Raw genomic sequence first — 56,039 nt, 5'->3', positions numbered from 1 at the left:
CAGACCGGTGCCGCCGGTATCGCGATTGCGCGAGTCCTCCAGGCGATAAAACGGCTGCAGCACCGCCTGTAGCGCGGCCTCCGGGATCCCCGGCCCCTCATCCAGTACATGGAGGGTGACATCCCCGGCGGCGTCGCGGGTCAGAGTTACCGTGACCGTGGTGCCGAATTTCAACCCATTATCGATAAGGTTAGTCATCACCCGGCGCAGGGCCTGCGGTGGGATCGACACCACCCCGGCGGTCTCCTCCGGGCAAAAACGCACCGGCCGGCCGACATCGGCATAATCGCAGACGATGGTGTCGAGAAAGGCGTCAAGGTTCAGCCGCTGGCGCGCCTCCGCCAGCGGCTGCGAGGTGCGGGCGAAGGCGATGCCCTCCCGCACCAGGCGGGTCATATTGTCGAGATCCTGCAGCAGCTTATCGCGTAGTTCCGGCTGGTCGGCCATCTCCACCCGCAGCTTCATTCGGGTGATCGGGGTTTGCAGATCGTGGGAGATAGCAGCGAGGATCCGCGCCCGCTCCTGCAGATGGTCGTGGATGCGCGCCTGCATCGCGTTAAACGCGCGAGCGGCACGGCGGACCTCTTCCGGCCCCTGCTCGGCCATGGTTCCCGCCGTGTCGCTGGCCGGTTCAAGGGCGTCCACTGCGCGGGTAAAACGGGTGATGGGCAGCAACACCTGGCGAACGGCATACCAGGCGCAGGCCAGCAGGAGAACAAACTGAGCGATCAGCACCACCGGCAGCCAGCGGGCGATGGCCGGTAGCTTCGGCCACAGATCGAGAGTCAACGGGGCGCCGTCGTGGAGGGTAATATGGGCCTGAATATGCTGCCGCGGGCCGGGGATCGTCACAATACTTACCGGGTACTGCGCGCTCAGCGCCTCCTGCAGGGAGCGGGCTGCGTCCCGGGCGCGCCAGCTGTCCGGGTAGTCGCCGCGCTCGCCGGAGCCCAGCAGATAGCGATAATTGCCGCGCGCCAGCTTCGGCAGCCACTGTGGGCGCTCAGCGGCCGGCAGGCGGTCAAGGATAGCCACGCTGGTGGCGACATCGGAAGCCAGATTGCCCAGCATCACGCTGCGAGCGCTGCTCATGCGCTCATAAAACAGCAGCGACAGGGTTAAAGTATTCGCCAGCAGCAGCGCCAGAAACAGCAGCGCCATCAGCCTCGACTGCAGCGAGGCGGGCCAGAACCTCATTCATGCCTCTCGCGGATGGAGACCGGCACCGACAGCACATAGCCTTCGCTGCGCACCGTTTTAATGTAGGCCGGCTCGCGGGCATCCTCCCGTAGCCGCTGGCGCAGTCGGCTCACCAGCAGGTCAATTGACCGCTCAAACAGTTCCGCGTCGCGTCCCTGGGTCAGATTCAGCAGCTGATCGCGGTTCAGCACCCGCTGGGGGTGGTCGAGAAACACCCGCAGCAGCCGATACTCCGCCCCGCTGAGGGCGACGATGGCGCCGCTGTCATCCAGCAGGTGGCGGGCGGCAGTGTCGAGCAGCCAGTCGCCAAAGGCGATCAGTCTGCCCGCCTCGGTGATCTGCAGATTGGGCGGCAGCGCCCGGGTGCGGCGTAAAATGGCTTTGATGCGCGCCAGCAGTTCGCGGGCCACAAAGGGTTTAATCAGATAATCATCAGCTCCCATTTCCAGGCCGAGGATCCGGTCGCTGTCATCGGTGCGGGCGGTGAGCATCAGCACCGGAATATCCTGCTGCGGGTTGGCGCGCAGCTGGCGACAGAGCGTTAAGCCATCCTCGCCCGGCATCATGATATCCAGCACAATCAGGTCAATTTGATGATTTTTGAGCACCGACCACATGGCTTTGCCGTTCGCCGCGCCGCTGGCGCGATATCCCGATTTTTCCAGATAGTCGACAATCAGTTCCCGAATATCGCGGTCGTCATCGACGACCAGGATGTGGTCAATACGCTCCAAAGGGTGCTCCTGCGGCAAAATAAACTCTTCACAAGCATAAGCCGTGTTGCCGGAAGCGCAACGTCGCGCCGCCGGCAAGGCGCGGATTACAAACGGTCAGCGTCCACCACCGCCTGGACAAAGTCTGCCGGGTCCTCCTGCGGCGGATTATGGCCCACCGCCCCCTGCAGATCCCGGTGTTCATATTTTCCGGTAAATTTAGCCCGGTAGCTGGCGGGAGCCGGATGCGGCGCGCCGTTATTCGCCCCTTCAAGGGTGATGGTGGGCACGGTTATCGGCGGTAGCGCCGCCAGCCGTTGTTCATAGCCGGCATACTTCGCTTCCCCCTTCTCCAGCCCCAGGCGCCAGCGGTAGTTGCTGATGGTGATCGCCACGTGGTCCGGGTTATCCAGCGCCCGGGCGGTTCTGGCAAAAGTCGCGTCGCTGAATTTCCACTGCGGCGACGCCTGATGCCAGATAAATTTCGCAAAGTCGTGGGTGTTCTGCCGGTAACCGGCTTCGCCGCGCGGGGTGGCAAAATAGAACTGATACCACCACGACAGCTCCGCCTGCGGCGGCAGCGGTTTTTCGCCAATCTGCTGACTGCTGATCAGATACCCGCTCACCGAGACCAGGGATTTCACCCGCTGCGGCCACAGCGCGGCGACGATATCCGCCGTGCGCGCGCCCCAGTCAAAGCCGGCCAGATCCGCCTGCCTGATGTTCAGGGCGTCCATCAGATGGACAATATCGGCCGCCATCGCCGACGGCTGACCGTTACGCGGCGTGCTGGCGGAGAGGAAACGGGTCGTGCCGTAGCCGCGCAGATACGGCACAATGACCCGGTAACCCTTCTGCGCTAAAGCCGGCGCCACCTGAGCATAGCTCTGAATATCGTAGGGCCAGCCGTGCAGCAGGATCACCGGCTGGCCGTCGCGCGGGCCGATATCCACGTAGCCTATATTCAGGTCGCCGGCGCGGATCTGGTGGATCTTGTCGAACGCCCCCGCGTCTTCCGCGGCGCAAACGGCAGCGGACCACAGGGTGGATAACCCCAGCGCCGCGGCGCTGGTATAGCGGATCAGGGATAATCTGTTCATCACTTTCTCACCTTTTATCATCATCAAGAGAGTACGTGACCAGTAAAGCGGAAATTTGTATCTGCCATGTGCCCGACCGGGGCCATTTTTATCTCTTAATGTCAGCGCTGCGCCGCGAGATACAGTGTGATACAGAGTCGAGGTTGGCAATTGTTGCGGGCATGTGAATTTATGCTTGCCCCAGGAGATAAATCCGTTACCGTGGCAGGCATTTTTCACCACTTAAGAACGCAGGAACCCGCTATGGCGATTTTTGATGGTCACAATGACCTGCTGCTGAATCTCTGGCTTCACCATCGTGAGGATCCGGTAAGCGCCTTCTTTGCCGGGATAGAAAACGGCCATCTCGACTATCCGCGTATCCGCCAGGGCGGGCTGGCCGGCGGCCTGTTCGCCCTCTTTGTGCCGCCGCAGGAGTATATCACCCGCGTGGCGCCGCAGTACGCCAGCCAGGCGTGGGATCCGCGGACGATCCTCTGGCAGCAGTTGGCTATCCTCAAGGCGATTTGCGCCCATGACGCCAGCCGCGCGCGGCTGTGCCTGAGCGCGGCGGATATCGAACGCTGTCGCCAGGATAACGCGCTGGCGATGGTGGCGCACATCGAAGGTGCTGGCGGGTTCGACGCGCAAGGCGAAGATCTGCAGGCCTTTTATCGCGCCGGGGTGCGCAGCATTGGTCCGTTCTGGAACATCGCCAATCGCTTCGGCTGCGGGGTCACCGGCGCCTTTCCCGGCAGCCCGGACAGCGGGCCGGGTCTCACTCGCGAGGGCATTGCGCTCATCGCTCAGGCCAACGCCCTGAAGATGCAGATCGATGTTTCGCACATGAATGAAAAGGCCTTTTGGGATACCGCCCACCATTCCACCGCCCCACTGGTGGCCACCCACTCTAATGCCCACGCCCTGTGCCCACAGCCGCGTAATCTGACCGACCGGCAACTGCGGGCGATCCGCGACAGCGGCGGCGTAGTGGGCGTCAATTTCGGCAATGCTTTCCTGCGCGCCGACGGACGGCGCGACAGCGACACGCCCATAACCACCATTGTCCGGCATATCGACTATCTTATTAACATAATGGGTGAGGATCATGTGGCTCTCGGCTCGGATTTTGACGGCATCACCCTGCCCGACGAGCTGGGCGATGTGGCCGGCTTACCGCGGCTTATCAATGCCTTGCGGGACAATGGCTATGATCAATTGGTGCTGGATAAGCTGCTGTGGAACAACTGGCTGCGGGTATTAAAAAAGGTTTGGCAACAATAGGTTATATTGTAAACATAAAGTTAATTCCTTACAGATTCCGGGTTGATCTCTCTCCCGGTGAAGCGCAATATGCGGCGGCCGTCACAGATCCAGCATTATCCGTGAGGCCTGTCGTCATTTTTAAGAGGAACACAACATGTGGAAGAAACCTGCTTTTATCGATTTACGTCTCGGTCTGGAAGTGACGCTGTACATTTCTAACCGTTAATCGCCCCGCCCGCCGTTCGCGCGGGCACCTTCATTCATTACCCGGTCCGTCTTCATGTTCATTAAAGTCCTCGGCTCCGCCGCCGGCGGCGGTTTCCCGCAATGGAACTGCAACTGCGCCAACTGTCAGGGTCTGCGCAACGGCACCATTCAGGCCAGTGCCCGCACCCAGTCGTCGATCATCGTCAGCGATAACGGCAAAGAGTGGGTGCTGTGCAATGCCTCGCCGGATATCAGCCAGCAGATTGCCCATACCCCCGAGTTAAATAAACCCGGCGTACTGCGCGGGACGTCTATCGGCGGCATTATTCTCACCGACAGCCAGATCGACCACACCACCGGGTTGCTGAGCCTGCGCGAAGGCTGCCCGCACCAGGTGTGGTGCACGCCGGAGGTTCATGAGGATCTCTCCACCGGCTTCCCGGTGTTTACCATGCTGCGACACTGGAACGGCGGCCTGGTGCATCATCCCATTGCGCCGCAGCAGCCTTTTACCGTTGACGCCTGCCCTGATTTGCAGTTTACCGCCGTGCCTATCGCCAGCAACGCGCCGCCCTATTCGCCGTATCGCGACCGGCCGCTGCCGGGCCATAACGTGGCGCTGTTTATCGAAAACCGCCGCAACGGGCAGACGCTGTTCTATGCCCCGGGGCTGGGTGAGCCGGATGAAGCCCTTCTGCCGTGGCTGCAAAAAGCGGACTGTCTGCTGATCGATGGCACCGTCTGGCAGGATGACGAGCTGCAGGCCGCCGGCGTCGGGCGCAATACCGGCCGTGATATGGGACACCTGGCGCTCAGCGATGAGCACGGGATGATGGCCCTGCTGGCCTCTCTGCCGGCAAAACGCAAAATTCTCATTCATATTAATAACACCAACCCGATCCTTAACGAGCTGTCTCCCCAGCGCCAGGCGCTAAAACAACAGGGGATTGAAGTGAGCTGGGACGGGATGGCAATCACCCTTCAGGATACCGCATGCTGATCACCGACACGCTGTCGCCGCAGGCCTTTGAAGAGGCTCTGCGGGCTAAAGGCGCCTTCTACCATATTCACCACCCTTACCACATCGCCATGCATAACGGCGAAGCGACCCGCGAGCAAATTCAGGGTTGGGTGGCGAACCGGTTTTATTACCAGACCACCATTCCGCTGAAAGACGCGGCGATTATGGCTAACTGCCCGGATGCGCAGACCCGGCGCAAATGGGTGCAGCGGATCCTCGACCACGACGGTAGCCACGGCGAAGATGGCGGGATTGAAGCCTGGCTGCGGCTGGGGGAAGCAGTCGGTTTGAGCCGCGACGACCTGCTCAGCGAGCGTCACGTGCTGCCCGGCGTGCGCTTCGCGGTGGATGCCTATCTTAATTTCGCTCGTCGCGCCTACTGGCAGGAGGCGGCCTGCAGCTCCCTGACCGAGCTGTTCGCCCCACAGATCCATCAGTCGCGCCTCGACAGCTGGCCGCAGCACTATCCGTGGATCAAAGAGGAAGGCTATTTTTACTTCCGCAGTCGTCTGAGCCAGGCTAACCGCGACGTTGAGCACGGTCTGGCGCTGGCGAAGACCTACTGTGACAGCGCTGAAAAACAGAACCGGATGCTGGAGATCCTGCAGTTTAAGCTCGACATCCTGTGGTCGATGCTCGATGCCATGACCATGGCCTACGCTCTGCAGCGCCCGCCCTATCACACGGTCACCGACAAGGCGGCCTGGCACACGACCCGACTGGTGTAATCATGCAAAAAACGTCCATCGTTGCCTTTCGTCGCGGCTACCGACTGCAGTGGGAAGCCGCCCAGGAGAGCCATGTGATCCTCTATCCGGAGGGAATGGCTAAACTCAATGAGACCGCCGCGGCGATCCTCGAGCTGGTCGATGGCCGGCGCGACGTTGCGGCGATTATCGCCATGCTTAACGAACGTTTCCCGGAAGCCGGCGGCGTCGATGACGACGTCGTCGAGTTCCTGCAGATCGCCTGTCAACAGAAGTGGATCACCTGCCGTGAGCCAGAATAAACCCGCCGTCAATCCGCCGCTGTGGCTGCTGGCGGAGCTGACCTACCGCTGCCCGCTGCAGTGTCCCTACTGTTCCAATCCGCTGGACTTCGCCCGGCAGGAAAAGGAGCTGACCACCGAACAATGGATCGAGGTCTTTCGCCAGGCGCGAGCGATGGGCAGCGTACAGCTGGGCTTTTCCGGCGGCGAGCCGCTGACCCGTAAAGATCTGCCGGAGCTGATCCGCGCCGCGCGCGACCTCGGGTTCTATACCAACCTGATCACCTCGGGAATTGGGCTAACCGAGAGCAAACTCGACGCCTTCAGCGAGGCCGGACTGGACCATATCCAGATTAGCTTCCAGGCCAGCGATGAGGTGCTCAACGCCGCTCTCGCCGGCAATAAAAAAGCCTTCCAGCAGAAGCTGGCGATGGCCAGAGCGGTAAAAGCGCGCGACTACCCGATGGTGCTGAACTTCGTCCTCCACCGGCACAACATCGACCAGCTCGATAAAATTATCGAGCTGTGCATTGAGCTGGAGGCCGATGACGTCGAGCTCGCCACCTGCCAGTTTTACGGCTGGGCGTTTCTTAATCGCGAGGGGTTACTGCCGACCCGGGAACAGATCGCCCGCGCCGAGCAGGTGGTCGCCGATTACCGGCAGAAAATGGCCGCCAGCGGTAACCTCACCAACCTGCTGTTCGTCACCCCGGACTATTACGAGGAACGCCCGAAAGGCTGTATGGGCGGCTGGGGATCGATTTTCCTCAGCGTCACTCCGGAAGGCACTGCGTTGCCGTGCCACAGCGCGCGCCAGCTGCCGGTGGCGTTCCCGTCGGTGCTGGAGCAGAGTCTGGAATCGATCTGGTATGACTCGTTCGGCTTCAACCGTTATCGCGGGTATGACTGGATGCCGGAGCCGTGCCGCTCCTGTGATGAAAAAGAGAAAGACTTCGGCGGCTGCCGCTGTCAGGCCTTTATGCTGACCGGCAGCGCCGATAACGCCGACCCGGTGTGCAGCAAATCCCCACATCATCACAAAATCCTTGAGGCCCGGCGCGAAGCGGCCTGCAGCGACATCAAAGTCAGCCAGCTGCAGTTCCGCAACCGTACCCGCTCGCAGCTTATCTACAAAACCCGGGAACTGTAATGACGCTGGCGACCCGCACTGTCACTCTGCCGGGCGGCCTGCAGGCTACCCTGGTTCATCAGCCGCAGGCCGATCGCGCGGCGGCCCTGGTGCGGGTTGCCGCCGGCAGCCACCATGAACCGTCGTGCTTCCCCGGTCTGGCGCACCTGCTGGAACACCTGCTGTTTTACGGCGGTGAGCGCTACCGCAATGATGAACGGCTGATGAGCTGGGTGCAGCGCCAGGCAGGGAATGTGAATGCCACCACCCTGTCCCGCCACAGCGCGTTCTTTTTCGAGGTCGCCGCCGAGGGCCTGGCTGACGGCGTCGCGCGCCTGCAGGAGATGCTGCAGGCGCCGCTGCTGCTCAGGGACGATATTCAACGCGAAGTCGCGGTTATCGACGCCGAAAACCGCCTGATCCAACAGCATGAGTTGTCGCGACGGGAAGCCGCCGTGCGTCACGCCGCCATCGCGCCCGCGGCGTTTCGCCGCTTTCAGGTCGGCGACGCCGGGTCGCTGGGGGAGGATTTCCTCGCGCTACAGGCGGCCTTACGTGACTTTCACCGCAGCCACTACGTCGCCCGCCGGATGCAACTCTGGCTGCAGGGGCCGCAGTCGCTGGAGGTGCTCGGCGAACTGGCGACCCGTTTCGCCACCGGGCTTGCCCCGGGCGAGGCACCGCCGCCAGCGCCGCCGCTCACTCTGGGCGAGCCCCCTCAACTGCAGCTGGCCGTCTCCAGCCAGCCCGCGCTGTGGCGCTGCCCGCTGATCGCCTTAAGTGACAATGTCACGTTACTGCGCGAGTTTTTGCTGGATGAAGCCCCCGGTAGCCTGATGGCCGGCCTGCGCCAGCGCGGGATGGCCGAGGACGTGGCGCTGAACTGGCTGTATCAGGATCAGCACTTCGGCTGGCTGGCGCTGATTTTCGCCAGCGACCGGCCGGAACAGGTCGACCGGCAGATAACCCACTGGTTGCAGGCGCTACAGCAGACGACGCCTGAGCAGCAGCAACACTACTATCAGCTGTCCCGGCGCCGTTTTCAGGCGCTATCGCCTCTCGATCAGCTGCGCCAGCGGGCATTCGGCTTTGCCCCCGGGGCGCCGCCCACCAGGTTCGCCGATTTTTGCGCCGCCCTGCTGGCCGCCCCCACGGTCAGCCTGGTCTGCCAGACGCAGCCCCCCGGAGCAACGGTAGCCACCCAGGGCTTTAGCCTGCCGCTCAGTCGCTGGTCGCCACGTCCGGTCTCTGACCCGGCGCTGGCATTCGCTTTTTATCCGCAGGCCGCTGGCGAGCTCGTGGCCGAAAGCCCGGCGGAAGCCGCGCCACTGCGTCACCTCCCGTCACCGGAAGAGCCGCCGACGCTCCTGCTGCGACCGCCCTTCTACTGCTCGCCCACGCCGGCCGAAGGGCTGGCGCGCAGGGAACAGCTGCGTCCATTGCTTGCCGCCCTGCGCCATGCCGGGGGACACGGCGAGTGGCATCTGTTCGACGGTAGCTGGCAGCTGATCCTGCAGTTGCCTGCGTTCGGCCAACGGCCGGAGGCGATTCTGCAGGCCATCGTGCGGCATCTCGCGCTCCCGGTCGCCCCGCTGCCCCCACCGCCGGAGAGTATTGCGATCCGTCATCTCATGGCCCAGCTCCCCGAACGGCTGGGTACGTCAGCGCACCAGGAAGGTTGGTTGGCGGCCCTGATTGGCGGCAGCGCGAAAGATGCGCAGTGGGTAGCGCGTCAGCTGAGCCGGCTTACCGTCCCGGTTAATCCGCCGATGCCCGCTCCGGCCCCCTGCCGCGGCGGCGTCGAGCGGCTGGCTTATCCCCGGGGCGACACGGCGCTACTGGTCTTTCTTCCGCTGCCGGAAGGCGCTTCATTGGCGGCCCTGCGGGTGCTGGCGCAGTTCTGCGAGCCGCCGTTTTTCCAGCGCCTGCGGGTGGAGCAGCAGATAGGCTATGTGGTGAGCTGCCGCTATCAGCGCGTTGCCGATCGCGATGGGCTGCTGATGGCGCTCCAGTCCCCGGAACGCCGTCCCGGAGAACTCCTCCGCTGCTGTAAAACCTTTCTGCGCCAGCTGGACCCCATGGATGAGGCGACCTTCAGGTTGTTACAGCAGCGGCTGGCCGCTCAGGCCCGCTCCCGGGTACCGCCGAAGGTGCGCGCCCTGGACGCGCTGCGCCAGGAGTATAACTTGCCGGGGGTGACGCCGCAGGCGGCTGACGCGCTGCGCGTTGAAGAGGTGGTCGCCCTGTGGCGTGAGATGACCCGCCGGCGTCGTCGCTGGCGAGTGCTGTTCACGACAGGGAGTTAATGGCCGTGGGCATCCGGGGTCAGAAAGTCGCTGACGAAGCGGGTGAGGATCGCCGCGGCCTGCGGGCTCTCCTGGACCTCGTCGTGTAACTGTTGTGGGTCGATGCCTTCCGCCTGCAGCACCGCCTCCCGGTAGCGGATCAGCGAGCGGGCAATCGGCGCGGTGAATTCCGGGTGAAACTGCGTGGAGACCGCCTGCGGCCCGTAGCGCACAATCTGGTGGGGATCGTGGGAGGATGCGGCCAGCACGGTAGCCCCCTCCGGCAAACGGGTCACGGTTTGCAAATGGCTCAAATGCGCGGGGAATGTCGCTGGCAGGCCGCTCAGCAGCGGGTCATCGACACCCCACGGCGAAAGCGCAATCGTTTTGCTGCCGCTTTCCCGCCCGGCAGGATGGTAAGCCACCTCACCGCCCAGCGCATGGGCCATCAGTTGATGACCATAGCAGACGCCGAACAGCGGCATGCCGATAGCCACCGCCTGACGGATCCAGTCGGCGGTCCGTTCGCTCCATGCCAGGCGATCGGACACCATTGCCCACGAACCGGTGAGAACCGCCACGGTCTGGCGATCCGGCGCCGGCAGCGGTTCATCTTCAAAGACCCGCACCGCGGTCAGCTGCGCCTGCCACGGCGCCAGCAGCGTACGGAACCAGTGCGGCAGATCGCCATGCTCCTCGCGGATGGCTGCCGGCGGCGTGCCGGTCTGAACCAGCAATAATCGGTTACGTGTCACCCTTCCTCCTCGCTCCGGGTCATGTTCCTGCCATCACTATGCCGCCCGGAAAGCCGCGGGACAAATAACCAATATCTATGAACGATGCGCGTCCGGAATAAGTCCAGCCGCTTACTGGGCATCGGCGCTGTCACGCTGCGGCACGTCAGCCGCCGCGGATGACGCCTGCTGCGGAACAAAGATGTGGTCCAGAATGGCGCGCGCCGTCGGTCCGGCCACCACCCCATCCCCGCCGCCGTTCTCCAGGATCAGCGCCATCGCCACCTTCGGATGCTGATAAGGGGCAAACAGGGTATAGAAGATATGGTCGCGCAGACGCACCGGGATCATTTTGGCGTTATAGGTCTGGTTTTGCTTCAGGCTGAACACCTGCGAGGTGCCGGACTTCGCCGCGATCTGGTACGGCGCGGTATGGAACAGCTTGTAGCCGGTGCCGTTGGGCAGATTCGCCATCCCATACATGCCGTTGCGCACAATGCCCCAGTACGGCGATTTCGGATCGCCCACCTGCGGCAGGTTCGCCGGCTGCTGATAACGTTCCACATGGTTGCCCTGCTTCATCGAATAGAGCAGATGCGGATCCTGCACCTTGCCATTATTCAGCAGGGTGGTGAGCGCCTTCACCATCTGAATGGGCGTGGCGATCCAGTACCCCTGGCCGATGCCGACCGAGATGGTGTCCCCCTGATACCAGGGCTTTTTATGCACCCGCTGTTTCCACTCCCGGCTGGGCAGTACGCCGGCATACTCCTCATTAAGGTCGATGCCGGTGGACTGGCCGTAACCAAACTTGCTCAGCCACTCATGGATCCGGTCAATGCCCATCTCGAAAGCGACCTGATAGAAAAAGGTGTCAGCCGACTCTTCGATGGCTTTGGTCACGTTGAGCATCCCGTGGCCGGTCTTCAGCCAGTCGCGGTAGCGGCGTTGCGTGCCCGGCAGCGTCCACGTCGGCGCGCCGAAGAAGGTGGTGTTCGGGGTGATGACCCCTGCGGAGAGCGCCGACAGCGCCATATAGGGCTTCACCGTCGAGGCCGGGGGATACAGCCCCTGGGTGACGCGGTTGATCAGCGGCCGGTCCGGATTATCGAGCAGCGATTTATAGGCCTGATAGCCAATGCCTTTGACGAACGGATTAGGATCGTAGCTGGGGCTGGAGACCATCGCCAGCACGCCGCCATCCCGGGGATCGACCACCACCACCGCCGCGCGCTGCCCCTTCAGCACCGACTCAATATACTGCTGCAGGTGCAGGTCGAGGGTCAGATAGAGGTTTTTCCCGGCCACCGGCGGTACCTCTTTCAGCAGACGCACCACCCGGCCGTGGTTATCGACCTCCACTTCCTGATAGCCAGTGGTGCCGTGGAGTGCTTTTTCGTAATAGCCCTCGATCCCCTGCTTGCCGATATTGTGGTCGGCAGCATAGTTCTCCTCTTCGCCGTCTTTCGCCAGCCGCTGCAGGTCGTTGTCGTTAATTTTCGACACATAGCCCACCACGTGCGCCAGCTCGGCGCCGTACGGGTATTCGCGCTGCTGATAGCTCTCCACCGTCACGCCGGGGAAACGGAATTCGTTAACCGCGAAGCGCGCCACCTCCACGTCGCTGAGGTCGGACTTCAGCGTCACCGCTTTATAGCGGCTGTTGTGGTGCATATCGTCGCGGAAGCTGGCGATGTCATCCGGCGTCAGGTCGACGATCGGCGTCAGGCTTTGCAGCAGCGCGGCCATATCGGGAATTTTGCTCGGGATCACCTGCAGGCGATACAGGGTAATGTTCTGCACCAGCGGAATGCCATTGCGATCGAATATCAGCCCGCGGCTGGGGGCGATGGGCAGCATCTTAATGTCGTTCTGGTTCGATCGGGTCTGGTAGAAATCATGCTGCTCCACCTGCAGATGGTAGAGGTTGGCGATCAGCACGCCAAAGCAGACCACCACCAGCAGAAAAGCGATTGCGGCCCGGCGGATAAACAGCATCTCTTCCGCGGAGTGGTCGCGAATTTCATCTCTCAAAAGGGGCATTAGCGGTACATCACCTGAATCACAAGAAAAGCCAACAGCGTAACGGCCGGGAAGCATAGCCTTATCGCGGCGCCAGCCCTACTGAAAGGTTGCTAATGATCTGGCAGAAATGTTTCAGCATGTTAGAGCGTGGGAAGCCTTTCTGTGCAGGAGAAAGGCATCAGAGTGCGAGGTTAGCCAGCAACGGGGACGGCTGGCATCTGTTTACATGATCAACCCGCTTATTTTCTGGCCTCAAAAGCGATCTTAACCGCCATTCCCGCCAGTACCGTCGCCATCAGCCAGCGTTGAAATTGTTGCCAGCCCGGCCGCCGACCAAGAAATAACGCCACCTGCCCGGCCAGCAAGATAATCATGCCGTTCACCGCCACGCTGATGATCACCTGGGTACAGCCTAATATTAACGACTGACTGAGCACGCTGCCGAGTCCGGGAGTGATAAACTGCGGCAGCAGGGACAGATACAGGATGGCAACTTTGGGGTTCGCCAGGCTGGTGAGGAATCCCATCAGAAACAGCTTACGCCCACTGTCCGCGGGTAAGTCGCGCACCGCAAATATCGGCCGCCCTCCCGGTTTGATCGCCTGCCACGCCAGATAGAGCAAATAAGCGACCCCGCATAAACGCAAGGCATCGTAGGCGTATGGAACCGCGAAAACCAACGCGGTGATGCCGAAAGCGGCACACAACATATAGAAGAAAAATCCCACGGCCACGCCGGCAAGGGAGATAAAGCCAGCGCGTTTTCCCTGGCAAATCGAACGCGAAGTGAGATACATCATGTTGGGGCCTGGGGTTAACACCAACCCCAGCGCCACCGCGGCAAAGGCCATTAATGAAGCGAATTCAGGCATAACTTATCTCCAGCTATCGGTAATGCCCAGGCGCGCGGCGACGTCGACCATGCTCCCCGACAGTATTCTGTCTTCAGCGCCAGTCACATGGTGCCTAAGTATTAGCTTATTCTGTGTCCGCCAACAACCCCCGTACCGAACATTCGTTACGCTCGCGCAACGGACAGCCCTCATCCTTTTCTCGCAGGAAAATTGTCATATCTCAAACAATTAGCAATCCGGCTCCCTGATTGACGCAGATCGTTTCCTTTGCCGTCTCGTTACGTCTATGGTTAATGGTGAGGTTTATACTAACCGCCAGGTCTACCTGGTCATATAAGGGGATGTTTACCCTTCGTTGAACGGAATTAGCTATTAAATCTGTAGACTCATTCAAATATCGCTTATTGGTAGCAGTGTATATCGTAATGGCATTCACAAAAGCAAACGGAGCCTGATATGAGCACGTCTAACGACCCATCCAACAACGCATCCGCCGGAAAGTGCCCTTTCCACGCCGAGACGCCAAAACAGAGCGCCGGCAGCGGCACCGGCAACCGCGACTGGTGGCCTAACCAGCTGCGTGTCGATCTGCTGAACCAGCACTCCAGTCGTTCCAACCCGTTGGGTGAGGATTTTAACTACAGGGAAGAGTTTAAAAAGCTCGACTACTCCGCGCTGAAAGCTGACCTCAGAGCGTTGCTGACCGACTCGCAAGAGTGGTGGCCGGCAGACTGGGGTAGCTATATTGGCTTGTTTATTCGCATGGCCTGGCACGGCGCCGGCACCTACCGCACCGTTGACGGTCGCGGCGGCGCAGGCCGTGGGCAGCAGCGCTTTGCGCCGCTGAACTCCTGGCCAGACAACGTCAGTCTCGATAAAGCCCGTCGTCTGCTGTGGCCAGTAAAACAGAAATATGGCCAGAAAATCTCCTGGGCCGACCTTTACATGCTGGCGGGTAACGTCGCTCTGGAAAACGCCGGCTTCCGCACCTTTGGCTTTGGCGCCGGTCGTGAAGATGTCTGGGAACCGGATCTGGACGTCGACTGGGGCGATGAGAAAGAGTGGCTGGCCCACCGTCACCCGGAAAGCCTGGCGAAACAGGCCATCGGCGCCACCGAAATGGGGCTGATCTACGTCAACCCGGAAGGACCGAACGCCAGCGGCGAGCCGCTGTCCGCCGCGGCAGCCATTCGCGCCACCTTCGGCAATATGGCGATGGACGATGAAGAGATTGTCGCCCTGATCGCTGGCGGCCACACGCTGGGCAAAACCCACGGCGCCGCCGAAACCAGCCACGTCGGCGCCGAGCCGGAAGCCGCCCCACTGGAAGCGCAGGGTCTGGGCTGGCACTCCAGCTACGGCAGCGGCGCAGGTGCGGATGCCATCACCTCCGGTCTGGAAGTGGTCTGGACGCAGACGCCCACCCAGTGGAGCAACTACTTCTTCGAGAACCTGTTTAAATATGAATGGGTGCAGACCCGCAGCCCGGCTGGCGCTATCCAGTTCGAAGCCAAAGACGCGCCGGAAATTATCCCGGATCCGTTTAATCCGGGGAAAAAGCGCAAACCGACCATGCTGGTCACCGACCTGACCCTGCGCTTCGACCCGGAGTTTGAAAAGATCTCCCGCCGCTTCCTCAACGACCCGCAGGCCTTTAACGAGGCGTTTGCCCGGGCGTGGTTCAAGCTGACCCATCGCGATATGGGGCCAAAATCCCGTTACCTCGGTCCGGAAGTGCCGAAAGAAGATCTGATTTGGCAGGATCCGCTGCCGGCAGCGACTCATCAGCCGAGCGCTGAGGATATCGCCAGCCTGAAAACCGCCATCGCCGGTGCCGGCCTGTCGGTGAGTGAGCTGGTCTCGGTCGCCTGGGCTTCCGCCTCCACCTTCCGCGGCGGCGATAAGCGCGGCGGCGCCAACGGCGCACGCCTGGCCCTCGCTCCGCAGAAAGACTGGCCGGTCAATGCTATCGCCAGCCGGGTGCTGCCGACTCTGCAGGCGATCCAGCGCGCCTCCGGCAAAGCGTCGTTAGCCGATATCATCGTGCTGGCTGGCGTGGTCGGCGTTGAGCAGGCGGCCGCTGCCGCCGGCGTCAGCGTTAACGTGCCGTTTACCCCAGGCCGCGTCGACGCCCTGCCTGAGCAGACCGACGTCGAGTCGTTTGACCTGCTGCAGCCGCTGGCGGATGGCTTCCGCAACTATCGCCGTATCGAAGGCGGTGTCTCGACGGAAACGCTGCTGATCGATAAAGCCCAGCAGCTCACGCTAACCGCCCCGGAAATGACAGTGCTGGTCGGTGGCTTGCGCGTACTGGGCGCGAACTACGACGGCAGCAAACACGGGGTGTTCACCGACCGCGTCGGCGTGCTCAGCAATGACTTCTTCGTCAACCTGCTGGATATGGCCACCGTCTGGAAAGCGGCCGATGACCACGCGGAGCTGTTTACCGGCAGCGACCGTAAAACCGGCGAGGCGAAGTACAGCGCCACCCGCGTGGATCTGGTGTTTGGTTCCAACTCTGTACTGCGCGCGCTGGCGGAAGTATACGCCTGCGCCGACGGGCAGCAGAAGCTGGTGCATGACTTCGTCGCCGCCTGGACTAAGGTGATGAATCTCGACCGCTTCGACCTGTAATCTCCCCGCCCCGGCACCCGCCGGGGCGTTTTGCTTATACCGCCCGCGGCAACTGTTGCAGGCGACTCCGCGTACGCTGAATATCCTCCAGTTCCACCCCGGCCACCAGCGTCTCCAGATCGCAGCAGGTTACCAGCAGCAGGCGGATCTGCTTTTCATACAGCACATCGATCACGTTGATAAAGCGCTGCTGGGCCGCTTGCCCCACCGTAGCCAGCGGCGGCACCTCATCCAGTAACCAGACCGTATAGCTTTCGCTGAGCGTCAGATAGTCCATCACCGCCGTGGCGGCCTGACAGAGTTGGGCAAAGGTGAAGTGGAGCTGAGTGGATGACGCCGTGGCAGCCAGCAGGGTGCGATAACCTACCGTCAGCGAAACCGGTTCGGCAGGCAGCGACGGCAGATCATACAGCTGACGCTGTTGTGCATTCGGATTAACCCACATCCGCCCGCTGCAGAAGGCATTATCGACGCTCAGATGACGCTGGCGATAATCCTCCTCACCGTTCAGCGCGACGACCGCCAGGTGGGCGCGGATCAGCGCGATCGACGGTAAAAAGCGATCGTGATACAGCGGATTGGGCAGCAGCATCTCCGGCGGATAGTTTGACGTCGCCAACAGCACAATACCGCGCTGAAAGAGATGCGCCAGTAAGACCTTGATCAGCATCGCGTCGCCAGGGTCGTGAAGATGAAATTCGTCGAAGCACAGCAGGCGACAGCCGGAAGTCATCTGCCTCATCACCGCCTGCAGGTCGGGCGCGCCGGGGGCATTCAGCCTCTGATGTAGCTCGCGGAAGAAGTGATGAAAATGGACCCGCCGCCGGGCGGCGAGCGGCAGGCTGGCAAAAAAGTGGTCGAGGATAAAACTTTTCCCCCGCCCGGTCCGCCCCCAGACGTACACCCCCTGCGGCGTACCCGCCGCGGACAACAGTTGCTGGCCCAAAGCATCCAGGCGAGCGATCAGCGACAACTGATCGTCATCGAGCGTCAGACGCGCCCGCGCCGCCTGCTCGGCCATCACACGGGTAAAGCGAAACTCAGTCGCCATCTCTGGCTGATCTGAATACGACGCCATACATCCCTCTTTTAACATTTTTATAACCTCCTGCGAGGAGGCCATTCTAGCCGCTTTCCTGCGGGTTGGCGAATCGCACAACGGGAAATACCGTCCGCGGTGATTTACTTCAATTCTTCGCCTGGCATGCGGTAAAAACCAGCATGAATCTCATTTTTCATGGTGTACCGCGATATCTTGCGCTAAAGATTGCAGCTAACGCGTAGGATTAAAAATTTAAAACTATTAACAATCAATTAACATTAGCAGGCAAACCATTCATCCTGAGGAATACAACACCATGTCTACCACCCAGGTTCTCGGCGGCGCGCCTTATGCCTCGCCAGGACAACCGCACGCCAGCTTAACCGGACGCATTGATGCGCTGCCCGCCTCCTTCGGTTTATGGTCGTTTATCACCCTGCTCTCCCTCGGTGGCTTCTTCGAGCTCTACGACCTGTTCCAGACCGGGTATATCAGCGCAGGGCTGCTGGCCGACGGGATTTTTCACACCGGGCAGGCGGGGATATTCGGGATTGCCGATCAGGCGGCTTTTGCCTCCGCCACCTTTATGGGGCTGTTTATTGGCGCCAGTCTGTTGGCGCCGCTGGCGGACAGGCTGGGGCGCCGTCTGACGTTTATGGTGGCGCTCGCCTGGTACGGCCTCTTTTCGCTGCTGATGGCGACGCAGAGTAGCGCGGAAGGGGTGATCTTTTTCCGCTTTCTGGTGGGGATCGGCCTCGGTATTGAGCTGGTGACTATTGATACCTATCTCAGCGAATGGATGCCAACCCATCTGCGCAATAAAGCGTTTGCTTTCGCTTTCTTCATCCAGTTCCTGTCGGTTCCGGCGGTGGCGCTGATGTCCTGGATGCTGGTGCCAACCACCCTCTTCGGCCTCAGCGGCTGGCGCTGGGTGATCATCTTTGGCGCGCTGTTCTCGCTGGCGATCTGGTTTATCCGCAAAAAGCTGCCGGAGTCAGCGCGCTGGCTGGAAAGCAAAGGGCGGCATGATGACGCGCATGCGGTGATGAGTGAGATGGAAGCCCGCTGTGGCGTGACGCCGTCGCCGAAGCATGCGCATGCGGCACAGAGCGTCGTCAAACGCGGCACCTTCCGCGAAATCTGGGCGCCGCAGTATCGGCAGCGCACCCTGATGCTAATGGTGATGAACTTCTTCCAGGCGATCGGCTTCTTCGGCTTTGGCAACTGGCTGCCGGCGCTGCTCTCCGGTCAGGGGGCCAGCATCACTCACAGTCTGCTGTACGCCTTCTTTATCACCCTCGCCTATCCGCTGGGCTGCCTGTTCTGCACCCGCTTCGTGCATCGCTTTGAGAACAAGTGGCAAATTGTCCTCTCCGCGCTGATGACTGTCATCTTCGGGCCCCTGTTCGCCCTGCAAAACAGCCCGATTCTGCTGGTGATCTGCGGGTTTATGATCACCTGGTCCAACGCCTGGCTGACCATCAGCTACCACGCCTACCAGGCCGAGGTCTTCCCGACCCATATTCGCGCCCGCGCCGTCGGCTTCTGCTACTCGTTCAGCCGGCTCTCCACCGCGGTGACCAGCATCCTGATCGGCATTATTCTGCAATACGCCGGCACGCCGGGGGTGATTAGCTTTATCATCGTCAGTATGCTGATGGTGATGCTGTCGGTAGGGATCTTCGGCCCCAGAACGCGGGGCATTCGACTGGAGAATATCTGAGGTTGTCGCAGGGACTGGCCTCAGCCAAAAATCCCCTGCGCCTCGGCGAAGCATTTTTCCGCCAGGGTTGATACCGGCTCCTGCTGGCGCATAATCAGCGCCAGCTGTGAATCGACCTGGGTTTCGGCGATCGGCAGAATGTCAAGATTATCGCTCAGCGCTTCGAGGCCGTTGTTGAGCGGCATAATCGCGCAGCAGATCCCCGCCTGCACCGCCTGGATAATCTGAAACGTCGAATCGCTTTCAAAAACATACTTCGGCGTTAGCCCTTTAGCCTTAAAGCTGATTTCAATGGATTCCCGGTAGTACATTCCCTTGGTCAGAAAACCGAGGGGCAACGTCGCCAGCGCCTCCCACCCCGGCGTCGCACCGCTGAAGTCGAAATGGCGTTTATCATGCAGGAGCCCCATCCGGGTTTGCGGCAACCGGGCAATCTTGAACTGACCTTCATCCAGATGCTGCAGATAACAGATCCCCAGATCCAACTGGTTACGGCTGACGCCATCGATAATCTGCTCCGAGGTCATCGACAGCAGGCTGAACTGCAGCGCCGGGTATTTCTCCGCCAGCGGTTTAATCAGCTGCATCGGGTTCAGGCTCGCCAGCGGCACCATGCCGACCCGCAGCTGACCGACCATCTGCCCGCGACAGATCGCCGCCTCTGCCGCCAGACCATCATGGGCAGCCAGCACCGCCCGCGCCCAGGCCAGGATCCGCTCACCTTCTGGGGTAAACCCCTCAAAGCGCTGGCCGCGCTGAATAAGCGTCAGGTTCAGCTCCTCTTCCAGATTACGAATGCGCATGGAGAGGGTCGGCTGAGTAATATGGCAGGCCGCCGCCGCCTGGCCAAAATGGCGCGTCTGATCGAGCGCGATCAAATACTTGAGTTGCTTAATATCCATTCTCTTTCCCGTTTGAACCCCGCCGTTCACCCCCGGGGCCGCGCACAGGTTACCAGAATGTTAGTTTCAGTAGCGATAAATTCAAGCGAGGATATCACGAGGTGCTGTGGGGCGCAGGACGGCGCGATGCCGCCCTGCGCCCTGCTTTTTAGCGTACGCCGGCCAGCGGACGGATCTCTTTCGAGCGCAGCGTCAGACGAACGGGAACCGACTTATATGAAGGGGTGCCGCTCTCTTCATCCAGATAGTTCAGCGGCACCAGCACGTTGGCTTCCGGATAATAGGCCCCGACGGTGCCGGGCGCGATGCCGTAGGCTACCACCGTGATATCTTCCAGCGTCAGCTCGCTGTCTGGCAGCGCGGTATGAATATCTACCCGATCGCCATGTTCCAGCCCCTGGGCAGCCATGTCCTGTTCATTCATAAACAGCACGTCGCGGCGGCCAAAAACACCGCGGTAGCGGTCATCCATCGCGTAGATGGTGGTGTTGTACTGATCATGACTGCGCAGCGTCACTAAGCGCATCACATCTTCGCCCTCCACCACCACGTTCTCATGCACCCCTTTGAAGACGGAGAACATCGCTTTACCGGTGGCCGTTGGCCAGATGCGCTCGGTCGGCGGTAGCGGCATGCGGAAGCCTCCGGGATGACGAATACGCTGGTTATACTCCTCGAACCCCGGAATGGTCTGTTCGATCAGATCGCGAATGCGGTCGTAATCTTCCACCAGATACAGCCAGTCCACTTTGCTGGCCGGCAGAGTGGCCTTCGCCAGACCGGCGACAATCGCCGGCTCCGAGCGCAGCGTCGGCGAGGCGGGCTTAAGCTTGCCTGAGGAAGCATGCACCATCGACATCGAATCCTCGACGGTGATCGACTGCCGGCCGCTGGCCTGCAGGTCAAGCTCGGTGCGGCCCAGACACGGTAGAATAAAGGTCTCTTTCGCCGTCAGCAGGTGCGAGCGGTTGAGCTTGGTGCCGACGTGAACGCTAAGCTCAAGGCCGCGCATCGCCGGGAAAGCGCGTTCGTGATCCGGCATCGCCACAGCGAAGTTGCCCCCGAGGCAAATCAGGGCTTTGGCGTCGCCGGCGATCATGGCCTCCAGGGCCTTCACCGCATCGTGACCATGATGCCGCGGCGGCGTAATCCCCATCACCCGCTGCAGGCTGTCGAGGAAGGCCGCAGAGGGTTTTTCACTGATCCCGACGGTGCGGTTTCCCTGCACGTTTGAGTGGCCGCGCAGCGGACAGATGCCAGCGCCCGGCTTGCCGATGTTGCCGCGCATCAGCAGCAGGTCGGCAATCAGACGGACGTTGGAAGTGCCTTTATTATGCTGGGTAATACCCATGCCGTAGGTGACGATGGTGGCCCTGGATTTGGCGTAAGCCACGGCGACCTGGGTCAGGGATTCGCGCGTCAGGCCGGACTCCTGTTCGATATCCTGCCAGCGGGTGGCATGCAGATCCTCGGCGAAGGCAGAGAATCCCTGGGTATGCTGGGTAATAAACGCGTGGTCGAGCACATTGCCCTGCTCCTCCTCCAGCTGCAGCAGCGCTTTGGCGATCCCTTTCAGCGCCGCCGCGTCGCCGCCGGCCCGCACCTGGTAGTAGGTCGAAGCGATCGGCGTCGAGCGCCGGGTCGCCATCTCCATCACGTTCTGCGGGTCGGCAAAACGCTCCAGCGCCCGCTCACGCAGCGGATTGAAAACGATAATCGGCACGCCGCGGCGGGAAAGCTCATGCAGGGTGCCCATCATCCGTGGGTGGTTGGTGCCCGGATTATGGCCGATGGAGATCACCAGCTCGGTCTGGTCAAAATCGTCGAGGGAGACGGTGCCTTTGCCAATCCCGATCGACTGCGGCAGGCCCACGCTGGTGGATTCGTGGCACATGTTGGAGCAGTCGGGGAAGTTGTTGGTGCCATACTCGCGGGCGTACAGTTGGAACAGCCACGCTGCCTCATTGGACGCCCGGCCAGAGGTATAGAACTCGACCTCATCAGGCTGCAGGCCGCGAAGGATCTCGCCGATGCGAGCGAAGGCCTGCTCCCACACCACCGGACGCAGGGTATCGCTGGCGCGGTCGTAGACTAAAGGATGGGTTAAGCGGCCGTAGCCTTCCAGTTCAAAATCGCTCTTCGCCAGCAGGGAGGTCACAGTGTTGGCTGCGAGGAACTCGGGCGTCACTCGTTTGGTGGTCGCCTCCCAGGTCACGGCTTTGGCGCCATTTTCGCAAAACTGAAAAGTGGATTTATGCTCTTTATCCGGCCAGGCGCAGCCCGGGCAGTCAAACCCATCCGGCTGGTTAGTTCGCAGCAGCGTGGCGGGCGCTTCGAAAGCATCCATCTGGGTACGCACAGCGATGGCCGTGGCCTTCAGCGCGCCCCACCCGCCTGCCGGGCCATCATAGGGGTGAACACCGGGCACCGCGCGTCTTTTATTGGTCATCTTTTAACTCCTGCTGCTCTGTTCTGGCCGCCGCAGCCTGAAAAAAGGCGTACGACGGCCCCGGGCGACGTGGCGTGGTTAGCACGGCGTCACCTGATTAGGATGCGGTTTCTCAAGGATAGTACGATGGGAAAGCGTAGGTACTGCGTTTGTTAACTGAATAATAACATACACAACAAATCTGTATAATTGATGTTATCTATCAGGTGTTAAATTTAACTTATTTGCAAATTTTCGCGGTTATCGTCGCTGTGCGCTGACGGATAAAAGACCCACGGGAAAGCGATGACCGGGCAGCGGAAACCGCCCGGTGGGTCTGATTCAGGTCAGATTGAAGTAACGGTCCGGACGCAGCGTTTCCGGCAGCGGATGCTGACCGGTCATGTCGAGCAGATTGCGCTCAATGGTATTGCACATGGCGTTCAGCGGCAGATCATTGGCGGCGGTACCGAAAGGATCTTCCAGCTCTTCCGCCAGCGAATCCCACGACAAAAAGGTGTAGGAGATAAACACCGAGACAAACGGCGTCATGTAGTGCAGATCGCCGACCAGCGCGAACGGCAGCAGCGTGCAGAACAGGTACACGGTGCGCTGCAGGATCAGGGTATAGGCGAATGGCACCGGGGTGGTCGCCAGCCTTTCACAACCGCCCAGCACGTGCGCCAGCTCATCGAGTTTGTTGTCCATCAGCCCGTAGGTGATGTCGCTGAGCTTGCCCGCCTCCCGCAGCTGGCCAATTTCGTTGCCGACCAGCAGCAGGATCCGGTTGGTGGGCATTGAGCTGGCGAGGATCTCCGCCACCTTGTCATCCGGCAGCAGCCGCCGCAGGTCAGCCGTCGGATCGGTTTTGCGCAGCTGGTGCTTCAGGCTCCAGCTAAAGGCCACCAGATAGCTGACGATGCGGCGATGGACATCGTGTTCGGCCGGCAGGATATTGCGCAACTGGCGTACCAGCGTACGTTCGGCGATAAGCACCGTCCCCCACAGATTGCGCGCTTCGACGAACCGGCTGTAGCTGGCGCTGTTGCGAAAGCCGAGAAAAATCGCAATCGCAATCCCCAGCAGGCTGAACGGCGCCACCGTTAAGTGGATCCCCAGCTGCTCGTACCATTGATAGCTGATAATGGCGATGATGGACATCAGCACATTAAGCAGCAGACGAAAGATGATTTTCGACAGCACGGAGCCGTGCCAGTCAAATAAGCGAAGAAACCAGTGTTGTTCTGGCCGAATGATCATTGTCTGACTTCCTGAATTACCGCTCTGGTCATTATCTCTGAATAAAGAATAGAGATTATCTATGAACCGATTGGTTTATTTTATCGTTAACTGCGATGGGCAGATCTTCGCCATTATTTAGCGATGGTAATGGCGTTTTTAGTATGGGCCTTTTTTATATTTCAGGCAATCGATGCGCGGGCGCGTTACGCCAGCAATTAAGGCTCAGGGAAAAAATAGCCGCTGAGCCAATAAAATTGCCGGTTCAGGACACCGGGTGCGCCAGGCCGCTTTTGTCAGCCCCGCCTAGCGCGCTGGCCGCGTCGCTGGGATCAAGATGCACCATTACGTTAAGCACCGGATGCTGCGCCAGGACCCGCTCCCGCGCCTGACGGGCAATCTGATGTCCCTCGGCTACCGACATCTCTCCCGCCACCTCGAGATGGACATCCACCAGCACCAGATCCCCCGCCTTACGGGTTTTCAAATCGTGCAGACCCGCCACGCCCGGCGTGGCCTGCAGCGTGCGGGCGATCGCCCGCTGCGTCTCTTCATCGACCGCGCGGTCCATTAAATCGTGCAGCGCCGTGGCGGCGAAACGATAGCCCATGCGGGTGATCAGCAGTCCCACCGCCAGCGCGGCAAGCGGGTCGAACCAGGCGAACCCGGCCAGATTACCGATAATCCCCAGCGCCACCACCAGAGATGACGCGGCGTCGGAGCGGGCATGCCAGGCGTTGGCGATGAGCAGCGATGAATTCAGCCGCGTGGCAGCCGCCAGCATATAGCGAAACAACCCCTCCTTGACGGCCAGCGCCACCAGCGCCATCCACAGCGCCACGCTGTGCACCGCCGGAATCGTCTGCGGCTGCGCCAGGTGACCCGCAGCGGACCACAGCATGCCAATCCCGACCAGCACCAGGATCGCGCCGAGGATCAGCGAGGCGCCATTCTCGTAGCGCCAGTGTCCATAGTGGTGATCGTGGTCTGAGGGTCGACGGCTCTTTTTATTCGCCACCAGCACCACCCCATCGGCGACCAGATCGGAAAAAGAGTGCATCCCATCAGCAATCAACCCCTGGGAGCCAGAGAATATTCCCACCACAACCTGAAACACGGAAAGGAAAATATTGACCACCACGCTAATAAGGGTACTCTTTCGCGCCTGCACCGAACGCTCATGATATTTATTATCATTTTCAAAATTATGTTGTGTCATTATTTCTCTCCCTTTGTGAGCGGGAAGAATAAACTGACAAGCTGAGTTTATGCTTAACAATATAAAAGCCATTGCCTTTCCGTTTAACGATATCGGCGCTGTCGATTATTAATATATTCTGAAAGGGTGGCAGGACAGGTACAACCGCGCGCGGATGGGCTATCTTATGACTGGCCCGGCAGGTCGGGCCACTTTCTCTTAACCACTACAGGAGTCAGCGATGTCAGAGATCACTTCATCCCGGCTGCGTTTTGCCATTAACCTGGGCAACGCGGTCCTGGCCCATCTTGGGGAGACGGGGGAGCCCGCAGGTCTCACCGTCGAGCTCAGCCATCGGCTGGCGACGCGCTGGGGCGTCACCGCCGAGTTCGTCCCCTATCCTGCCGCCGGAAAAGTGGTGGCTGACGCCGGCGGTGATCACTGGGACATTGCGTTTCTGGCCATCGACCCGGCCCGGGAAGCAACCCTGCGTTTTACGCCTCCCTACATCACCATCCAGGGGACCGCGCTGGTGAGAGCCGGTTCGCCCTGCCAGAGCGTGGCCGACATGGATCGCCCGGCAACCACCATTAACGTCGGGCAAAACGCCGCTTACGATCTGTGGTTAACCCGTCATCTGCAGCACGCCAGCCTGAATCGCCTTCCCTCCTCGCAGGAGGCCATCGACGCCTTCCTCGCCGGTGAAGGAGATATGGTCGCCGGTATCCGACAGCCGCTGGAGGCGACAGCCCGTCAGCACGCTGGGGTGCGGGTACTGGCGGATAATTTTACCGAGATCCAGCAGGCCATTTGCGTCGCCAGGGCGGATGTCGCTGGCTTCAACGCGGTGAATGACGCGCTCAGCGAGTGGCGGGCGGATGGCAGCCTGGAAGCACTGATTGCCCGACAGCTGGGCAAGGCGGAATGACCTTCACTCCACTTGCATCCGGCGCATGGCGCAATGCCAGGCGCCGTTGCGTACCGAGGCACGGAGCACGTGGGCCACGCCATGCACCAGCAGGCGCGTCGTATGCCGCTGCAGCGGCGTGAGCGACAGCCCCAGCATCTCCTGCGCCCATTCCGGCAGCAGATCGATCCCGGCGCGCATCATGACCTGACCCACCGGCTGGCTCAGCCTACCCGGCAGACGAGTAGAGAGCAGCACCTCGGCTACCTCCCGGGTACGTTCGTCACAGCGCAACTGCGGGCGCATCGCCTCGAGATAGTCCGCCACTTCCTGCGGCGTCTGAGGGATGTCCTGGGCCCCCAGCCGACGGGCGATTTCCGCCGACTCGCGGAAATAGTCCTCCTGGCGCTCGGCGCTGACCACTGTCCGCTTGTAGCGCAGGTGGGAGGCCATAAAGCGGCTGCACTCGGCGACGTGCACCCAGGTCAACAGCGCCGGATCGCTGGCCTGATAAGGAGTGCCGTTCTTATCCACCCCGCCGATCCGCTGATGGATCCCCTGCACTTTGGCGATGAGCCGCTCGGCGTCGGGGGTAGTGGCAAAGGTGGTGGCGGAAATAAACTGGCTGGTGCGGCGCAGGCGGCCAAAGATGTCCTCACGGAAACGGGAGTGATCCCAGACGCCGGCCAGCGCCAGGGGATGCAGCATCTGCAGCAGCAGCGCGCTGATGCCGCCGCAGAGCATCGAGGTAAAATCGCCGTGTACCTGCCAGATGGCCGACTGCGGACCAAACAGCCCCGGCTCCCCTTTAGGCTGTTCAAAATCGATCTCTTTTAGCGCCATGCCGGTCAGGCCGAGCACCTGCGCCTCGATCATCCCGCGAATGCCGATCATGATGATGTCCCTTACGTGCAATTAAAGGACAAAAGATACCACTATTGGGCAGCGCAGGGAGAGATATCGGGAAAGGGTGCCCGCTGCGCGCGGGCACGACAGCTTACGGATTCAGCTGGTAGTCGAGAGTGATATTGGCTTTCAGCACCTGCGATACCGGGCAACCGGCCTTCGCTTTCTGAATGATCTCATCGAACGCCGCCGGCGCAACGTCCGGCAGAACAATCTGACTTTGCAGCGCGATGTCGGTTATCGCAAAGCCGCCGTCGGTTTTATTGAGGGTGACCACCGCCGTCGTGTCGATAGACGTTGCGGTATAGCCCTCTTCGCTGAGCATCAGCGACAGGGCCATTGAGAAACAGGCGGCATGCGCGGCGCCAATCAGCTCCTCAGGGTTAGTGCCTTTCACCCCTTCAAAACGGGTTTTAAAGCCGTAGGGCTGCTGGCTCAGCGCCCCGCTCTCTGTCGACACGGTGCCTTTGCCATGTTTCAGATCGCCTTCCCAGTGCGCCAGCCCTTTCTTATGAATCGCCATGTGACTCCTCCTGTGATGATGTCGAACAAAAAGTATAGTGCGTGATGCCGAACCTGCGCCTTTTCTGCGGCCCGGGCATCACTGTGCCCTTAAGGATCTCGTGGTCAGCCTCGCTAACGACCATCGTGTGGCTGATAAGGATCGGTTTTGTCGTCCTTGCTGTCGTCCCGTTTACGCGGCACTTCGCCATGCTCGGCAGGCGCCTCGCGCGCAGGATGTTTTCCGCCCTGCTCACCTTGCGGCTGAGATGTGTTACTCATATCGGCGTTCTCCGCTTACTTAGGCGACTGCTTGAGCAGACGATCGACACGCACCACCGGCGGCGTCATTTTGCGATCGAGGCTACCGTTGATGCTGACCAGATCGTCAGGCTCTACGTGCTGTTCGTTAAACGCGGCGGCCGGAATGATGGCAGTGATGGTGCCGCTTTTATCGCGAAACTGATAACGGTCATTGTCCTGGCGGGTGAGCACATTACCGCGCAGTGAAATAGTCGCGCCATCGTGCATGGTTTTCGCCTGCTCAACGGTCATGATCCGGCCATCCTCGACGCCGCGATAGCCGTCATCGAGTTTGTGCGGCGGCGGCGGTGCGGCATCCTGACTAAAACCGCCCTTATCGTCCGCCTGTGCAATACCCACGGCGAGTACACAGGCCATCGCGAGCGCTAATTTTTTCATCATCCCTCCGTCATTTTACCGATGATTAGAATAAAGCCTGGCTGAGGCGATTCATTTTTACAAAGTCAATTGTTCTGATATCGACTAATATAAGAATGTCCTTATCGTTACGCTGTTGCCGAAACGAAACGCGAGGGAAATAATAATGATTAAGAATCAACAGGATTGTCCCATCGTTGACGAGAATGAACGAGCACTACGCTTCGAATATCGATTCCGGCGCTATGGGATAATTGTTCTGAGTCTCATCATTCTTACCGCGCTAAGCGGTCTGTGGTCCTCCGGTTATTTCAGTGAAGCGCACCGGGAAAGTGCCAAAGGTGAATTAAGCGTCGATTATCAGCGGTATGCCAGACTGATGAGTGAAACCGAAGTGAATATTCAGATTAAACCCGATGGAGGTAGTGAAAAAATTATCAGCTTCACCGCCCCGTTTTTATCGCGCTACCAGGTCGGTGATATCCGCCCGCAGCCGGATAAAATGTACAGTGCCGAGGGGAAATTATACCTCGTGTATCAGCAAGCGGCCAACCGCTCGCCGATGTCCGTGTGGTTATCCATTACCCCAAAAACAGCCGGCAATATTTCCCTGCAGGCGGCAGTGAACGATCGCGCGCCTGTCACCTGGAACCAGTTTGTCTATCCCTAGGAGTGGCTATGGAAATGGTCCTCAGAGCCGCAGCAATCTATTTTATCCTGTTGATTATTTTTAAGATTGCTGGCAGAAGAACGCTGATGCAGTTAACCAACTTTGATCTAATATTGCTCCTGATAATTAGCGAAGCCACCCAACAGGCGATGCTCAGCACAGACTATTCCGTCACCGGTTCGATGCTCACCATCGTCACTCTGGTGGGTGTTGATATTTTATTCGGCTATATTAAGAAACGCTTCTCGCAGGCGGAAAATTTCATTGATGGTAGCCCGGTTATTGTGGTGGAAGATGGTGCTGTCATCGACGAAAAGATAAAGCTCGTCAATATCTCTGTCGATGATATCCTGCTGGCAGCCAGGCAGCACCATGGGATCTATGAGCTCAAAGCGATCAAATTCGCTATCCTCGAGCGTAACGGCCAGATATCCATTATTCCTGAAAAGGAATAGTCTCAATTTTATTTATCGCGCTCCGGTTGTTTATCACCTGATTCGGGGGCGCGGGTGGCATCATCCTCTTCTTTTTCAACGCTAAGCATGTTTAATGTCACCATTTTTCCTCCTCGCGGGTTGACAGGGTTCTAACAGATTATAGAACGTCCTCGCCGATGCAGGCACGATCCAGCCAGCATCATCCGGATATGTCGTCTGATTCACACTGCGTATATTCCAGGATATTTCCCACCTCGTCATTGTCATTTGTGAGGAATAATTAACCGATCTGTGCAGTTAATATTGCGCTAGCCAAAAAAAATGAGGTCTCTATGTCTGTGATGGTAATTACCGGGGGAACCGCGGGGGCGGGCAAAGCCACCGCACTGCGTTTCGCTCGCGCAGGATACCACGTGGCGCTGATCGCCCGAGATGAGACGGGTCTGCAGGAAGCCCAGCAGGCCTGCGAACGGTTTGGCATTAAAACGCTGGCCATTAGCGCCGACGTCGCCGATGCCGGGGCGCTGCAGCGCGCCGCCGCCGAGGTGGAAGCCACACTTGGCGCGATAGACGTTTGGATCAACAACGCCATGACCACCGTGCTGGCCCCCTTTCGTCAGATGAGCGAGGAGGAATTTCGCCGGGTGACGGAGGTGACCTATCTCGGCTATGTCAATGGCACCCGCGCGGCGCTGGAGGTGATGGCGCCCCGGGATCGGGGAGTGATTATTCAGGCCGGCTCGGCGCTGGCCTGGCGGTCGATTCCCCTGCAATCGGCCTACTGTGGAGCCAAGGCGGCGATCCGCGGCTTTACCGATGCCGTGCGTACCGAACTGATGCACGAGAAAAGCCACATCCAGTTGACCATGGTCCAGCTGCCGGGGATGAACACCGCCCAGTTTGGCTGGGCGCGGAATAAAATGGATCAGGCCATGCAGCCGGTGCCGCCGGTCTATCAGCCGGAAGTGGCCGCCGAAGCTATCTACAGCGTCATCCAGCGTCCGGTCAACGAGCTGTGGGTCGGGAAAAGCACCATCCAGTCGATCCTCGGTCAGGTCTTCTTTCCTCGCCTGCTCGATCGGCTGATGGTGAAAAAGGCGTGGGAGGGACAGTTTACCGGCCAGCCGAAGCCGGCAGAGCATCAGGACGACCTGTTCACGCCGGTACGCGGCAATCACCCCGGACACGGCCCCTTTAACGATGGCGCACGGCGTAAAGCGGTGACCATTAGCGCCGATCTCCCGGGAAAAGTGGCTGCCGGCGTCGGGGTAGCGGTGGCGACGATGGCTCTGCGGGCGTTGTTCCGTCGTTCCGGGAAACGGCGTTAATCCAGGCTCCGGCTGAACCAGCGGTACCCATACCCGGAAAGCGCCAGCCGCGCATCTTTCCCGCCGTGTAGCCCATCCTGATAGAGCTTATCTTCCAGAATTGGGCTCCAGTAGCCCTCGGCCAGCGGCGGGAGCAGGACCTCTACCGCCTGCTGGCTGCAGTTCGCCAGCATCAGCACTTCCCGCGATTCGCTGCGATAGCACAGGCCCAGTACCGCAGCAGGCTTCACCGCGAGGATGGCGAAAGGAATGGAGCCCGGCTCGGTATATTCCGCCCGCGCCAGCACCATATTGCGCACCCGGTTCAGCAGCGATCGGGGGTGGCGCAGCGCTGCTTCGACATTGATCCGCTGGTAACGCCACCGCCCGCTGGCTATCGGTTTTACCGGCAGATCGTCCCGCGCCGCCCGGGAAAAGCCGCCGTTGGGCGCCGCCGACCACTGCATCGGCGTTCTGACCGCGTAGCGCTCCGGTAAGCTCAGATCGTCTCCCATGCCAATCTCGTCGCCATAGCGCATCACCGGCACGCCGGGCAGCGCCAGCAGGATCGCATGGGCCAGCGCCATGCGCCGGGTATCGCCATCCAGCATCGGCGCCAGTCGCCGGCGTACGCCACGCTGGTAAACGGACATGGATTTATCAGGGGCAAAGGTGCGGATAACCTGGCGTTTATTGCGTTCGCCGATCCCCTCGAGATCCAGTTCATCATGGTTACGCAGCCAGTTGACGAAGCAGCACCCGTCCGGCGGGGTCACCATCACCTGCAGGGCTTTTACCACCGGGGCGGCGCGCTGCTGCGCCAGACTGAGGTAGAGATATTTGTTAAGCCAGAAATTGAGCACCATCTGCAGCCGATCGCTGTGACCGAAGTAATGGCGGTAATCTTCTACCGCAACGTCCACTTCACCCAGCAGTATCGCCTCGGGATTGAGGCGCTGAACGACCTGCCGGAGATGGTTCAGCAGCGGGTAGCCGCGCGCCTCGTCGCCCTTCCCGGCCTGTTTCACCAGATGTGACGCGGCATCGAGGCGAAAACCTGACACGCCCGCCTGCAGCCAGAAGGTGATGATGTTTTCGATTTCAGCGATCACCGGCGGATGAGCAAGATTCAGATCCGGCTCATGACGATAAAACATGTGGCGATAGTATTGCCCGGCCTGTTCGTCCCAGCGCCAGACGCTCTCCTCGACGCCGGGAAACATGGGGGGATCGTCCTTCTCCGGCGGCCTGTCGGCCCAAAGATAGTATGGCCGCCACGGCGACCGGGGATCGCGTCGCGCCGCCTGAAACCACGGGTGCTGGGCGGAAGTGTGCTGGATAACCAGCTCAACAATCACCCGCAGCCCCAGCTCCCGGGCGCGGGCAATCAGCTCAATCACGTCGGCGATGGTGCCAAAGCGCGGATCGGGCTGCAGATGGTCGCTGATATCATAGCCATCATCCTGCAGAGGGGTGAGATAGAAAGGCGTCAGCCAGAGCACCGTCGCCCCGAGGCTGCGAATGTAATGTAGCTTTTGGCGAATACCGGCGAGATCGCCGTAGCCGTCACCGTTAGCGTCATAAAACAGTGAACTATCAACCTGATAAATGACCGCTCTGTGAAACCACTGTTCCCGTTGCATCACTATCACCTTGCTTATTCACCCTGACGGGTGGCCCGTCACTCGCCAGCAGATTCAGCGCGGTTTACGTCCGCCCCTCGCCGTCGGCCGGGGTTTGGCGACAGGCGATACGGTAGCGTGTTCCGCTGAAGGCGCCCGATTCGCCACCGCGTCCACCAGAGCCTGCTGTCTGGCGGTTAATTTCAGAGGAACCTGTTCCTCGACAGCATGGAGCGCGATCGTGTGGCGTTTAACCATAGTTTTTCTCCGGCGGCTTATTTTCCGGCCTCAACGCCAGGCAGATCGGCACGATGCAGAAATTGCCCGACGATCGTCGGCTGATGATGAAGCAGCCAGTCAGCCATGCCTCGCTCCTCCGCCAGCATCGCCTCCAGGGCGTGGATGGCATGGTGGTCGCCCACCCGTTTCGCCGCCGTCAATAAGGCGGTATAGCAGGCGACCTCGAATTGCGCAAAAACATAGGCCGTGATAATGACTTTAATAACCTCATCGCCGGGCAGCATCATCCCAATGGACTGGCCCAATGCGGCGACCCGGCTCATCGCATCCTGCAGCGCGGAGCGGGAAATATGATTACGGGCAATGATATCCTGCAGAGACGATAATTGCCGGCGGGTTTCATAGAGATGTTGTTCAAGACGCGTGCGCAGTGGCGGATAGTTTTCACTCCTTCTGGTTGCCGTGATTAATATTACTTCGGCCTGTTTCTCCATCGCATGAGCATCGCGCAGCCAGTTATGATAATTTTCAATATCCGTCATAAATACCTCTGATAACCAATCCTTTATTTGGATGTGGGATCTTCATTCTCTTCCGCCGCCTGATCCGCTCGCGCTGCGCTATATCCGGATAAATGCCCAACGATATTCGCATAGATGCTAATGAGAATGACCCACAGGACGCTGTTTTTCCACCAGATTAACGAGGGTATTGCCAGAATGACCCACATCACGGCGGCCACAAGATGGCAACGTTTAATCAATGCCGGTGTCAGTTTCATTTTTATTACCTGCTATGTTATAAATACTTAACCGTTAACCAGCATGTTGCCGATTCATTTACTCTTCGCGTATTGCCGATAAATAAATACGAGTATCCGACCAGATTTATTATTACCAGCCCATATAAACAGAAACCTGCGGACCGGCAGGCCCACAGGTTTTTGTTTCGGCGCCCTTTTTAAAGCGCCTCAGGCTTCAGTCATTAACTGTCACCGGCTTTACGACCACCGCCATGACTGTTCTTACCACCCTTTTTACCGGCTTCGGATGCACGTTCAGGATCATTTTTAAAGTTCCCGCCGCTGTGCTGTCCGCCTTTACGCCCGGCTTCGGATGCTTTTTCACGATCTTCTGCAAAGTTACCTGAACCGCCTCTATGCTCTGCCATAATTTCACCTTTTAGGTTTACTCGATCTCGGTTGGTAAATGGAAAATGACCCTGTTACAAATCATCGCCCTCGATATCTAACACTAGAGGAATGCTCGCAGGAGTCAAATTAACGCCAGGCTTTTATCCACGCCAAATGGCAAATAAAAAATAAATAACGAAGCGGCAGTAAAAATAAATACATTGTAACTCACTTATTCGCCTTAGGTTATCATCATTTTCTATCATGAAACTTTTCCCCTCGACGCTTTTGTAAAAAAATGAAAATGATAGATGTTATTTATTTTTTCTTCAGCCAGACACCACCGTCATAAAAATACTCACAATGAAGTAGTTCATCAACCATCCATAGGTGCAAAAAACTATTTTTTTCACAATGCACACCCCTTCGCCTTTAAAAAAAGCATACCGTCATTCAGCCCGCCCGGTAAAATAGCCCCGCACCGCAAATTAAGGATGGAATAATCCTAATTTAACACCACCAATAATAACGCAGCGACATACAACGAAATTCGCCAAGGATCAGCCGGTTAAAGTCAAATAAAGCCCCTATTTTGCCTGTTAAACAAGATAGGTGATCCTCTCGCGCTGCCTGGCCTGGGGTGAAGCTGACCTATCCTTAGGTCTGGCCCGTTCTGTCTGAAGGAGATGACTATGCAAGATGAAAAACCGCCAATGAAAAAATTACCCACCTCCATGTTGCCAGAAGAGACGGCTCCCCGTCCGGAGTTCCCGGAGCAAGAACAAACCCCGCCGGGTCTGGATGCGGAGATGGAGCCGTCACCGGACCACGGAGAAACCAGCTACACCGGCACCGGGCGGCTGGCGGGTAAGAAAGCGTTAATTACCGGCGGCGACTCCGGCATTGGCCGCGCAGTGGCGATCGCCTTTGCCCGCGAAGGGGCTGATGTCGCCATAAGCTATCTGCCGGAGGAGCAAGAGGATGCCGATGAAGTCATCGCGCTGATCAAAGCCGAAGGTCGCACGGCAGTGGCCCTGCCGGGGGATATTCGCTCCGAGTCCTTCTGTCAGTCGCTGGTGGCCGACGCGGTGGAACAACTGGGAGGCCTGAGCATCCTGGTCAATAACGCCGGACGTCAGCAATACTGCGAGACGCTCGAGGAGCTCACCACCGAAGACTTTGACGCCACCTTTAAAACCAATGTCTACGCGCCGTTCTGGATCACTCGCGCGGCGCTGCCCCATTTTCAGGCCGGGAGCGCAATCATCAATACCACCTCGGTGCAGGCCTATAAACCCAGCCCGATCCTGCTCGATTATGCCCAGACCAAAGCCTGCCTGGCGATCTTTACCAAATCGCTGGCCAAGCAGGTGGCGAAACGAGGCATTCGCGTCAACGCCGTGGCGCCAGGCCCATACTGGACGGTGCTGCAATCCAGCGGCGGCCAGCCGGACGAGAAAGTGAAACAGTTCGGCAAAGACACACCGATGGGCCGCCCGGGGCAGCCGGTCGAGATCGCCCCGCTGTACGTCACCCTGGCATCAGACGCCTGCTCCTATACCTCCGGTCAGGTGTGGTGTTCTGACGGCGGGGACGGCGTGGTCTAAATCCGTAGCCTCCGGACCGATACACGGGCCGGCGTTATGCCGGTCCCTCCCCAACACGATCGCCGCGCAGCCCCTGTGTGGCGATTTTTCCTCTCCCGCAGCGTGTTTAGCCGGCTGCATGCTATGATATCCGCCCGCCGCTGTGCGCTGACCCTGAGGACAACTGATGAGTAATGAGATCCCCCTGAAATTTTATGACATCGTGGACGAGTACGAGACCGAAGCGGCCTCCCCGGTTAAAGAGACGGAACGCGATGCGCTGGCGCGCTATTTTCAACTGCTGATTGAGCGGCTGATGAATAACGAAGAGATCGATGAAGAGGCGCAGCAGGAGATGGCCCGCGAAGCGGCCATTGATGAACGCCGAATTGACGATATCGCCAACTTCCTTAATCAATGGGGCAACGAGTAAGTCTCATCGTCAGCTCACCGGCAGGGCCACCGCCCGCCGGTGTTGCCGCTGAACGCAACGCCATGTTCATGCCCCGGCGGCAATCTCCCCCAGACGTCGCTGCAGCGCATCCAGAAACAGCGGTAGCCCATCGGGCTGATAGTCGCGGGAAAGATAGATGCCATAGACGCTCAGCGCCTTCGGCGTCCAGTCAGGGAGCACCACCTCCAGCGCCCCGCTGGCCAACGCGCTCCGCGCCTCCAGTTCGGGGAGCATCGCAATGCCGCACCCGGCGACCGCCGCCTCCAGCAGCAGAGAAGAGATCCCCGCGCTCAGATTGCCGCTCACCGCCACCGACGCCTCCTGCCCCTGCGCATCGCTGAACTGCCAGCGCTGGCCGGCAAAGTGGCTGTATAACAGACAGTTATGCTGTTGCAGATCGTCAAGCGTCGCCAGCGGGCCATGCTGCTGGAGCCAGCGCGGTGCGGCACAGAGGAGCGAACGACACAGCCCGAGGCGGCGAGCGATCGCCCCGGGCTCGGGGTTGTCGGTAATGCGAATGGCCACGTCGATGCGCTCGCCGATCAGGCTGACCGGATGGTTATTGATATCCAGCTCCAGGCGCAACTGCGGATAGCGAGCGAGGAAGTCCGGCAGCAGCGGAGAGATCAGCTGCATTGCCGTGAAGTGCGCGCAGGCGACGCGCAGTGTGCCGCTGGGGTCGGCCCGCTGGCGCTCGCCGGCGATTTCATCGGCGATCCGCGTCAACCCGCGGGTCTTAAGCAACACTTTTTCCCCCGCCGGCGTCAGGGTCAGCCGGCGGGTGGAACGATGGATCAGCCGGGCGCCAGCCCAGTTCTCCATCTGCTCCAGATAGCGACTGACCATCGGACGCGACATCCCCAGCGCCCGCGCCGCGGCGCTGAGACTTCCCAGCTCGCAGATGCGCAGGTATACCTGAGCAGCAATCACCCTGTCCATCATGCCCCCTTCATCTGCACGATTTATGAAACTCAGCATCTCTTATTTCAGGAATTCTATCAAATAGCGAAATCCGTACAATGGAACGCATTCACCTGTTACTGAGAACACATCATGAAATTATCTGCTCTTGCTGTTGCCACCGCCCTGTTCAGCGGTTCGATCTTCGCGGCGCCTCTGACGCTGCAAACCTACAATCCGCAGGAAAAGGGCATCTTTGCCGTTAACTCCACTCTCGTTTCCGGCCCGCACGAAGCAGTGCTGTTTGACGCGCAGTTCAGCGTCAAAGACGGCGAAAAGCTGGTAGACATGATCAAGAAAAACGGCAAGCCGCTCACGCGGATTGTGATCACCTCTGGCGATCCGGATTTCTATTTTGGTCTTGAACCGCTGATGAAAGCCTTCCCGCAGGCGGAAGTGGTCGCCACGCCGGAGGTCGTCAAACATATTGAAGCCACCAAAGCGGCCAAACTGGCGTACTGGGGCCCGCAAATGAAAGATGGCGCGCCGACACAGGTGTACGTTCCGCAGGCGCTGAAGGCCAACAGCTTTACCATCGACGGTGAGAAAGTAACGATCATGCAGCCGCATGACTACGCGGCGTTCGTCTGGATCCGGGCGAACAAAACGATCCTCGGCGGCACAGGCGTGGCGTGGGGCATGCATCTCTGGACCGCCGACACCCAGACATCGGCCAGTCGCCAGCAATGGCGCCACACGCTGGACCAGATGATCGCCCTGCACCCGCAGCGGGTGATCCCTGGTCATTACCTCGGCACCCCGCCGGAGGGAGACAGCGCGGTGCGCTTCACAAAAACGTATCTCCAGCAGTTTGAGCAGGCGCTGAAGACGCATCAGGATTCGGCCGGGGTGATCAAGGCCATGGAGACGCAGTGGCCGGGCCTGGCGGAGACCAGCTCGCTGGAGTTAAGCGCCAAAGTTAATACCGGCGAGATGAAGTGGTGATCCCGGCTGTGCGTGAGGGAGACTGTTCTTAATCTGGCGCGCGAAGGTTGCTATTGCCCTGAAAATGGACCACCCTAGCTGAGGTCGCACAAAAAACGTGCGGCCGACTTTGGGTTACATTTCATCCGGTCACCACCGGGTTTGCCCTTGAAACCAGAACAGGATAAAGGAGTCAGAATGAAATCGAACCATCAGGCACGTCATCTTCTCGGTCTGAACTATAAGCTTTCCCAGCAGAAAAAAGTGGTGCTGGAAGGCGATGAAGAAACCACCCTCAACCACATCCATGCTACCGGCCGCAAACGCCGCGGTGGTTAATTTTCAGTCTGAGTGATGATAAACAACACCGTCCTGTTGCCAGGATGGTGTTTTTTTATGGCAATTGATTGCTTGTTTACCCGCTTGACGACCATCTGCTCTAGAGAAGTTCCCCTCACTTACAAGATTAGCACCCTCACCTAAGAAGCCCGCCAAACAAGGTTTTAAGATATTTCTCAGAAAATTTCCTTACAGGTGATGATGTTATGAATACTGAAAAAATCCCTCACATTTCACTAACCAAAAAAGACGGCTACGTTTTCCATAAACGCCATCAAGATGGGACACTCGACCTTGCTCTACGTACCAAAGAAGAACAGCAAACTATGCAATGGGATGCAGCAGTCTCTATACGGTGTTTTGAACTAGAGGTGCTCAAACTTCCCTTTGAGGCCGTGAATCTGAGCCTGAAGCAATACCGGGGTAACGAACAGATAGCTCTGTTTCAGCATGCATGCAACATGGGGAATTCTTCTTCCTTCTCATTTAACGTAGAACAGTCTGTAAGTGCTCTTGCGAGAATAGTTAACGAATTACGCGCTAATATTGATTATTAATCTGAGAAAATAAAATGATGCTAAAATCTTTCATAGCTAAGGCTGCTGTAATAGCTATTCTTTCTGGTGTGGTTTATGCCCCTGCAAACTATCTTAACAATGATGTGAATCGTGCTATCTATCGGCTTATAGAGCGTAACGACCGCGATCCGGTTATTAATGAAAATGTTCAATTAGGTGATGTTGCTAAGGGGTGGATTCAATCAGGCGGCTTGTGTATGCAAAACACCTTAGTATTTGTGATTGCCCCTTATGACACTGAGGCTGAGTGTCATAAGTCAGCAGATGCATTTAATGCTGTAGAACGACCAATGCTAAAGGACGAATTAATTTATGGCAGGATAATGGTTGTTAGCGGTCTTATTCTGCTCCTGTCTTTAGCTTCAATTGCTGTATCACTTTCTTTTGTTGGTCTGCGTAAACTGTGGAATATTGGAAAATGAAAAAATTAATTATTACACTTGCATTACTTACTCCTGTAGCTGTACAGGCTGATACATGGACTATAACCTGTGGTGGCGTAAAGCTGATACGAACAAATAACAAAGAGCTAAATACCGTTGATAAAGGTGTTCACACCTACGCTATCACAGGGTCAATCAATAGTGGTGATGGTGGTAACTACTCAGTATTTAACCAATACATTCCTAATGTATCAAAAAATAATAATGTAATCCCTGTAGATGCTAATAAATCCATTCTTTTGATTCAGATTGGAAGTGATAACAGTGCCGAATTCAGAATGCTAGATGAACGTGGTAATCATAAATGCTCTGTACAGTCCTTTAATGCAGGTGAATGATACTCTGAATAAATGGCTTCGCATTGCTGAGGCCTTTTTTGTTAGTATATTTGGAACTGATTATTATATGACTTTCTCTTTTCTTTCAGAGAGCCCTTTTCTTTTAAAGTATGGATAAAAATATTGCTTACAGTTTGGTTAAGGTCTGGTATGTGTAGCAATATGACACAGCCGCTACTCCGATGAAGACGGTAATGCCCATAATCAAAGCCTTTCAGAAAAAAAGTGATTCATTCGCCCCTTCCTATGGGGGCTATGTTCCCGCTTCTCCCCTCTAAGCAATCAATGTTATCCTCATTCCCCTGTGTGGGGGCTCCCTTTGCAAAAATCCTCACATTACCACATAACAATCCCTCACATAGTGAGTTAAGTGCTTGTTTTGTAGTGATGTGAAATTGTTTGCTCTATACTCTGCCCGCTGCTTTCTACCCGCCCTCGCTTATCGCCGCGCCGGGACTGTGGTCATGATCAAGGAGTTAGTGCGATGCAATTTACTCATAAGAAAAACCGTTCCCTGTACATCCCTTACGCGGGTCCCGTTCTGCTTGAATTCCCCCTCCTCAACAAGGGCAGCGCCTTCAGTCTGGAAGAGCGCAGCAATTTCAACCTTCTTGGCCTGCTGCCGGAAGTGGTTGAAACCATCGAAGAGCAAGCGGAACGCGCCTGGATCCAGTATCAGGGATTCAAAACTGAAATCGACAAACACATCTACCTGCGTAACATCCAGGACACCAACGAAACCCTGTTTTATCGCCTGATCGGCAACCATCTCGAAGAGATGATGCCGGTTATCTATACCCCGACGGTGGGCGCCGCCTGCGAACGTTTCTCCGAGATTTACCGTCGCGCCCGCGGCGTCTTCATCTCTTACCAGAATCGCCATAACCTTGACGACATCCTGCAGAACGTCCCGAACCATAACGTGAAAGTGATTGTGGTCACCGATGGCGAGCGTATTCTCGGCCTCGGCGACCAGGGGATCGGCGGGATGGGGATCCCGATCGGCAAGCTGTCGCTGTACACCACCTGCGGCGGCATCAGCCCGGCTTATACCCTGCCCATCGTGCTGGACGTCGGAACAAACAACCAGCAGCTGCTGGACGATCCGCTGTATATGGGCTGGCGCCATCCGCGCATTACCGACGACGAGTATTATCAGTTCGTTGACGACGTGATCCAGGCGATTAAGGCCCGCTGGCCGGACGTCCTGCTGCAGTTTGAAGACTTTGCGCAGAAGAACGCCATGCCGCTGCTCAACCGCTATCGCAATGAAATCTGTTCATTTAATGACGATATTCAGGGCACCGCGGCGGTCACCGTCGGGACGCTGATCGCCGCCAGCCGCGGCGCCGGTAGCCAGCTCAGCGAGCAGAAAATCGTCTTCCTCGGAGCGGGTTCCGCCGGCTGCGGCATCGCCGAGCAGATTATCGCCCAGATCGTCCGCGAAGGCGTTAGCGAAGAAGAGGCCCGCCAGCGCGTGTTCATGGTTGACCGCTTCGGCCTGTTAACCGACGGCATGCCTAATCTGCTGCCGTTCCAGAACAAGCTGGTGCAGAAGCGTGAGCATCTGCAGGGCTGGGATACCACTAACGATGTGCTGTCCCTGCTGGACGTAGTGCGTAACGTGAAGCCGAACATTCTGATTGGCGTCTCGGGTCAGCCGGGGCTGTTCACGGAAGAGATTATCCGCGAGATGCACAAGCACTGCCCGCGGCCAATCGTGATGCCGCTCTCTAACCCGACCTCACGGGTGGAAGCGACGCCGCAGAATATCCTGAGCTGGACCGACGGCGAGGCGCTGGTCGCTACCGGCAGCCCGTTTGCCCCGGTCACCCTGAAAGGCAAGCAGTACGCTATCGCGCAATGCAATAACTCCTATATCTTCCCGGGGATTGGTCTGGGGGTGATTGCTTCCGGCGCGTCGCGGGTCACCGACGAGATGCTGATGGCCGCCAGTGAAACCCTGGCGAAACACTCGCCGCTGGTGAACAACGGCGAAGGTCCGGTGCTGCCGGAGCTGAAGGATATCCAGACCGTCTCACGGGCAATTGCCTTCGCGGTCGGCAAGGTGGCGCAGGAGCAAGGCGTGGCGGTGAAAACCTCCGCTGAAGCGCTGCTGCAGGCCATTAGCGATAATTTCTGGCTGCCGGAATATCGCAATTATCGCCGCACCTCGATTTAATCACGCTCACCGGGCCGATATATCGGCCCGGTTTTTAATAACGCCAGAATAATATCTCCCACCACAGAAACGCCTTTTTCGCCCATATTCATTCATCGTAAAAATATAAAACGGATAGCATTTGCCGTATGTCCTCTACTGTGCAAAATAGTCTCCTCTCAACTCTTCACAACGGAATGTGAAATGCAAAAATTAACCCCTGGCGCGAATAAAGCGAATGCGATTCTGATCCGTATTGTCTTGTTTCTTATCGGCGGTATCGCCATCATCACCGGAATGTGCCTCTTCAGCGGTGATATGTGGATGCTCACCCCGCGGGCTGAACAGTATCAGCCCGCCACCGGCGATCTGGTGGATGTCGTCATCTATGAACCGAGTAAATTTTTCTTCGCCCTGCTCTACGTGTTTATTATTACCCTGGTCTGGCTGTTGGCGGTACGTAAAATCCCCTCGCGGCCGATACAGCATCCTATATTACCGCTGATGGTACTGATTGCCGCCGGGATATTTATTTTCCTCCACCCGGAGGTCACCCCGGGTCGGGATGCCAGTATTCAGTACGGTAAACACAATACCTATTATGCGTCCATATTCTGGATGAAAACCCGGTCAGGTAGTCATTCCGCTAAGCAATCAAAATATGAAACCTTTGTTGAAGCAAAAGATCCCCGCTGGCTTATCGACAGAAACAATCTTGGCCGAGCCTGGCGCTGTGAAGTGGAGCGGCATAGCCAGTTTTACACCCTGTCATTCAATGAAGGCTGGTTTCCGAACATCAATCCGCAGGTCCTTGCCAACCAGTGTAGCCAGATTGCCGATCTGGATACGGTCTCTGAAGACGAGCTGCTGGTCACTAAAACCATCAGGAGCCGTAAATGAGCCAGCAAAAAATGGTTCTGCAACCGATATTACGCCTCTGGCTGGGGCTGTTTAGCGGACTGTTGTTGGTGAGCGCCATCAGCGCCTTTCACGGTGAGTACTGGTATTTCGGCGATAAGCAGGCGTTTTACGCGGCGAAAGCCGGCGAGGTTTCGGTGCATGAACTCTATACGCCGGCAAAAATCCTCTTTGCTTTTATCGTCAGCACGATCCCGCCGCTGCTGTGGCTGCTGCTGGTTAACCGTCGGGCGCCGCGGCTGCTGACCCACATTCTCCCACCGGTGTTACTCCTGCTGGCAGGACTGGTGTTTTTCTTCCTGAGACCCGACGTGATTCCCGGCGGGGAGACCCCTGTCTATCGCTACGGCGAGCGGGAGCGCTACTACCAGACGGTCCGCTGGCAGAAACCGGAGCCGGGCGCGTGGCGGGGTACCCGCTCTGAGTACAAAGTGTATATCGAATATCGCGATCCCAAGGGACATCGCGAAGCCGACAATATTAAAAACGCCTATACCTGTGAAACCCACCGTGAGTCTCGCTTTTTTACCTTAACAACCGAAGAGGATTGGTATCCGGATGCGTATCCGAATATTCTTGAGGCTCCCTGCCAGGCGATAAAGGATCCCCAGGCGATGACGGAATATACCCGCGACCACGCCCGCTGGTTTCCCATCATGTTCTAGCAAACACATAAGCCCTCTGCGCCAACCCGGCATCGTAGACAAAGACGGCGCAGGTGAAAGCTGGCGGGGCCCCCTGCCAGTTTTGTCACTGGCGTCGCTAGCCTTTCCCCACTACACTGCCACCACCCACTGACTGAATAAAAAAGGAGGCCCCCCATGCTGTATTGTGAAATGTTTATTGTTTCACATGCATTAGGCAATTGCGCCAGCTCAAGCGTTATCGGTATCGTGCTGCGATAACTATAGCTTGAGCGAAGACACTTCACGCAATCCCTTCTCTCCGGCTTACCGGGTTATCGTCAGCGAGTTTTGACGAGGCATTTGCATGCCTGTAACTCTTGAGTAAGTTGACTATGAGTACATTACTAACTGCCCATGCGCTCCACGTGGAGACTGCCTTTGGGCCGCTGTTTAACACCCTCTCCTTCACCCTGAAGAAAGGCGACCGTATCGGTCTCATCGGCCATAACGGTTGCGGCAAAAGCACCCTGTTGCAGGTGCTGGACGGCACCCTCGCGCCCACCTCGGGCAGCGTCTCACTCGCCGGTCAGTGTCTGATGGCCCGCGTTGAACAGCATCTGCCGGAGGCGCTGCGTTCGCAGTCGCTGTTGCAGGCAGTACTGGCCCCGTTACCCGCTGATGTACGGGAAGCGCAGCGCTGGCTGGCCGAACGCCTGCTGGCGCAGATGGGCTTTACCCCGGCGGTGATGGAGCAGCAAACCACTACCCTGAGCGGCGGCCAGCACACGCGCCTGCTGCTGGCCCGGGCGCTGATCCGCCAACCTGACCTGCTGCTGTTGGATGAGCCCGGCAACCACCTCGATCTGCCGACCCTGCTGTGGCTGGAAAGCTTCCTGCAAACCTGGCAGGGGAGCTTCGTGCTGGTGTCACACGACAACACCTTACTGGATGCTGTAACTAATGCCAGCTGGATCCTCCGCGACCAGACGCTGCACAGCTTCGCCTTGCCCTGCAGCGCTGCCCGTCAGGCACTGCAGGAACAGGATGAAAGCGCCGCGCTGCGCCATAAGGCCGAGCAAAAGGAGATCGACCGGGTCAGCGCCAGCGCCCGGCGGTTGGCCACCTGGGGTCGCATCTATGACAACGAAGACCTCGCCCGTAAAGCCAAACAGATGGAGAAGCAGGTCGCCCGCCTGAAAGACGAGCAAACCGAGCTCAGCGTCGGCCCGCCGTGGCGTCTGTCATTGCAGGGGGACGCCCTGCCGGCTGACCGCCTGCTGGAGATGGACACCCTGCCCGTCGCGCCCGCGCCGGGCCTGCCATCCCTCTTCACCATCGGCGTGGCGCGCCTGCGCAGCGGCGATCGCGTGGCGATCATGGGGCGCAACGGCGGCGGTAAATCGTCCCTGCTGCGCCTGCTGTGGCAGCAGATGAACGACGCATCGCCACTCCCGGGGCTGCGCCTGCATCCCCGGCTGCACCCCGGCTACTATGACCAGACGCTGGAGCAGTTACCGGACGATGCCAGCCTGCTCGACGCGCTGACGCCGTTCGCCCCGTCGGCCGACACCCGTAAACGGGCGCTGATCGCCGCCGGGTTTGGCTGGGCGAGACATAGCCAGAAGGTCAGCACCCTCAGCGGCGGCGAGCGGTCGCGGCTACTGTTTGTTGGCCTCTCGCTGGCGCGCTACAGTCTGCTGCTGCTGGATGAACCCACCAACCATCTTGATATGGAGGGTAAAGCGGCGCTGGCGCAGACGCTGCGCGATTACTCCGGCGGCGTGCTGCTGGTCAGTCATGACCGCCAGCTGATTAGCGAAAGCTGTAACCGCTTCTGGCTGATCGACAACGCCGGGTTAACGGAATGGCACAGCCTGGAGGAGGTCTATGCCCGTCTGCAGGCCGTGGCGCCCGCCCCGGACAGTCGACTCGCTTTGCAGAGTACGCCCGCCGGGGCTGACGATGATGAGGAGGCGCTGCTGGCGCGGCTGATTGACCTGGAGCAATGGCTGGCTGACGACATGGCCCGCAAGCCAAAACATCAAAAGCCGTCACTGCAGGCGCAGTGGCGAGAGGAGATTAACCGCCTGCTTAACCAGTTGGCGTAATCTCCATGTTCCCCCCACCGGCTAAGGCGTCACGCCCTTAGCCGGTGTTTCCGGACCGGGTAAATTGCTGCTCGGTCATTACCTTTCCCCACTGCTCTCCCTGCCATTCGCGGGTTAACGTGAAGCCAAAGGATTCATACAGTTTGCGGGCCGCGTCCAGCCCTTTAAAGGTCCACAGCTGCACCGCGCTAAACTGGCGACTATCGCAGAAAGTCATCGCCTCGCTGAGCAGACGCCTGCCGATGCCGCTTCCCCGGCAGCTGTCGTCGAGAATAAACCAGCGCAAATGCGCCTCCTGCTGGCCGAGGTCCTCGCCATCGATAGCCAGCGAGCCGACGATTTTCCCTTCGCGGATCGCCAGCCAGATCTGGTTGGCCGGGGAGGAAAGCCGGGTGGCAAATTCCGCTACGCCGCTGGCGACCTTGCCTTCAAAAAAAGCGCCAAAGTCATGATGACGGGCGTAATACTCCCCGTGCATCTGGGCTATCCGGCCGATCATCCCCGGCTGATAGCCGGTCATCAGCGAAATTTGCGGAGCCGTATCCGCGAGCGCGCTATCCCGACACTGCGCCAGCGCCCGGGCATAGGCCGCCAGTCCAGTGGCGACAGTGTGCTGCTGCGTCTCATCCAGATGGTCTAACGCCTCCACCACCTGACGGGTACCCCAGGCGTTAATTTTCGCCACCGTATCGTGCCCCTTTGCCGTCAGGGCGAGTGATTTCGCGCGCGCATCCTCCGCGCAAGGACGCTCCTCCAGCTCACCGGCCGCCAGCAGACGAGAGAGCATCCGGCTGACGCTTGATTTTTCCAGTCCCAGCAACGTGACCAGCTGCGCGGCCGTCATCTCCCCCCTCATCGATACCTCAAGCAGGGTGTGCACCGCCGAAGGTGAATAATTGGTGGCGGCCAGCGTGGTGCTCATAAAGCCCAGCTCGCGCACCATTAACCGCGAGGCGGTACGAATCTGTTGGATTAAGGGGGTGTCAGGCATGGCAGCGGGTCCGAAACATGAAATGGTTGTACAATACAACCATCATCTTCATCCTGCGTCAAGATGCAATATGGTGAGATAAGCGTTGCCGTGTGACCTGTGATTTCGCCGCCACAGGGGTCGTGAGAGCGAATACCGCGGGCGCCGGACAGCGCCCGCGATGAATATTATTGCGGGTTCTTCGCTTTCCAGGCCTCCCAGGCCGATTTGATCTCCTGCTTTGCAGCGGCGGCATCGTTAAAACCGGCCAGCTCAACCTTTTTACGCCCCTCTGGCAGTTCTTTATAGACCCGGAAGAAGGCCTCCAGCCGCTGCTGCTCGATTTTCGGCAGATCGGTGATGGTCTTGATGTCGTCATAGGTCGGATCAATTTTGCTGGCCGGCACGGCGATGATTTTGTCGTCTTTCTCACCGCCGTCTATCATCTTAAGGACACCGATCGGCCGCAGCTTAATCAGTGTGCCCGGCGCCATCGGCGCGCGAGTGTAAAACACCACGTCCAGCGGGTCCCCATCTCCGGCCAGCGACTGGGTCAGCGAGCCGTAGTTCGCCGGGTAAGCCACCGGCATCGACTGAAAGCGGTCGGCGATGATAAACCCCGTTTTGGCGTCGGTTTCATACTTAATGATGCCCCCTGCCGGGATCTCGGTGACGGCGTAAAATTCTTCCGGGTTGTTTTCCGGCTGGGGGAATTCCAGTACGTTCTGCGCCTGCGCGGCGGCGGACAGAAACAGACCGGCAGTGAGGATGGTTTTTACCAGATGCATTGTTGTATCACTCTGTTGTTATAAGAAATTGATGCGCAAAACGATAGAGTTGGGTGATGAAGAAAACATGACCATTCAGTGACGCTATTATTACCTACCAAAATTAGAGGTATTGCCTGAATTTTGTGCTACCGCTGTAGCAAAAAACCACATCCTGTACTAAAGCGCCTTGTATTTTTCTCCATCGCGTCTAATCCTTATTGGGTACTATTGCATTAATAAAATTAAACAATCCCCTCACAAGGAGACAGGCATGAAGGCTGCTGTTGTTACCCACGACCATCAGGTTAACGTCACGGAAAAAACGCTGCGCCCGCTGGAATACGGTGAAGCGTTGTTGAAAATGGAATGCTGCGGCGTGTGTCATACGGACCTGCACGTGAAAAACGGCGATTTTGGCGATAAAACCGGCGTCATTCTCGGCCATGAAGGGATCGGGGTGGTGCAAAAAGTCGGACCGGGCGTCACCTCCCTGAAGCCAGGCGATCGCGCCAGCGTAGCGTGGTTCTTCGAAGGCTGCGGCCACTGCGATTACTGTAACAGCGGCAATGAGACGCTGTGCCGCTCGGTGAAAAACGCCGGCTATACCGTCGACGGCGGCATGGCGGAAGAGTGCATCGTCACCGCCAACTACGCGGTAAAAGTCCCGGACGGCCTCGACTCCGCCGCCGCCAGCAGTATCACCTGCGCGGGCGTCACTACCTACAAAGCGGTCAAGGTCTCTCACATCAAACCGGGTCAGTGGATCGCTATCTACGGTCTCGGCGGGCTGGGCAACCTGGCGCTGCAGTATGCGAAGAATGTCTTTAACGCCAAAGTGATCGCTATCGACGTCAACGACGGGCAGTTGGAGCTGGCGGCCTCGATGGGCGCCGATCTGACTATCAACTCCCGTAATGAAGATGCGGCGAAAGTGATTCAGGAAAAAACCGGCGGCGCGCATGCTGCCGTGGTGACCGCGGTAGCTAAAGCGGCCTTTAACTCGGCGGTAGATGCCGTTCGTGCCGGTGGCCGCGTGGTCGCGGTGGGCCTGCCACCGGAGGCGATGAGCCTCGATATTCCACGTCTGGTGCTCGACGGCATCGAGGTGGTCGGTTCGCTGGTCGGTACCCGTCAGGATCTGGTGGAAGCCTTCCAGTTTGCCGCCGAAGGCAAAGTGGTGCCGAAAGTCACCCTGCGCCCGCTGGAAGATATCAACGCCATCTTTAAAGAGATGGAGCAGGGTCAGATCCGCGGCCGTATGGTTATCGATCTGCGCAGCTAATCACCAACGCCTCTCCCGCCCGGGAGAGGCGCTTGCCCCACGCTTCCCACTCGCGAAGTAAATCCAATTTCCGCAAATGCTTAGCGCAATTCCTTGGTTCCTTTGTTTTTAGCCGCGCCCGATGATGGCAACACAATAGATAACAAAGGAATTCACCATGCATCGTCATTTTCGCCTGCCCGCGCTGGCCGCCCTGTTTCTCTCCGGCGCCTTTTCCGTCTGGGCCGCCGACACGCCGGTTAAAGGCGGCACCTTAATTTATCTGGAGCAGCAACCGCACACCAATCTCTATCCGCCCGCCGGCGGCTTTTATCCGAATGGCGGTATTCTCAATCAGATAACCGACAAGCTCACCTGGCAGAACCCGAAAACGCTGGAGATTGAGCCGTGGATTGCCGAGAGCTGGACCAGCAATGCCGATAAAACCGAGTACACTTTCCACCTGCGCAAAGGGGTCACCTTCTCGGACGGCACGCCGCTTGACGCCGCCGCCGTGGCTAAAAACTTCGACACCTATGGTCTGGGAGATAAAGCCCATCGCCTGCCCGTCTCAGAGGTCATCAATAACTACCAGCGCAGCGAAGTGATCGACCCGCTGACGGTGAAATTTTACTTCAACAAACCGTCGCCGGGCTTCCTGCAGGGAACCGCCACCATCGGCTCCGGTCTGGTATCACTCAGCACCCTGCAGCGCAATTTTGAAGAGCTGGGCGATGCCCGGCATATTATCGGCTCCGGGCCCTTTGTGGTGCAGGATGAAAAGCCAGGCCGCGAGCTGACGCTGGTGGCGCGCAAGGATTATCAGTGGGGGCCGAAAAACAGTGCCCAGCAGGGGCCCGCTAACCTCGATGGCATCACCTATATTGTGACCCCGGAAGACAGTGTGCGCATCGGCGCGCTGCTGGCGGGTCAGGCGGGCTTTATTCGCCAGGTGCAGGCCTACGATGAAAAGCAGGCGACCGATCAGGGATTTAAGATCTACGCCGCCCCTACCCGCGGGGTCAACGACAGCCTGAGCTTCCGCCCGGATAACCCACTGGTCGCCGACCTGCGGGTGCGCCAGGCCCTGCTCCATGCCACCAACGCCAAACAGGTGGTGGAGACGCTATTCTCCGCTAACTACCCGCAAGCGACCTCCGTACTGGCCAGCTCCGCCGCCGGCTATGTCAATCTGAGCGATAAACTGACCTTCGACCAGGCCAAAGCCCGACAGTTGCTGGACGACGCCGGCTGGAAGCCCGACGCCGACGGTATTCGCAGTAAAGACGGCCAGCGGCTGGCGCTGACGGTCTATGAGTCGCTCCCGCAGCCGCAGAATAAGGAAGTGCTGCAGCTGATCGCCCAGCAGTGGCGCCAGGTAGGTGTGGCGTTGACCGTCAAAGCCGGGGATGCCGGTAGCCGTACGCTGGACAATCTTGACCCGCAGAAAACCCCGCTCACCGTCTCAGAAGTGGGCCGCGCCGACCCGGATGTGGTGAAAAGTATGTTCTTCCCCAACAACCGCGATGCGCTGCTGCAGAAAGGCGGCTCCAGCGATAAAGTGCAGCACTTCCGCGATGATAAGCTGAATGACCTGCTGACCGGCATCTCCGCGGCGGTAGAGCCGCAGCAGCGCTTGCAGTTAACCGGTGACGCCCAGCGCTATCTGATCGATAACGCCTATGTGATCCCCATTTTCGAAGAGCCGCAGGTGTTCGCCGGCGCGCCGTGGGTCAAAGGCGTCAGCTTCGAGGCCGTCGGTCGTCCGTCGTTCTACGGCGCGTGGCTGGACAAGCACTAAGAGGCCGGGTATGAGCGCTTATCTTCTGCGACGGTTCGGCCAGGGGCTGCTGGTCCTGTGGGCGGCATTTACCCTCACTTTTTTCCTGCTGCAGGTGCTGCCGGGAGATGCGGTGCTGATCAAGTTTCAGAATCCGGATCTTGGCCTGAGCCCGGCGCAAATCGCTGACATGCGGCTGGCCTACGGCGCCGATAGCCCGCTGTGGCGCCAGTACCTGCACACGCTGCTGGCGATGCTGCACGGCGACTTCGGCTATTCCCTGCAGGCAGGGCTGGCAGTCAGTAGTCTGATTGCCAGCAACCTGCCGGATACCTTAAGCCTCGCGCTGCCGGCCTTCCTGCTGGCCGTGGCGCTGGCGTTCGCCCTCGCCTTCGCCTCGCGTCTGCCGGGGCTGCGCTGGCTGAGTAACCTCCTGCAGTCGTTGCCGGTGCTGTTTATCTCTCTGCCGACTTTTTGGCTGGGTATCGCCCTGATCCAGCTCTTCTCGTTTCAGTTGCGTTGGATCCCGGTGATCAACCCCGGCCCACTGGAAGGGCTGATTTTACCGGTTATCGCCGTCGCGCTGCCCATTTCGGCACCGCTGGCGCAGATCCTGATGCGCAGCATGGATCAGGTGGCGGTTCAGCCCTTCGTCGCGGTCGCCCGCGCCAAAGGAATGAGCGAAACGGGCGTCCTCTGGCACCATGTGATGGGCAACGCTCTGCTGCCGGCGCTGAATATTGCCGGGCTGCTGCTGGGCGAGCTGATTGCCGGGGCGCTGATCACTGAGACCGTCTTCGGCCGCAGCGGCCTCGGCCAGCTGACCCAGCAGGCGGTCAATAACCAGGATATCGCCGTGCTGCAGGCAGTGGTGATGATCTCCGCCCTCGGTTTCGTCCTGATAAACCTGCTGGTCGACCTGGTTATGCCGCGACTGGATCCCCGACTCCATTTACAGACCGGAGGTGCGAAATGAGCCTGGTCGATTATGCCATCGCGGTTCGCCGCCGCCCGGAATGGCGCAGGGTGCGTCTGCAGCCTGGCTTGTGGCTGGCGTGGGCGGTGATGATCACTGCGCTGTTAATGGCCCTCGCCCCGCAGTGGTTTACCTCCGCTAACCCGCTGGAAGGGATCCCCGGCGCTCAGCGCCTGGCGCCGCAGGCGCACTACTGGCTGGGTACCGACCAGCTGGGGCGCGACCTGTGGACGCGGGTGGTTTACGGCGCGGTACATTCCCTGTCGGCGGCGCTGATTGCCGTCGCCATCGGCCTGGTGGTGGGCACCGCCCTTGGTACGCTCGCCGGGGCGCTGACCGGACGCGTTGAATCCACGATCATGCGCCTGGTCGATGTCCTGCTGGCCATCCCCTCCCTGCTGCTGCAGCTCACGGTAATTATTCTGCTCGGTTTCGGCACGGTGAATGCGGCGGTGGCGGTTGGTGTGGCGGCTATCGCCAGCTTCGCGCGCCTGGCGCGGGCGGAGGTCGTGCGCGTACGCCACAGCGATTACGTCGAGGCGGCCCGGGGCAGCGGCGGCACCTTTTTCGCCGTCTTCTGGCGCCATATTCTGCCCAACTCGCTCACTGCGGTGCTTGCTTTCGCGACGCTGCAGTTCGGACAGGCGATGTTGGCCCTGGCCACCCTCAGCTTCCTCGGCTACGGCACCCCGCCGCCGGTCCCGGAGTGGGGATTATTGATCGCCGAAGGTCGCAACTACCTGTCGACCGCCTGGTGGCTGACCACCTTCCCCGGCCTCGCCGTGGTCGCCGTGGTCCTTGCCGCCAATCGTCTTAGCCGCCAGTGGAGTGGAGTACGCCCATGAACGTTCTGTCCGTTGAAGATCTGCGCATCAGCTACCGCTCGCGGGGCGAATGGCGCGAGGTGGTGCACAACGTGAGTTTTTCCATCCAGCGTGGCGAAATGCTGGCCTTCGTCGGAGAATCCGGCTCGGGGAAAACCACCACCGCGCAGGCCATTATCGGCCTGCTGGCGGATAATGCCCGCCGGGATGCCGGGCGGATTATCCTCAATGGCGAAGTGATTAGCGACTGGTCGGCAAAACGCCTTAACCGCCTGCGCGGAGTGAGCATCAGCCTGGTCCCGCAGGATCCCGGTAATTCGCTCAATCCGGTAAAAACCATTGGCCGGCAGGTGGAAGAGATCCTGCGGCTGCATCAGTCCCTCTCCGCCGCTGAGCGCCGACAGCAGGTCCTTAACCTGCTCACTAAAGTCGGTCTCAGCCACCCGGAACAGCGTTTTGACCAGTATCCGCATCAGCTGTCTGGTGGGATGAAACAGCGGGTGCTGATCGCCATCGCCATTGCCCTGCAGCCGGATCTGATTATTGCCGACGAGCCCACCAGCGCTCTCGACGTCACGGTGCAGAAGCGCATTCTCGACCTGCTCGATATCCTGCGTCGCGAGTCGGGTACCGCCGTGCTGTTTGTCACCCACGATCTGGCGCTGGCCGCAGAACGCGCCGACCGGATCATGGTGTTTCGTCAGGGAGAGATTCAGGAACAGGGCGCCACCGAGACGATTGTCCAGCGTCCGCAACACCCCTACACCCGCCAGCTGCTCCACGACCTGCAGGATGCGCCGTTGGGGCTGACGGCGGCTCGTCACCGACCGCTGGCCACGCCGGCCATTCGCGTGGAGGGGATCAGCAAACGTTTCTCGCTGGGCAAACAGGCGCTGCAGGCGCTCGACAGCGTCAGTTTTGAGGTCAGACGCGGCACCACCCATGCGCTGGTGGGCGAATCAGGCTCCGGGAAAACTACCCTGGCGCGGATCCTGCTGGGCTTTGAGCGCGCCGATGCCGGACAGGTGACCATCGACGGTATCGACGCCGGGCATCTCAGCCGCGAGGCGCAGCGTCAGCTGCGGCGGAAAATCCAGTTTGTCTACCAGAACCCCTTCGCCTCGCTCGACCCGCGCCAGACGCTGTTTGCGATTATCGAAGAGCCATTAAAGAACTTTGAGCGCCTCAGCGCGTCGGCGCGTCGCCTGCGCGTGGAGACCGTCGCCGCGCGGGTGGCGCTGGCCCCGGAGCTGCTGTCGCGTACGCCGCGGGAGCTCTCCGGCGGCCAGCGGCAGCGGGTGGCGATTGCCCGGGCGCTGATCCTCGAGCCGGCGATACTGGTCCTTGACGAAGCGACCTCGGCGCTCGACGTCACCGTTCAGGCGCAGATCCTCGCCCTGCTGCAGCAGTTACAGCAGCAGCTGGGTCTGAGCTACCTGTTCATTACCCACGATCTGGCGACGGTCAGGCGGATTGCCGACAGCGTCACGGTACTGCGCGCCGGCCAGGTGGTGGAGCATGGCGACGTTGACCGCCTGTTCGCCACTCCGCAGCAGGCCTACACTCGCGAACTGATCGCCGCCATCCCCCAGGTTTCACCCCGCTTAGCACAGGCCCACACGGAGAACGCATAATGCCTAAACGCCTCGGCTTTTTTACCCGTCTGCTCGATCAGGGCTCCGCGCAAACGCGCTACCGGCTGGCGGCCGAACAGATCCGCCACGCGGAGCGTTTGGGCTTCGACAGCGCATGGATTGCCCAGCACCATTTTCATGAACAGGAAGGCGGCCTGCCATCGCCGCTGGTGTTTCTCGCCCACGTGGCGGCACAGACCGACCGGATCCGTCTCGGCACGGCGATTATCACTCTGCCGATGGAAAATCCGCTGCGCGTCGCCGAAGACGCGGCGGTACTGGATTTACTCACCGACGGGCGTCTGGAGGTAGGGTTTGGCTCCGGCGGCACGCCAACGTCGTTTCTGCCCTTCGGCCTGACCAGCGAGCAGCGCGGGGCGGTGTTTGCCGACCATCTGCACCTGATCCATAGCGCCTGGCGCGGCGACACGCTGAGCCACCCGGACAACCGTCTCTATCCGCCCGCACCGCAGTTGGCGGAGCGTATCTGGATCGCCACCTTCTCGGCGGAGGGCGCCATCCGCGCCGGTCAGGCGGGACACGGGCTGATGCTGTCGCGCACCCAGCCACGGCCCCCCGGCGAGCCACGTCTGCCGCTGGACGCCATTCAGAACCCGATCATCGACGCCTACCTGGCGGCGCTGCCGGACGGCGTTGCACCGCGGATCCTCGCCTCGCGCACCGCCTTCGTCGCCGACAGTCACGCCTACGCCCTGCAGGTCGCCGAGCCCGGTCTGCGCAAGCAGGCGACACAGCACCGGGCGGCGGGTCATACAATAGAAGGTGACAGTGTCACCGACTATCTACAACAACTGGATGCCCACGTTGGCGATCCTGAGCATGTTATTGCCTCCCTGGCGCAGGACAGCGTGCTGGCCCGCGCCACCGATATTTCGTTTCAGGTGCACTCGGTGGAGCCTTCGCACCGGGATACGCTGCGTTCCATTGAGCTGATCGCTCAGCATATTGCCCCCCACATCAGATAAGGAGTCACCATGACGCTGAGTCAGGATATTCTGGCCGAACTGGCGGAGATTGCCCCCGGTTCCCCGCTCGACCAGGCGCGCGCCGTACGCGACGCCAGCACCCGTCACGCCCAGGGAAGTTATGAAGTGCTGTTCAGCCAGCAGGACGCTGACTTTCCTCTTGATGAACGCTTCGCGGTGGCCGCGAAGGTGGCGAAACTGCACCAGGCGGACGCGCTGGCGGCGCACTATGCCGGTTTCGGGCTCGCCGATCCAACCACCGATCGTCTGGTCCCGGCGCTGGCCTTTGCCCGCCTGCTCACCTTCACCCCCGTCGAAGCCACCCCCGGCGCGCTGCACACCTTAACCGGCGCGGGCTGGAGCCTGCGGGGCATCGTCACTCTGGCGCAACTGGTGGCCTTTGTCAGCTTCCAGAGCCGACTGCTGCTGGGCCTGCGGGCGCTCAACCATAAACCGATCGTCAGCGCCGATACGCCGCAGGTTGCCGGATACTGGCATACCACACCGCATACCCAGAGCGGCAAAGCGGCCCCGGTTCGCTTCACCCGCGACGAGCTGCACTGGGAACCCTGGCTGGCCGATAAACCGCTGGCGGAATTCAGCGCTGAAGAACAGGCGATTCTGGCCAAATATGGCCATAGCGACTCCCCCTACTTTCGCCTGCTGGCGCGCAATCAGCCGGTGCTGGAGCAGCGGACGCTGACCGATAAAGGCATTTTCTATACCCCCGGGGGATTGCCGCGCGCCGAACGCGAGCTGGCCGCCACGGTGACCAGCAAAATCAACGGCTGTATTTACTGCGCCTCGGTGCATGCCCGCAAAGCGGCGCAGCTGGCGAAGGACGAGACCGCTGTCGACACGCTGCTGGCGGTGACGCCGGGGGAGAATTTGAGTGACGGCCAGTCGCCGCGCTGGCAGGCGGAAATCGACGCCGCCGCTGCGCTGTCGGTGACGCCGCCGGGGCTGAATGCCCGCCATCTGGCGGCGCTTGAAGAGCAGGGTTTAGATACCCTGGCCCAGCTGGATCTGCTGCAGTCGGCGGCCTTTTTCGCCTGGGCCAACCGGCTGATGCTGACCCTTGGCGAACCCTGGCGTGAGTAAGCGTCGTTAGCAAGCTTGTCGGCGCTGATGGCAGCCATAGATGAGCAAGGCGCTCATCGCCAGAAACGACAGCGTGGCGGCAGGAAGCGCCACGCTGTTCCAGCCAAAGCCCTGGGCAATCATCATCCCGCCGCAGAAGGCGCCGATGGCGCTGCCGAGGTTGAAGGCAATCTGCCCTCCTGCCGCCCCCAGCATCTCGCCGCCTTTGGCGTTCTGCAGCAGCAGGATCTGCAGCGGCGCCGACAGGGCGAATAGTCCCGCGCAGCAGATAAACGCCAGAGTCAGCGAAGCGACTTTATGCTCACCGAAGGCAAAGATCAGCAGCAGCGTCACGGCAATGACCCCGTCGGTTATGGCCGCAATACGCAGCGGGCTGAAGCGTCCGGAAATTTTGCCGCTGAACATATTACCGACCACCATTCCCAGCCCCGCCAGCATCATAATCAGCATCATCCTGCTTTCGGCAAAGCCGGAGACATTGAGCATAAAGGGCTTAATATAGCTGAACCAGGCAAACACGCCGGCGTTGCCAAACATGGTGGCGGCAAAAATCAGCCACGGCGCCGGGGAGGCCAGAAAACGGAACTGCTCGCGCAGCCGGGTGCTGGTACGATCATAGAGGGTGGGTACCCAGCAGAAAATAGTCATCAACACGGCGACGTTAAACACCGCGATTAGGGCAAAGGTATAGCGCCAGCTGAAGTGATGCCCAAGCCAGGTGCCGCCGGGGACCCCCACCAGGTTAGCCACCGTCATCCCGCCGATCATCCCCGCCACCGCGGCGGTCACCTTCCCCGGCGGCGCGATTTTCGACAGGATTATCGCCCCAACGCCAAAGAACGCCCCGTGGGGAAAACCGGAAACCAGGCGGCCAAGCGCCAGCATGGCGTAGCTACTGGAGAGGGTAAACAGGGTATTGCCGAGAATACACAGGGCAGCGAGAAACAGCATCACCGATTTCAACGAAAACCGGCTGGAGAGCAGCGCCATGATCGGCGCGCCGATCACCACGCCGAAGGCATACCAGGCAATCATATTGCCGGCGGCGGGGATCGACATCCCGACATCGTGCGCCATATCCGGCAGCACGCCCATAATGCCAAATTCCGCCATGCCGAGTCCGAAGGTGCCCAGCGCCAGTGAAAAAATCGTTTTTTTCATACATCTTATAGGGGTATTGAGAGACGGCCGGCATTATTGACCATCCCGCCCCGACACACCAGCTAAAAACG

56 protein-coding genes and 1 riboswitch (1 of these 57 only partly in view) are annotated in these 56,039 nt (G+C 59.3%); of the genes, 31 read left to right on the top strand and 25 right to left on the bottom strand.

What is annotated here, in order from left to right; all coding sequences use genetic code 11:
- The 3 genes from R0140_RS12905 to R0140_RS12895 all read right to left on the bottom strand — a co-directional run.
- Positions 1 to 1,197, bottom strand: the 5' portion of a protein-coding gene (locus R0140_RS12905) for a sensor histidine kinase (protein WP_012968143.1). 147 nt of this gene lie to the left of the window's left edge; the window shows 1,197 of its 1,344 coding nt (coding positions 1-1,197); its start codon is at positions 1,195 to 1,197; its stop codon lies beyond the left edge, outside the window.
- On the bottom strand, positions 1,194 to 1,934 hold the full coding sequence (locus R0140_RS12900) for a response regulator (protein ID WP_004180014.1): 741 nt from the start codon (positions 1,932 to 1,934) through the stop codon (positions 1,194 to 1,196). Before R0140_RS12900 ends, R0140_RS12905 begins: the two co-directional genes overlap by 4 nt.
- 86 nt (positions 1,935 to 2,020) lie before the next feature.
- Entirely contained in the window at positions 2,021 to 3,013 is a 993-nt protein-coding gene (locus R0140_RS12895) for an alpha/beta fold hydrolase (RefSeq protein ID WP_023322671.1), read from the bottom strand.
- A gap of 243 nt (positions 3,014 to 3,256) precedes the next feature.
- Here R0140_RS12895 and R0140_RS12890 point away from each other — a divergent pair, with 243 nt between their 5' ends.
- The 7 genes from R0140_RS12890 to pqqF all read left to right on the top strand — a co-directional run bounded on the left by R0140_RS12890 (position 3,257) and on the right by pqqF (position 9,909).
- Entirely contained in the window at positions 3,257 to 4,276 is a 1,020-nt protein-coding gene (locus R0140_RS12890; RefSeq protein WP_101837205.1) for a dipeptidase, read from the top strand.
- Between the two features lie 136 nt (positions 4,277 to 4,412).
- Complete coding sequence (pqqA, locus tag R0140_RS12885; protein ID WP_002905689.1) at positions 4,413 to 4,484, top strand: pyrroloquinoline quinone precursor peptide PqqA; 72 nt, start codon at positions 4,413 to 4,415, stop codon at positions 4,482 to 4,484.
- A 54-nt stretch (positions 4,485 to 4,538) separates the two neighbouring features.
- Entirely contained in the window at positions 4,539 to 5,465 is a 927-nt protein-coding gene (pqqB, locus tag R0140_RS12880) for a pyrroloquinoline quinone biosynthesis protein PqqB (RefSeq protein WP_046619946.1), read from the top strand.
- Complete coding sequence (gene pqqC, locus R0140_RS12875; protein ID WP_032740555.1) at positions 5,459 to 6,214, top strand: pyrroloquinoline-quinone synthase PqqC; 756 nt, start codon at positions 5,459 to 5,461, stop codon at positions 6,212 to 6,214. Before pqqB ends, pqqC begins: the two co-directional genes overlap by 7 nt.
- A 2-nt stretch (positions 6,215 to 6,216) precedes the next feature.
- Positions 6,217 to 6,495 carry a pyrroloquinoline quinone biosynthesis peptide chaperone PqqD gene (gene pqqD / locus R0140_RS12870; RefSeq protein WP_008804779.1) on the top strand — a complete coding sequence of 93 codons (279 nt, stop codon included), beginning with the start codon at positions 6,217 to 6,219 and terminating at the stop codon, positions 6,493 to 6,495.
- Positions 6,482 to 7,624 (top strand): pyrroloquinoline quinone biosynthesis protein PqqE, encoded by a 1,143-nt coding sequence (gene pqqE, locus R0140_RS12865; RefSeq protein WP_008804778.1) that lies wholly within the window; start codon positions 6,482 to 6,484, stop codon positions 7,622 to 7,624. The genes pqqD and pqqE overlap by 14 nt, the downstream gene beginning before the upstream one ends.
- The gene (gene pqqF, locus R0140_RS12860) at positions 7,624 to 9,909 is read left to right on the top strand and encodes a pyrroloquinoline quinone biosynthesis protein PqqF (protein ID WP_317704042.1); all 2,286 of its coding nucleotides are present in this window, start codon (positions 7,624 to 7,626) and stop codon (positions 9,907 to 9,909) included. The genes pqqE and pqqF overlap by 1 nt, the downstream gene beginning before the upstream one ends.
- Here pqqF and R0140_RS12855 read toward each other — a convergent pair.
- From R0140_RS12855 to R0140_RS12845, 3 genes are all read right to left on the bottom strand, one after another.
- Positions 9,906 to 10,643, bottom strand: a complete 738-nt coding sequence (locus R0140_RS12855; RefSeq protein ID WP_110233873.1) for a glutamine amidotransferase — start codon at positions 10,641 to 10,643, stop codon at positions 9,906 to 9,908. The genes pqqF and R0140_RS12855 overlap by 4 nt on opposite strands.
- 111 nt (positions 10,644 to 10,754) lie before the next feature.
- Positions 10,755 to 12,665, bottom strand: coding sequence for a penicillin-binding protein 2 (gene mrdA, locus R0140_RS12850; protein WP_016161111.1), 1,911 nt, complete (start codon positions 12,663 to 12,665; stop codon positions 10,755 to 10,757).
- A gap of 221 nt (positions 12,666 to 12,886) precedes the next feature.
- Positions 12,887 to 13,519, bottom strand: coding sequence for a LysE family translocator (locus R0140_RS12845; protein ID WP_004898401.1), 633 nt, complete (start codon positions 13,517 to 13,519; stop codon positions 12,887 to 12,889).
- A 17-nt stretch (positions 13,520 to 13,536) separates the two neighbouring features.
- Positions 13,537 to 13,616, bottom strand: a riboswitch (ZMP/ZTP riboswitch).
- 341 nt (positions 13,617 to 13,957) lie between these two features.
- Here R0140_RS12845 and katG point away from each other — a divergent pair.
- Entirely contained in the window at positions 13,958 to 16,135 is a 2,178-nt protein-coding gene (gene katG, locus R0140_RS12840) for a catalase/peroxidase HPI (protein WP_012541632.1), read from the top strand.
- A 34-nt stretch (positions 16,136 to 16,169) separates the two neighbouring features.
- On the opposite strand, the gene zapE is transcribed toward katG, so the two are convergent.
- The gene (gene zapE, locus R0140_RS12835; protein WP_411555541.1) at positions 16,170 to 17,231 is read right to left on the bottom strand and encodes a cell division protein ZapE; all 1,062 of its coding nucleotides are present in this window, start codon (positions 17,229 to 17,231) and stop codon (positions 16,170 to 16,172) included.
- Positions 17,232 to 17,493: 262 nt separating this feature from the next.
- Here zapE and R0140_RS12830 point away from each other — a divergent pair, with 262 nt between their 5' ends.
- Entirely contained in the window at positions 17,494 to 18,900 is a 1,407-nt protein-coding gene (locus R0140_RS12830; protein WP_317704041.1) for an MFS transporter, read from the top strand.
- 20 nt (positions 18,901 to 18,920) lie between these two features.
- Here the strand turns inward: R0140_RS12830 and R0140_RS12825 are convergent, their stop codons facing one another.
- The 4 genes from R0140_RS12825 to R0140_RS12810 all read right to left on the bottom strand — a co-directional run bounded on the left by R0140_RS12825 (position 18,921) and on the right by R0140_RS12810 (position 24,688).
- A complete protein-coding gene (locus R0140_RS12825; protein WP_038422603.1) occupies positions 18,921 to 19,802 on the bottom strand; it encodes a LysR family transcriptional regulator in 882 nt (293 codons plus the stop codon).
- Between the two features lie 148 nt (positions 19,803 to 19,950).
- Positions 19,951 to 22,251, bottom strand: coding sequence for an FdhF/YdeP family oxidoreductase (locus R0140_RS12820; protein WP_110185015.1), 2,301 nt, complete (start codon positions 22,249 to 22,251; stop codon positions 19,951 to 19,953).
- 321 nt (positions 22,252 to 22,572) lie between these two features.
- Positions 22,573 to 23,490, bottom strand: coding sequence for a bestrophin family protein (locus R0140_RS12815; RefSeq protein WP_012968132.1), 918 nt, complete (start codon positions 23,488 to 23,490; stop codon positions 22,573 to 22,575).
- Positions 23,491 to 23,734: 244 nt separating this feature from the next.
- Positions 23,735 to 24,688, bottom strand: a complete 954-nt coding sequence (locus R0140_RS12810) for a cation diffusion facilitator family transporter (RefSeq protein ID WP_032740545.1) — start codon at positions 24,686 to 24,688, stop codon at positions 23,735 to 23,737.
- Positions 24,689 to 24,908: 220 nt separating this feature from the next.
- Here R0140_RS12810 and R0140_RS12805 point away from each other — a divergent pair, with 220 nt between their 5' ends.
- A complete protein-coding gene (locus tag R0140_RS12805; RefSeq protein ID WP_032740544.1) occupies positions 24,909 to 25,595 on the top strand; it encodes an ABC transporter substrate-binding protein in 687 nt (228 codons plus the stop codon).
- Between the two features lie 3 nt (positions 25,596 to 25,598).
- On the opposite strand, the gene R0140_RS12800 is transcribed toward R0140_RS12805, so the two are convergent.
- From R0140_RS12800 to R0140_RS12785, 4 genes are all read right to left on the bottom strand, one after another.
- Positions 25,599 to 26,468: an oxygenase MpaB family protein gene (locus R0140_RS12800; RefSeq protein WP_032740543.1), complete on the bottom strand. Its 870-nt coding sequence runs from the start codon at positions 26,466 to 26,468 to the stop codon at positions 25,599 to 25,601.
- Positions 26,469 to 26,571: 103 nt separating this feature from the next.
- Positions 26,572 to 27,003 (bottom strand): OsmC family protein, encoded by a 432-nt coding sequence (locus tag R0140_RS12795; RefSeq protein ID WP_110185016.1) that lies wholly within the window; start codon positions 27,001 to 27,003, stop codon positions 26,572 to 26,574.
- 113 nt (positions 27,004 to 27,116) lie between these two features.
- Positions 27,117 to 27,263, bottom strand: coding sequence for a hypothetical protein (locus R0140_RS12790; protein ID WP_012541624.1), 147 nt, complete (start codon positions 27,261 to 27,263; stop codon positions 27,117 to 27,119).
- 15 nt (positions 27,264 to 27,278) lie between these two features.
- Positions 27,279 to 27,683, bottom strand: a complete 405-nt coding sequence (locus tag R0140_RS12785; protein ID WP_008804764.1) for a YdeI family stress tolerance OB fold protein — start codon at positions 27,681 to 27,683, stop codon at positions 27,279 to 27,281.
- A gap of 145 nt (positions 27,684 to 27,828) precedes the next feature.
- Here R0140_RS12785 and R0140_RS12780 point away from each other — a divergent pair, with 145 nt between their 5' ends.
- The 3 genes from R0140_RS12780 to R0140_RS12770 all read left to right on the top strand — a co-directional run bounded on the left by R0140_RS12780 (position 27,829) and on the right by R0140_RS12770 (position 30,097).
- Complete coding sequence (locus tag R0140_RS12780) at positions 27,829 to 28,332, top strand: hypothetical protein (protein WP_023297676.1); 504 nt, start codon at positions 27,829 to 27,831, stop codon at positions 28,330 to 28,332.
- 8 nt (positions 28,333 to 28,340) lie between these two features.
- Positions 28,341 to 28,787: a DUF421 domain-containing protein gene (locus R0140_RS12775; protein ID WP_032740542.1), complete on the top strand. Its 447-nt coding sequence runs from the start codon at positions 28,341 to 28,343 to the stop codon at positions 28,785 to 28,787.
- A 314-nt stretch (positions 28,788 to 29,101) separates the two neighbouring features.
- Positions 29,102 to 30,097, top strand: a complete 996-nt coding sequence (locus R0140_RS12770) for an SDR family oxidoreductase (protein WP_012968128.1) — start codon at positions 29,102 to 29,104, stop codon at positions 30,095 to 30,097.
- Here R0140_RS12770 and R0140_RS12765 read toward each other — a convergent pair.
- The 5 genes from R0140_RS12765 to R0140_RS12745 form a co-directional block, all read right to left on the bottom strand.
- Positions 30,094 to 31,719 (bottom strand): alpha-amylase family protein, encoded by a 1,626-nt coding sequence (locus R0140_RS12765; protein ID WP_032740539.1) that lies wholly within the window; start codon positions 31,717 to 31,719, stop codon positions 30,094 to 30,096. The genes R0140_RS12770 and R0140_RS12765 overlap by 4 nt on opposite strands.
- Positions 31,720 to 31,773: 54 nt before the next feature.
- Complete coding sequence (locus tag R0140_RS12760; protein ID WP_012968126.1) at positions 31,774 to 31,956, bottom strand: hypothetical protein; 183 nt, start codon at positions 31,954 to 31,956, stop codon at positions 31,774 to 31,776.
- 17 nt (positions 31,957 to 31,973) lie between these two features.
- A complete protein-coding gene (locus tag R0140_RS12755) occupies positions 31,974 to 32,480 on the bottom strand; it encodes a ferritin-like domain-containing protein (RefSeq protein WP_008804759.1) in 507 nt (168 codons plus the stop codon).
- Between the two features lie 23 nt (positions 32,481 to 32,503).
- Complete coding sequence (locus R0140_RS12750; RefSeq protein ID WP_008804758.1) at positions 32,504 to 32,719, bottom strand: hypothetical protein; 216 nt, start codon at positions 32,717 to 32,719, stop codon at positions 32,504 to 32,506.
- Between the two features lie 203 nt (positions 32,720 to 32,922).
- Entirely contained in the window at positions 32,923 to 33,108 is a 186-nt protein-coding gene (locus R0140_RS12745) for a con-10 family general stress protein (RefSeq protein WP_008804757.1), read from the bottom strand.
- A gap of 654 nt (positions 33,109 to 33,762) precedes the next feature.
- On the opposite strand from R0140_RS12745, the gene R0140_RS12740 reads away from it, so the two are divergent.
- Entirely contained in the window at positions 33,763 to 34,677 is a 915-nt protein-coding gene (locus tag R0140_RS12740; RefSeq protein ID WP_012968124.1) for an SDR family oxidoreductase, read from the top strand.
- Between the two features lie 166 nt (positions 34,678 to 34,843).
- A complete protein-coding gene (locus R0140_RS12735) occupies positions 34,844 to 35,089 on the top strand; it encodes a DUF2543 family protein (RefSeq protein ID WP_008804755.1) in 246 nt (81 codons plus the stop codon).
- 66 nt (positions 35,090 to 35,155) lie between these two features.
- On the opposite strand, the gene R0140_RS12730 is transcribed toward R0140_RS12735, so the two are convergent.
- Positions 35,156 to 36,049, bottom strand: coding sequence for a LysR family transcriptional regulator (locus R0140_RS12730; protein WP_012968123.1), 894 nt, complete (start codon positions 36,047 to 36,049; stop codon positions 35,156 to 35,158).
- Between the two features lie 114 nt (positions 36,050 to 36,163).
- On the opposite strand from R0140_RS12730, the gene R0140_RS12725 reads away from it, so the two are divergent.
- Both R0140_RS12725 and sra read left to right on the top strand, forming a co-directional pair.
- Positions 36,164 to 37,015: a Vmh family MBL fold metallo-hydrolase gene (locus R0140_RS12725; RefSeq protein ID WP_008804753.1), complete on the top strand. Its 852-nt coding sequence runs from the start codon at positions 36,164 to 36,166 to the stop codon at positions 37,013 to 37,015.
- A gap of 177 nt (positions 37,016 to 37,192) precedes the next feature.
- Complete coding sequence (gene sra / locus R0140_RS12720; RefSeq protein ID WP_012541615.1) at positions 37,193 to 37,333, top strand: stationary-phase-induced ribosome-associated protein; 141 nt, start codon at positions 37,193 to 37,195, stop codon at positions 37,331 to 37,333.
- On the opposite strand, the gene R0140_RS12715 is transcribed toward sra, so the two are convergent.
- The gene (locus R0140_RS12715; RefSeq protein WP_048268468.1) at positions 37,330 to 37,428 is read right to left on the bottom strand and encodes a hypothetical protein; all 99 of its coding nucleotides are present in this window, start codon (positions 37,426 to 37,428) and stop codon (positions 37,330 to 37,332) included. The two genes, sra and R0140_RS12715, sit on opposite strands and share 4 nt — an antisense overlap.
- A 111-nt stretch (positions 37,429 to 37,539) precedes the next feature.
- Here R0140_RS12715 and R0140_RS12710 point away from each other — a divergent pair, with 111 nt between their 5' ends.
- The 7 genes from R0140_RS12710 (at position 37,540) to R0140_RS12680 (ending at position 44,505) form a co-directional block, all read left to right on the top strand.
- On the top strand, positions 37,540 to 37,890 hold the full coding sequence (locus R0140_RS12710) for a hypothetical protein (protein WP_023297681.1): 351 nt from the start codon (positions 37,540 to 37,542) through the stop codon (positions 37,888 to 37,890).
- A gap of 14 nt (positions 37,891 to 37,904) precedes the next feature.
- Positions 37,905 to 38,333 carry a hypothetical protein gene (locus R0140_RS12705; RefSeq protein WP_049153051.1) on the top strand — a complete coding sequence of 143 codons (429 nt, stop codon included), beginning with the start codon at positions 37,905 to 37,907 and terminating at the stop codon, positions 38,331 to 38,333.
- A complete protein-coding gene (locus tag R0140_RS12700; protein ID WP_129671004.1) occupies positions 38,330 to 38,692 on the top strand; it encodes a hypothetical protein in 363 nt (120 codons plus the stop codon). Before R0140_RS12705 ends, R0140_RS12700 begins: the two co-directional genes overlap by 4 nt.
- 484 nt (positions 38,693 to 39,176) lie before the next feature.
- Positions 39,177 to 40,874 carry an NAD-dependent malic enzyme gene (locus R0140_RS12695; protein ID WP_008804752.1) on the top strand — a complete coding sequence of 566 codons (1,698 nt, stop codon included), beginning with the start codon at positions 39,177 to 39,179 and terminating at the stop codon, positions 40,872 to 40,874.
- Between the two features lie 183 nt (positions 40,875 to 41,057).
- Positions 41,058 to 41,753 (top strand): hypothetical protein, encoded by a 696-nt coding sequence (locus R0140_RS12690; RefSeq protein ID WP_023297682.1) that lies wholly within the window; start codon positions 41,058 to 41,060, stop codon positions 41,751 to 41,753.
- Positions 41,750 to 42,436: a hypothetical protein gene (locus R0140_RS12685; RefSeq protein ID WP_023297683.1), complete on the top strand. Its 687-nt coding sequence runs from the start codon at positions 41,750 to 41,752 to the stop codon at positions 42,434 to 42,436. The genes R0140_RS12690 and R0140_RS12685 overlap by 4 nt, the downstream gene beginning before the upstream one ends.
- A gap of 353 nt (positions 42,437 to 42,789) precedes the next feature.
- A complete protein-coding gene (locus R0140_RS12680; RefSeq protein WP_317704040.1) occupies positions 42,790 to 44,505 on the top strand; it encodes an ABC-F family ATP-binding cassette domain-containing protein in 1,716 nt (571 codons plus the stop codon).
- Between the two features lie 37 nt (positions 44,506 to 44,542).
- Here R0140_RS12680 and R0140_RS27815 read toward each other — a convergent pair whose 3' ends face one another.
- Both R0140_RS27815 and R0140_RS12660 read right to left on the bottom strand, forming a co-directional pair.
- On the bottom strand, positions 44,543 to 45,496 hold the full coding sequence (locus R0140_RS27815; RefSeq protein WP_411555540.1) for a helix-turn-helix domain-containing GNAT family N-acetyltransferase: 954 nt from the start codon (positions 45,494 to 45,496) through the stop codon (positions 44,543 to 44,545).
- A 167-nt stretch (positions 45,497 to 45,663) separates the two neighbouring features.
- Complete coding sequence (locus R0140_RS12660; RefSeq protein ID WP_012968118.1) at positions 45,664 to 46,263, bottom strand: inorganic diphosphatase; 600 nt, start codon at positions 46,261 to 46,263, stop codon at positions 45,664 to 45,666.
- Between the two features lie 253 nt (positions 46,264 to 46,516).
- Here R0140_RS12660 and adhP point away from each other — a divergent pair, with 253 nt between their 5' ends.
- The 7 genes from adhP (at position 46,517) to R0140_RS12625 (ending at position 54,807) form a co-directional block, all read left to right on the top strand.
- Positions 46,517 to 47,527, top strand: coding sequence for an alcohol dehydrogenase AdhP (gene adhP / locus R0140_RS12655; RefSeq protein ID WP_002906221.1), 1,011 nt, complete (start codon positions 46,517 to 46,519; stop codon positions 47,525 to 47,527).
- A 157-nt stretch (positions 47,528 to 47,684) separates the two neighbouring features.
- Entirely contained in the window at positions 47,685 to 49,307 is a 1,623-nt protein-coding gene (locus R0140_RS12650) for a TIGR04028 family ABC transporter substrate-binding protein (protein ID WP_012541609.1), read from the top strand.
- A 10-nt stretch (positions 49,308 to 49,317) separates the two neighbouring features.
- Positions 49,318 to 50,262, top strand: a complete 945-nt coding sequence (locus tag R0140_RS12645; RefSeq protein WP_008804745.1) for an ABC transporter permease — start codon at positions 49,318 to 49,320, stop codon at positions 50,260 to 50,262.
- Complete coding sequence (locus R0140_RS12640) at positions 50,259 to 51,107, top strand: ABC transporter permease (RefSeq protein ID WP_023297686.1); 849 nt, start codon at positions 50,259 to 50,261, stop codon at positions 51,105 to 51,107. Before R0140_RS12645 ends, R0140_RS12640 begins: the two co-directional genes overlap by 4 nt.
- A complete protein-coding gene (locus R0140_RS12635; RefSeq protein ID WP_049153054.1) occupies positions 51,104 to 52,720 on the top strand; it encodes a dipeptide ABC transporter ATP-binding protein in 1,617 nt (538 codons plus the stop codon). Before R0140_RS12640 ends, R0140_RS12635 begins: the two co-directional genes overlap by 4 nt.
- Positions 52,720 to 53,706 carry a putative FMN-dependent luciferase-like monooxygenase gene (locus R0140_RS12630; RefSeq protein ID WP_032740523.1) on the top strand — a complete coding sequence of 329 codons (987 nt, stop codon included), beginning with the start codon at positions 52,720 to 52,722 and terminating at the stop codon, positions 53,704 to 53,706. The genes R0140_RS12635 and R0140_RS12630 overlap by 1 nt, the downstream gene beginning before the upstream one ends.
- Before the next feature lie 9 nt (positions 53,707 to 53,715).
- Positions 53,716 to 54,807: an alkylhydroperoxidase domain protein gene (locus tag R0140_RS12625; RefSeq protein ID WP_032740521.1), complete on the top strand. Its 1,092-nt coding sequence runs from the start codon at positions 53,716 to 53,718 to the stop codon at positions 54,805 to 54,807.
- Between the two features lie 6 nt (positions 54,808 to 54,813).
- Here R0140_RS12625 and araJ read toward each other — a convergent pair whose 3' ends face one another.
- A complete protein-coding gene (gene araJ, locus R0140_RS12620; RefSeq protein ID WP_048268470.1) occupies positions 54,814 to 55,968 on the bottom strand; it encodes an MFS transporter AraJ in 1,155 nt (384 codons plus the stop codon).
- Between the last annotated feature and the right edge of the window lie 71 nt (positions 55,969 to 56,039).

Source organism: Klebsiella sp. w6 (assembly GCF_033100215.1).
Classification (GTDB): Bacteria; Pseudomonadota; Gammaproteobacteria; order Enterobacterales; family Enterobacteriaceae; genus Klebsiella; species Klebsiella variicola.
The sequence above is the reverse complement of the archived record's forward strand: the minus strand, read 5'-3'. Positions and strand labels throughout refer to the sequence as shown.

Excerpts from the sequence above, each read along its gene's own strand:
- R0140_RS12635 (WP_049153054.1), top strand. The coding sequence starts at position 51,104 with ATGAACGTTCTGTCCGTTGAAGATCTGCGCATCAGCTACCGCTCGCGG.
- R0140_RS12775 (WP_032740542.1), top strand. The coding sequence starts at position 28,341 with ATGGAAATGGTCCTCAGAGCCGCAGCAATCTATTTTATCCTGTTGATT.
- R0140_RS12790 (WP_012541624.1), bottom strand. The coding sequence starts at position 27,263 with ATGAGTAACACATCTCAGCCGCAAGGTGAGCAGGGCGGAAAACATCCT.
- zapE (WP_411555541.1), bottom strand. The coding sequence starts at position 17,231 with ATGTTAAAAGAGGGATGTATGGCGTCGTATTCAGATCAGCCAGAGATG.
- R0140_RS12845 (WP_004898401.1), bottom strand. The coding sequence starts at position 13,519 with ATGCCTGAATTCGCTTCATTAATGGCCTTTGCCGCGGTGGCGCTGGGG.
- R0140_RS12755 (WP_008804759.1), bottom strand. The coding sequence starts at position 32,480 with ATGACGGATATTGAAAATTATCATAACTGGCTGCGCGATGCTCATGCG.
- R0140_RS12695 (WP_008804752.1), top strand. The coding sequence starts at position 39,177 with ATGCAATTTACTCATAAGAAAAACCGTTCCCTGTACATCCCTTACGCG.
- R0140_RS12725 (WP_008804753.1), top strand. The coding sequence starts at position 36,164 with ATGAAATTATCTGCTCTTGCTGTTGCCACCGCCCTGTTCAGCGGTTCG.
- R0140_RS12630 (WP_032740523.1), top strand. The coding sequence starts at position 52,720 with ATGCCTAAACGCCTCGGCTTTTTTACCCGTCTGCTCGATCAGGGCTCC.
- katG (WP_012541632.1), top strand. The coding sequence starts at position 13,958 with ATGAGCACGTCTAACGACCCATCCAACAACGCATCCGCCGGAAAGTGC.
- R0140_RS12785 (WP_008804764.1), bottom strand. The coding sequence starts at position 27,683 with ATGAAAAAATTAGCGCTCGCGATGGCCTGTGTACTCGCCGTGGGTATT.
- R0140_RS12680 (WP_317704040.1), top strand. The coding sequence starts at position 42,790 with ATGAGTACATTACTAACTGCCCATGCGCTCCACGTGGAGACTGCCTTT.
- R0140_RS12895 (WP_023322671.1), bottom strand. The coding sequence starts at position 3,013 with ATGAACAGATTATCCCTGATCCGCTATACCAGCGCCGCGGCGCTGGGG.
- R0140_RS12760 (WP_012968126.1), bottom strand. The coding sequence starts at position 31,956 with ATGGTTAAACGCCACACGATCGCGCTCCATGCTGTCGAGGAACAGGTT.
- R0140_RS12800 (WP_032740543.1), bottom strand. The coding sequence starts at position 26,468 with ATGATCGGCATTCGCGGGATGATCGAGGCGCAGGTGCTCGGCCTGACC.
- sra (WP_012541615.1), top strand. The coding sequence starts at position 37,193 with ATGAAATCGAACCATCAGGCACGTCATCTTCTCGGTCTGAACTATAAG.
- R0140_RS27815 (WP_411555540.1), bottom strand. The coding sequence starts at position 45,496 with ATGCCTGACACCCCCTTAATCCAACAGATTCGTACCGCCTCGCGGTTA.
- R0140_RS12815 (WP_012968132.1), bottom strand. The coding sequence starts at position 23,490 with ATGATCATTCGGCCAGAACAACACTGGTTTCTTCGCTTATTTGACTGG.
- R0140_RS12750 (WP_008804758.1), bottom strand. The coding sequence starts at position 32,719 with ATGAAACTGACACCGGCATTGATTAAACGTTGCCATCTTGTGGCCGCC.
- R0140_RS12730 (WP_012968123.1), bottom strand. The coding sequence starts at position 36,049 with ATGGACAGGGTGATTGCTGCTCAGGTATACCTGCGCATCTGCGAGCTG.
- pqqF (WP_317704042.1), top strand. The coding sequence starts at position 7,624 with ATGACGCTGGCGACCCGCACTGTCACTCTGCCGGGCGGCCTGCAGGCT.
- R0140_RS12700 (WP_129671004.1), top strand. The coding sequence starts at position 38,330 with ATGAAAAAATTAATTATTACACTTGCATTACTTACTCCTGTAGCTGTA.
- R0140_RS12830 (WP_317704041.1), top strand. The coding sequence starts at position 17,494 with ATGTCTACCACCCAGGTTCTCGGCGGCGCGCCTTATGCCTCGCCAGGA.
- R0140_RS12640 (WP_023297686.1), top strand. The coding sequence starts at position 50,259 with ATGAGCCTGGTCGATTATGCCATCGCGGTTCGCCGCCGCCCGGAATGG.
- R0140_RS12780 (WP_023297676.1), top strand. The coding sequence starts at position 27,829 with ATGATTAAGAATCAACAGGATTGTCCCATCGTTGACGAGAATGAACGA.
- R0140_RS12825 (WP_038422603.1), bottom strand. The coding sequence starts at position 19,802 with ATGGATATTAAGCAACTCAAGTATTTGATCGCGCTCGATCAGACGCGC.
- R0140_RS12765 (WP_032740539.1), bottom strand. The coding sequence starts at position 31,719 with ATGCAACGGGAACAGTGGTTTCACAGAGCGGTCATTTATCAGGTTGAT.
- pqqD (WP_008804779.1), top strand. The coding sequence starts at position 6,217 with ATGCAAAAAACGTCCATCGTTGCCTTTCGTCGCGGCTACCGACTGCAG.
- pqqB (WP_046619946.1), top strand. The coding sequence starts at position 4,539 with ATGTTCATTAAAGTCCTCGGCTCCGCCGCCGGCGGCGGTTTCCCGCAA.
- R0140_RS12685 (WP_023297683.1), top strand. The coding sequence starts at position 41,750 with ATGAGCCAGCAAAAAATGGTTCTGCAACCGATATTACGCCTCTGGCTG.
- R0140_RS12645 (WP_008804745.1), top strand. The coding sequence starts at position 49,318 with ATGAGCGCTTATCTTCTGCGACGGTTCGGCCAGGGGCTGCTGGTCCTG.
- R0140_RS12650 (WP_012541609.1), top strand. The coding sequence starts at position 47,685 with ATGCATCGTCATTTTCGCCTGCCCGCGCTGGCCGCCCTGTTTCTCTCC.
- R0140_RS12770 (WP_012968128.1), top strand. The coding sequence starts at position 29,102 with ATGTCTGTGATGGTAATTACCGGGGGAACCGCGGGGGCGGGCAAAGCC.
- araJ (WP_048268470.1), bottom strand. The coding sequence starts at position 55,968 with ATGAAAAAAACGATTTTTTCACTGGCGCTGGGCACCTTCGGACTCGGC.
- R0140_RS12625 (WP_032740521.1), top strand. The coding sequence starts at position 53,716 with ATGACGCTGAGTCAGGATATTCTGGCCGAACTGGCGGAGATTGCCCCC.
- pqqC (WP_032740555.1), top strand. The coding sequence starts at position 5,459 with ATGCTGATCACCGACACGCTGTCGCCGCAGGCCTTTGAAGAGGCTCTG.
- R0140_RS12705 (WP_049153051.1), top strand. The coding sequence starts at position 37,905 with ATGATGCTAAAATCTTTCATAGCTAAGGCTGCTGTAATAGCTATTCTT.
- adhP (WP_002906221.1), top strand. The coding sequence starts at position 46,517 with ATGAAGGCTGCTGTTGTTACCCACGACCATCAGGTTAACGTCACGGAA.
- R0140_RS12690 (WP_023297682.1), top strand. The coding sequence starts at position 41,058 with ATGCAAAAATTAACCCCTGGCGCGAATAAAGCGAATGCGATTCTGATC.
- mrdA (WP_016161111.1), bottom strand. The coding sequence starts at position 12,665 with ATGCCCCTTTTGAGAGATGAAATTCGCGACCACTCCGCGGAAGAGATG.
- R0140_RS12745 (WP_008804757.1), bottom strand. The coding sequence starts at position 33,108 with ATGGCAGAGCATAGAGGCGGTTCAGGTAACTTTGCAGAAGATCGTGAA.
- R0140_RS12660 (WP_012968118.1), bottom strand. The coding sequence starts at position 46,263 with ATGCATCTGGTAAAAACCATCCTCACTGCCGGTCTGTTTCTGTCCGCC.
- R0140_RS12820 (WP_110185015.1), bottom strand. The coding sequence starts at position 22,251 with ATGACCAATAAAAGACGCGCGGTGCCCGGTGTTCACCCCTATGATGGC.
- R0140_RS12740 (WP_012968124.1), top strand. The coding sequence starts at position 33,763 with ATGCAAGATGAAAAACCGCCAATGAAAAAATTACCCACCTCCATGTTG.
- R0140_RS12795 (WP_110185016.1), bottom strand. The coding sequence starts at position 27,003 with ATGGCGATTCATAAGAAAGGGCTGGCGCACTGGGAAGGCGATCTGAAA.
- R0140_RS12710 (WP_023297681.1), top strand. The coding sequence starts at position 37,540 with ATGAATACTGAAAAAATCCCTCACATTTCACTAACCAAAAAAGACGGC.
- R0140_RS12890 (WP_101837205.1), top strand. The coding sequence starts at position 3,257 with ATGGCGATTTTTGATGGTCACAATGACCTGCTGCTGAATCTCTGGCTT.
- R0140_RS12810 (WP_032740545.1), bottom strand. The coding sequence starts at position 24,688 with ATGACACAACATAATTTTGAAAATGATAATAAATATCATGAGCGTTCG.
- R0140_RS12715 (WP_048268468.1), bottom strand. The coding sequence starts at position 37,428 with ATGGTCGTCAAGCGGGTAAACAAGCAATCAATTGCCATAAAAAAACAC.
- R0140_RS12805 (WP_032740544.1), top strand. The coding sequence starts at position 24,909 with ATGTCAGAGATCACTTCATCCCGGCTGCGTTTTGCCATTAACCTGGGC.
- R0140_RS12735 (WP_008804755.1), top strand. The coding sequence starts at position 34,844 with ATGAGTAATGAGATCCCCCTGAAATTTTATGACATCGTGGACGAGTAC.